The organism is Arcobacter sp. YIC-80, from assembly GCF_044841725.1.
GTDB lineage: Bacteria > Campylobacterota > Campylobacteria > Campylobacterales > Arcobacteraceae > Arcobacter_B.
This window is the reverse complement of the sequence record NZ_JBJBSI010000007.1, coordinates 1-57,671: the sequence shown is the minus strand read 5'-3', so window position 1 is coordinate 57,671 and position 57,671 is coordinate 1. Positions and strand designations below refer to the sequence as shown.

The following is a 57,671-nucleotide window of genomic DNA, read 5'->3' as shown; positions in this document are numbered from 1 at the left end:
GAAAACCAAATATTGATTTAATTAAAAGATTACTTTTTTCAAATATTGATTCAAGTTTAAAAGACAAAAATAATTACAGTGCAATAGAAAAAGTTGTAGATGTGATACTTAGTGAAAACTCTCCTAATAGAGTTAGAAAAGTTTCCAATATAAGAGTTTATCCTGAGGTTAATTATAATCAAATTTTAAACTTATTATTAGAGTTTATAAAAGTAGATATAAATGAAATAATGTTTGAAGGAGAGCCAATTATTTTTGAAATTGCTAAATATTTCAATGTTTCTTTATTAGAGACTTTTAAAAAATATGGTTCAAACTTAGATATCTTAAGTAAAAAAGATAAACTAAATGTTTTTTATAGAGTTCTAGAAGCAGGAAAAGAACAAAAAAATCAAAAACAACATTTTCATAAGATATTAAACTTCTTGATTTTAAACAATGTAAATATTGATTGTAAAGATTCCTATGGTGGAAATGTAATACATAAAGCTATATTAGACCATGATTTACAAGTTATAAATATACTTACTAAAAGAGTAGGAGATTATAAAGCTGTAGATAATAAAGGGCGAAATTATATCCATAATACGGTATGGAGAGATAAAATTGATATTCTTAAAAAAATCGCTTTAAAGAATAGAGACTTAATAAACCAGCCAGATAGATTTGGAATTTTACCTATTAATTATGCTGTAATTATGGGAAAAAAAGAAGTTGTTTTCTCTCTGATAAAACTAGGAGCTTTTTTAAATAATCATAATAAAATAAATGAACAATTTAAAGAGAACTTCTTCTCAAAATTAGGAGATTTAGATGATATTTTAAATTCTTCAATGACTATAAATGAAAGAAATCTTATGACAAAACTAGTTTTAAATATGAAAGAGGAATTTCATATAAATAAGTAAATTCATTTTAAATAGGTAAAGTTATAATAAACTTTGCACCAGTGAATTTTTTGTTTTCATAAAGGTATGAATGATTTTGAACATTTAAATCACCTTTTAAACTTTCATTTATTATATTTTTTGACATATATAGTCCAATACCTGTTCCTTTTTCACCTTTTGTTGTGAAATAGGGATTGAAAATATTATTTATAATATCCTCTTTTATACCTTTAGCATTATCAAAAATCAAAATATAAAGCTTATTTTCTTTTATATTAGTTTCAATAAAAATAAATTTTTCTTCTTCTTTTGATAAATTATCTTCTAGTGCTTCAGAAGCATTTTTAATTAAATTAATCATTACTTGCAGAAGTTCATTTTCATTTGCAGTTACTATACACTCATTATCTTTTCTTATTATTTTAATGTTTTTAGTTTTTAAAGGACTTTCTAAAAGTTTTATTGTTCTATTGATAGTATTTATGATATTAAAGGAATTTATTTGTTTATGCGGAGAAAAGAAGTTTTTAAAATCATCAATAGTATCAGATAGATATTTAGTAGCTTTAGTAATTTTATCCATTTGTTCATTAATACTATTTATATCTAAAGAGTTTAATTGGTTTTGTATTTTTACACCAGAGGATATTGTTGTTATTTGACTTAAAGGTTGTCTCCATTGATGTGCAATATTTCCTATCATTTCTCCCATTACTGCCATTTTTGCTTGTTGAGACATCATGTCATCTTTTTGTTTGTTTTCTAAGATTTTTCTTTCAATTTCTTTTTTATAAATTTTTAGTCTTTTTTCTAAAATTTTTGAAATTATAAAAGATAAAACTAATAAAATTAACGTGGCTAGTATGCTTATTTTGGTAATTGTTTCTATATTTTCTTGTTTTTTATTTTCTAATAAAAGCTTTTTTTCTTGAATCTTTTTATTTAGATTTTCTGTATAAAAACCTGTTCCTATTGCCCATTTATAAGGTTTATATTGTCTGATATATGATATTTTTTTATTGCTTGTTGCTTTATTGTCTGTATTTAAAGTAGCAAAATAAGTCATAAACTGACCATCTTTATTTTTAGCAAAATTAATTATATCTTGAACTAGATATTTTCCTTTATTATTTTTTGAATTTAATCTATTTTCTCCTATTAAAGTTTCTTTATAGTGTGCTAAATAGTTTCCATCAAAATCAATTACAAAAATATAAGAATTGTTTCCATATTTAATATTTTGAATGAAGCTTAATATTTTCTTTTTTAGTTCAGTCTCAAAATCATATAAATACTCACCCGTTCCAATAACCATATCATAAGGTTCAAAATATTTGTAAAAGGATATTTTTTCGTATGATTTTTTCATATCTTTTTCTTTATACCAAAAATAAGAATCAAAACTTTCACTTTTAGTATTTATGATATTTACCATATTTTTAAAAGGGTAATTCCCTTTTGTATCTTTAAAATTTAAATAGTTCTTACCTTCTATTATTGGGTTTAAAGGTTGTAAATACATATTTCCAAATCTATCATTTATAAAAAAATATCCTCTTCTTTTATTATAAATAATACTTCCCAAAGTGGTTTTTATTAAAGAAAAGATTTCTTCTTTTGATTTTATGTTTTTGTTTTTTTCATAGATCTTTGTAGCAATATCATGAGCTAGATACACTTTTTCTTTTAGAGATTTTTTTAAAGATTCTTCTGTATTAGTCTTTTCTTTTTCAATATAGTTATAAACTCTTTGTACTTCTTGGCTTATTCTTCTTTTGTTTCTTTCATAATAATCTTTTTCAAGCTCTTTTATTTCTTTTTTAAATGAATTTTCTTTTTCATTTAAAATAAATTTTGTTGCGATTGTTGAAAAAATAATGACAAATATGATAGGAGCATATTTTATAAAAAATATTATAAACTTATCATTATTTACTTTTGTCATTCATTACCTTTAAAACTGTTACATTATTATATACTATTAGTTATTAAAGGTAATAAAAAATCTTGATAGTTTAAGATATAGTTTTAAAAATATATATTTTTAGATAAGTCTTCAATTTGTTTAAGCATTTCTTTGTGATTATTAAATTTAATATTTATAGGATATAACTCTTTTTTATATTTTAATACTAGTGATGGAAATACTCTAACTTTAAGTGATCTTCTAAGATTTAGTTCTTCTTGTAAATCCTCTTCAATTTTTTTACTTTTTAGGTTTTCTTCAAATTTTTTCTCATCTAAACCTATATTTTTGGCAAGTTGTATTAAAGTTGAAGCATCACTTGGATTTTTTGCTTCTTGGTAATAAGCTTTTTGAATTGCTTCTATCATTTTATCTTCTTTATTTTCATATCTAGCAAGCATTGTAGCTTGACAAGAAAGATATGTTGACCTTCTTGGTTTACAGTTTTTCCAAAAGTCATGATTAAACTTTGTACCAACTTCTTTATTTATTTGATACCAAATATTTTCAATGGTTTTTTGTTGTTCAAGGGGCATTATTTCATCACTGTGCTTTGCTAATCCACCTACAACATGAACTACTTGGATATCTATTGAAAGCTCTTTTCTAAGTTTGTCAAGAGTTGGTTTAAAGGCATAGCACCATGAACACATTGGGTCGTGAATATGATAAAGTGTTGATTTCATACAATCTCCTAAATTTTAAAATATAGTTATAGTATACTATATTCATTTAAAAAAAATATTGTAGAATAAAATTATTATATATTTAGGGAAGCTTATGGATTATGAAGAATTTGAAAAAGCTGTAGATACATTAGGTGTTTTAACACGTACATCAAAAAAAGATTTAAAACAAAAATATTTAAAGTTATCAAAAAGATATCATCCTGATATGCCAGAGGGAAGTCATGAAAAATTTCAAGAGTTAAAAGATTCTTATGATTTGCTTTGTGCATATATGGATTCATATTGTTTTTTATTTGATAAAGAAGAGTTTAAACAACAGTTTCCAGCATTTACAAATTATAAAAACTGGAATAAATAAAAGGAGTTAAAATGTTTGATCAAAAAAAAGTAAAAGAGTTAGTACTAACTTCATTAGTAACAGATGCCTATTGTTTAGGTACTCATTGGGTTTATGATGAAAAACAATTAAAAGACAGTTCTATAAATTATAATGAACTAAATAAACCTCTTTCGATTTGGCATAAAGATAAAGTTGCCGGTGAATTTACACATTATGGTGACCAAACATTTTGGCTATATGAATTCTTAAAAGATAAAGAAGAGTTTAATGCAGAAGATTTCTTATCTTATTGGACACAAAAAATGAAAAGTTACAATGGTTATATTGATGGTGCTTCAAGAAATACTTTAGAAAATATAGAAAATGGTGTAACACCAAGTGGTTCTTCTTCTACTGATTTATCAATCGTGGGAAGAATTGCACCTTTATTAAAAGTGTCAAAATCAAAAGAAGAGTTTTTGAGAAATGTAGAAAGCTTTGTAAAACTTACACATAACTCTACAAAAGCTATAAATGCTTCAAGTTTCTTTTCAAAACTTTTATTAAAAGCTTTAGATGGAATTGCTTTAGAAGAAGCGATTTTAAGTTTAAAAGATGAATCAGATGCAGTGATTCAAAAACACATTGAAAATGCTTTTGCTTCAAAACAAAAAGAGACTATAAGTATAATAAGAGAATTTGGACCTGCTTGTGATATTGATCAAGGTTTTGCTAGTAGTTTACATTTATTACTTAAATATGACAACTTAAAAGAGATGTTAATTGTAAATGCAAAAGCAGGTGGAGATTCAAGTGCTAGAGCTATGATAGCTTCAATTATTTTTATGGCAAATAATTCTATTTTACAGATACCAAAAAATTGGTTAGCTATAAAAGTTACTTTAGATTAGGGGATTTATGAAAAAGACAATATTAAATTTTTTTTCAGATAAATTATATATAGAATTGACTGTTGCTTCTATTTTATTTTTAATTGCTTTATCTTTAAATATGTTAATGGATTTTATTATTTATATGCTTTATTTTATAATTTTTTTAGAAATAGTAAGAGCTGTTATAAACTATATCAGAGAACAAAGAGTGGCTCTTACTCTTTTAGTTGATGCTTTTATAATTTTAGCATTAAGAGAGTTCATTGTAAATGTTGTAAAAGTAAATAAAGAAGATTTAAAATCAATTGAAGAGATTTTTAATAGTGCAGTAAACTTTAATCTTTTGATTCTATCAGGTGTTATAGGTTTTTTATTAATAGTTAGATACTTTTCTATAAAAACATCACAAAAATATCTTTTTACTAAAAAACAGAATGAAAATAAAAATATTGTAACAAAATGATAAAAATGAAATGATTACAAAAGGTTTTAGTTTAATAGTAGTTTATTAAAGTTATTTTAATTAAAAACAGAATATTATTTAGGCTAGTTGATAATTCTTTTATGGGGTTTAATAAGAATTATTAAGAGATAATAATAGTTATTTCATAAACTATTATTTTAAATTAAGGGGAAGTAAATATGTTTAAATCAATATCTATTAAAGCAAAACTGCTAATGATTGTAATAACATCAATCGTAGTTGTTTCTTCTGCAATGATTGTCCAATCAATAATATCTTTACAAGAGACTTCTGATGCAGTTATTGAAAAGTTTAAAGAAGATGCATACTCTTCTAAGCAAAAAGAGTTAGAAAATTATGTCTCTTTAGCTATGAAAACTGTCGAGTCTTATCATGCAAGAACTTCTAAAGAAAAAGTAAAAGCTGAAGTACAAAGTTATTTAAAAGAGCAAACTGGTTTTATTTTTTCTATCATGGAAGGAACTTATAATAAATATAAGGGAACAGTATCTCAAGAAGAATTAAAAGAGTTAGTAAAAAATGCAGTTAAATCTACAAGATATGGTAAAAGTGGTTATTTTTGGATGAATGACTTAGATGCAAGAATTGTAATGCATCCTATTAAACCGCAATTAGATGGTAAAGATTTATCTAATTATGCAGATAAAGGTGGAACTAGAATTTTTTACGAAGCAGCAAAAGTTTCTAAAGAAAAAGGTGAAGGTTTTGTAGATTATGTATGGCCAAAACCTGGCTTTGACAAACCACAAGATAAAGTCTCTTTTGTAAAACTATTTAAACCATTTGGTTGGGTAGTAGGAACAGGAGAATATGTTGATGATGTAACAACAAGATTACAAAATGAAGCATATAAAGCAATTGCTGATATGAGATATGGAAAAGATGCAAGTGGTTATTTTTGGATAAATGATTCAAAACATGTTGTGAAAATGCACCCTATTAAACCATCGTTAAATGGTAAAAGCATGTATGATTTACAAGACCCTAATGGAAAATATTTATATAGAGAAATTGTAAAAATAGCTAATAAAAACCCTAATGGTGGCTATTTAGACTATATGTGGCCGAAACCAGGATTTACAAAGCCTCAACCTAAAATATCATTTGTTCAAAAGTTCAATGAATGGGATTGGATTATAGGAACAGGTGTTTATGTAGATGATATTGAAGCTAAAATTAAAGAAATGGAAGCTCAAACGCAAGAACAAATTTTAGATGTAATTATTAGAAATTGTATAATCATATTTGTTATTATGATTATTTTAGCATTTGTAATGGCTGTATTATCTAATAAAACGATATTTAAACCATTACAAAACTTCCAAGATGGTTTATTAAATTTCTTTAAATATATTAATAAAGAAAAAGATGATGTTGATCATTTAGATGATAGTGCAGATGATGAAATTGGTAAAATGGCTAAGATAGTAAACCAAAATGTTGTTAAAACAAAATCTTTAATTGAACAAGATAGTGCTTTAATTAAAGATGTAACGAGAGTTGTAGCAAATATTAAAGATGGTTATTTAGATAGTAGAGTTGAAAAAACGACTCAAACAGAAGCTTTACAAATTTTACAAACTCAAATCAATGAAATGCTTGATAATTTAGAAAGTAATATTGGTAGAGATACAAATGTAATCTTAGATGTTTTAGCAAAATATGGTAAATTAGACTTTAGAGAAAATATCAAAAATGCAAATGGAAAAGTTGAAGTTGCTATAAATGATTTATCAAAAATAATTAATGGTATGTTAGCTGAAAATAAACAAAATGGATTAACATTAGATGCAAGTTCAGATGTATTACTTGAAAATGTAGATAAGTTAAATAAAAACTCAACTACTACAGCAGCAGCTCTTGAAGAAACAGCAGCAGCATTAGAAGAGATTACAAGTACTATAATTAACAATACAGAAAGTATTACAACAATGGCTTCTAATTCAGAGGACTTATCTAAATCAATTAAAATAGGTCAAGAATTAGCAACAGGTACAGTTAAGTCTATGGATGAAATTAATGACCAAACACAAGATATTGCAGAAGCAATTACTGTAATTGATCAAATTGCATTCCAAACAAATATTTTATCATTAAACGCAGCAGTAGAAGCAGCAACAGCTGGTGAAGCTGGAAAAGGTTTTGCAGTTGTAGCACAAGAAGTAAGAAACTTAGCTGCAAGAAGTGCAGAAGCAGCAAAAGAGATTAAAGATATTGTTGAAAAAGCAACTGAAAAAGCAAATGCTGGTAAAGATGGTGCTGATAAGATGATTAAAGGTTATGAATCATTAAATCAAAGTATCTTAAAAACTACAGAATTAATTGCTACAATTTCAGAAGCTTCAAAAGAGCAAAGAGCAGGAATTGAACAGATTAATGATGCTGTAACACAACTTGATCAACAAACACAACAAAATGTTGTTATTTCAAATACTACACATAGTATTGCTGTACAAACAGATGAAATTGCTAAATTAATTGTACAACAAGCTAATGAAAAAGAGTTTATTGGAAAAGATAGTATTAAAAGTGAGGCTGTAAAATTAAGTGATAAAAGTTCTGAAGAGATTTTAGCAGAGCTTAGAAATCAAACAAATGCTAAGGTTTCATCTAAACCAAAGCAAACACAAACTAAAGCTCACACACAAGCACCTTCAACAAGTGCAAAACAATCATTTACTGATACAAGTAGTGATGATGAGTGGGAAAGCTTCTAAAAGAAGCTTTTCTCTCAACTCATTTAATTAGTTTATATCCCACACCTCTTAAGTTTATAATCATTCCACTTTTTAATTTTTGTTTTAATTTATGAATTACACTTCTCATACTAACTGTTTGCATTTGTCTTGAACTCCATACATACTCATGAATCATTTCATTTGTAACTGTTTTGTTAATATTTTTTGAAAAAAGTGTAAGAAGAAGTTTCTCTTTTGTAGTTAAATCAATCTCATGTTTATGTTTATAAAGTCTTTGCTCTATTAAATCAAAAGAGAAGTTATTGCCTAAGTCTTTTAATAGATCACTATTTTGCTCTAAATTTAAATGAGATAAATGATACTCAATTCTAAGATACAACTCTTCAAAATCAAAAGGCTTTTTAATATAATCATTACATCCAAGATTGTATGATTTTTTGATATTTTCAATATCAATTTTTGCACTTATCATAATCACGGGAGTATTTATATCTTTCTGTCTAATAAACTCCAAAGTTTTATGCCCATCAAAACCTAAAACATTTACATCTAAAATATATAAATCATAACTATCATTTAGTATTTTATCAACAGCCTTATATCCATCTATAAAACTATCTATAAAAAAACCTTTTTTCTCTAAGGAAACTTTTATGATTTTATTTAGATTATGGTCGTCTTCTAATAATAGTATTTTCATAAAACCTCCTTTGTCATATTTGTTGGAAAAATATAAGAGAAACTTGTCTCTTCTTTACTTGATTTTATATCTATTTGTATTTTATTGTTTTGGCAAATCTCTTTTACGATATTTAAGCCTAAACCTAAACCAATATTTTTATTTTTTTGTTGATAGTATGCTTCAAAAATTGAGTCTGTATCTTCTATGGTGATTCCTTTGTTTTTTACTTCAATTTTTCCTTTCTTCTCATAATCTAAAATTATTTCTATATCCTCATTTTCAAAAGAGTATTTTATGGCATTTGAAAGAGTATTATCAATTGCTCTTTCAAGTTCATATCTATCCATAAAAAGCTCAAACTCTTTATATATTTCAAGATGAATATGAATGTTTTTTGTTTTTGCAATCTCATCAAAGAACTGTACTCTTGAAGATAAAAATGAAATTAAATCTATCTTTTCATTTGACTTTTCTCTTGTTTGTTTTTTTGTTAAAAAGTATAAATCATTGTAGATTGATGAGAGTGATTTCGAAGAGGCTTTTATAACTTCAAGTTGTTCTTTTTGTCCTATTTGCTCTTCTAAACTATCTACATTTAAAGAGATTACACTTAAAGGAGTATTTATTTCATGAATGATTTTTTTTAAAAAAAAGTCTTGTTGATTTAGTAATTTTGAGATTGTTTGTTTATTTTCATAGATTTGAAGTTGAGTTTTTATTCTAGCTTTTACTTCTTCTTGTTCAAAAGGCTTAGTAATATAATCAACACCACCTTGTTCAAAAGCTTTTACTTTTATAGAAACATCATCTAAAGCACTTATAAAAATAATAGGTATTTCTTTTAGTTTTTTATTTTCTTTTACTATTTTACATACTTCAAAACCATCAATATTTGGCATTTTTATATCAAGAAGTATAAGATTGGGTGGATTTTCTTTTGCTGCTTCTATGGCAAATAGTGCATCTGGACTTGCTTTTAATTCATAAGGTTCATCTTTTAAAATCTCTTTTAAGTACTTTAGATTTTCGATTTTATCATCTATTATAAGTACTGTATATTTTTTATTCATTATGTTTACTCTTTTTGCTTTTGCTAGTTGTTACAATTATAAGCAAATAGATATAAAGATAGATTTAGGATTTTATGTGAAATTGAAGAAACTTTTTATGTTGCTGTTTATTTTTAATACAGTTGCCTTTATAAGTATGGCAATTGTGATTAATAAATATCAAAAAGCAACCATTGATTTAGAAGACGCTTATGAAATGCAATACAAATCACTTATCTTAGCCCATGAGTTAAGACAAAGTAGTGATGATTTAACAAGAATGGCAAGAACTTATGTAATAACAGGAAATCCTATGTTTGAAAAACAGTATAAAACTGTTCTTGATATAAGAAATGGATTAAAAGCAAGACCCCAAAGATATAACGGTATTTTTTGGGATTTTTTAACTATTGATGGAAGTGTGGCAAAACTTGATGGGAAAAAAATACCTTTAAGACAGTTAATGAAAGAAGCAAACTTTCTTGATGAGGAGTTAAACTTACTTTTTACTTCCCAAAATGAATCAGATGATCTAACAAGATTAGAGCATAAAGCAATGAATGCCGTAAAAGGTATCTTTGAAAATAGTGAGGGAAACTATACAATCAAAGATAAACCAAACTTTAAATTAGCAAGACAGATTATGCACTCAAGGCAGTATCATGAGGCAAAGATTAGAATTATGAAGCCTTTAGATACTTTTTATAAAGCCTTTGAAAAAAGAACAAAACAAAAAGTTATTGAGGCTGCTAATGTAGTAAAACAACAAGAATTAAATGTAAATGTTATTGTGGTTTTATCTATTCTTATCTTTTTAACTTCCTTTTTTATTATTCTTTTTAGAATAGTTTACCCACTTGATTTACTTAGAAAAATCATGTTAAGACTTTCAAAAAATGATATGAGTGTTGAATTAGAAAAAAATAAATATGATGATGAGATAGGTGATATGATAGGTGCCGTTGAGATTTTTAAAGATAATACTACAAAACTTATAAGTAGTGAATCAAAGTTAAAAATAGCAATAAATGAAGCCAAAAATGCAAATAAAGCAAAATCCATTTTTTTAGCAAGAATGAGCCATGAATTAAGAACACCACTAAATGCTATCTTGGGTTTTACAAGTTTACTTCAAAAATCAACTTCAATAAACAAAAATGATAAAGAGAGTTTAAATATCATACAAAAAAGTGGTAAACATCTTTTAAATATCATAAATGAAATCTTAGAACTTTCAAAAATAGAAGCAGGAAAAATTGAGATAAGACCAATAAGTTTTGACTTTCATGATTTAGTGAAAGAGCTTGACTCAATTTTTAGTTTTAGATGTAAATCAAAGGATATTAATTTTGAGATAAATTTTTTATCAACTCTTCCTAAATATATAAAAACAGATGAGCAAAGACTAAAACAGATACTTATAAATCTACTAGGAAACTCTTTAAAGTTTACCAATAAAGAAGGAAGAATTATAGTAAATATCTATGAAAAAAATAAAAAGCTTTTCTTTGAAGTAAAAGATAGTGGAAAAGGAATAAAAAAAGAAGATTTAGAAAAGATATTTAAACCATTTGAGCAAGTTGATGATGAGTTTAAACAAAAAGGAACAGGTCTTGGATTATCTATTACTAAAGAGTTAGTTACTTTAATGGGTGGGGATATTTATGTTAAAAGCCAAATAAAGAAAGGAACTCAATTCTTTTTTAGTATTGAATATGAACTGTCTCAAGATAAAGTAAAAAAAGCTGATGTTTTAGAGTTTGAAGCTAATTCAATAATAGAAAATAAAACTATCCTAGTAGTTGATGATATAAAAGTAAATAGAGATTTGATTTGTAAAATATTAGAACAATATAAATTTAAAACTTATGAAGCAAGTAGTGGTAGTGAAGCTTTGGAGTTAATCTCAAAATATGATATAGATTTAATATGTATGGATATTTTGATGAAGGATTTAAATGGTTTAGAAACTATGAAGATTATAAGAGAGCAATTAAATTTAGACTTGCCTATTATTGCTATTTCTGCAAATGTATATGAAGAGGATAAAGCACAAGCTTTAGCTTGTGGTGCAAATGACTTCATAAGTAAACCAATAGATGAAAATGAACTTATTTCTAAAATCTCAAAATATTTAAATCTAAGTTCAAAGCTTCAAACTATACCTAAAACTGTAAAAGTAGAAAATATAGAAGATAGTTTTAGTGGCATTTCTAAAACTTTTTTTGAACTATTAAGAAAATATAGTTTAGATATGAATGAAGATAAGATACTTGAACTCCTTGAAACTTATAAACTCTTAGAGAATCAAAAGGCTTATATAAAAGCCTTACTAGATGATTTTAATTACAGTAAGATAAATGACTTGTGTATAAAATATATACACTAAGTCTTTATTTTCAATCTAAAAAACAACACTAAAACAACACTTCTTTTTTATACTTCTTTTTAGAAGTCAAAGATGACTTGAATTAAAAAGGAGAATTCATGAAGAAAAGATTTGCAAAAGCCTTAGCTGCTTCGGCGTTGGTTAGTATGAGTTTAATGGCACAAGCTGCTGATACAATTAAAGTTGGTGTTTTACACTCTTTATCAGGAACTATGGCTATTAGTGAGACAACACTTAAAGATACAGTTTTAATGCTAATAGAAGAGCAAAATAAAAAAGGTGGACTATTAGGTAAAAAATTAGAGCCTGTAGTTGTTGATCCTGCCTCAAACTGGCCTTTATTTGCAGAGAAAATGAGAGGTCTTTTAACTAAAGATAAGGTAGATGTTACTTTTGGATGTTGGACATCAGTATCTAGAAAATCTGTTTTACCTGTGGTTGAAGAGTTAAATGGTTTATTATTCTATCCTGTTCAATATGAAGGGGAAGAGTCTTCTAAAAATGTATTTTATACAGGTGCTGCGCCAAATCAGCAGGCAATTCCAGCAGTTGATTACTTAATGAATGAAGTTGGTGTTAAAAGATGGGTTTTAGCAGGAACTGACTATGTATATCCAAGAACAACAAACAAAATTTTAGAAGCATATTTAAAAGCAAAAGGGGTTGCTGCATCTGATATTATGGTTAACTATACACCATTTGGTCACTCTGACTGGCAAAGTATTGTAAGTGATGTTAAGAAGTTTGGTAGTGCTGGAAAGAAAACAGCAGTTGTTTCTACAATCAATGGTGATGCAAATGTGCCATTTTATAAAGAGTTAGGAAACCAAGGTATTACTTCTGAGAATATTCCAGTAGTTGCATTTTCTGTTGGGGAAGAAGAGTTATCAGGAATTGATACTAAACCTTTAGTTGGGCATTTAGCTGCATGGAACTACTTCCAAAGTGCCGAATCACAAGCAAATGATGAGTTTATTTCTAAATGGAAAACATTTATCAAAAATGATAAAAGAGTTACAAATGACCCAATGGAAGCAACTTATATTGGATTTAATATGTGGGTAAAAGCTGTAGAAAAAGCTGGAACTACTAATGTTGATAAAGTAAGAGATGCAATGATTGGTATTACTGTTCCAAACCTTACAGGTGGAACTGCAAAAATGCTTAAAAACCACCACTTAACAAAACCTGTTTTAATTGGTGAAATTCAAGAAAATGGTCAATTTGAAACTGTATGGGAAACTGACAGTGAAGTTGCAGGTGATGCATGGTCTGACTTTTTACCAGGAAGTAAAGACTTAATTTCTGACTGGACTAAACCAGTTAATTGTGGAAACTACAACACAAAAACTAATAAATGTATAGGTGCAAATTAATAAAAGTATGGAAGTTCTCTTCCATGCTTTTATAATGAAAGGTTAATATGAATATTTTAAAAATAATATTACTTAATTTATTGCTAGTAGGTTTTACTTATGCAAATACTTTAAAAGAAGATGCAAACTCTTTGATTACAAATAGTTTTAAAAACAAAGAGAAAGCTATTTTAGATTTAACTTCTAAACACTCACAAAATGATAATCTAGAGTATCTTTTACAAAGAATGCTAGAAGGAAAACTTTACTACATAAAAAAAGATAAAACATTAGTTTTTCTGAAAGAAAAAATTCAAAGAGAGTATATAACTGTTGAGGTTTTCTCAAAAAAAACTTTAGATAAAAAATCAAAATATGATTTTAAAAAGATAAAGATAAACAATAAATTAAGAAGTGTTATCAAAGAATCACTTGCTAAATTAAATCTTTTTTCAAAAAATGAAGATAAAAGACTTAAATCAGCAAAAAATCTACTTAAAAACTTAGATGTAAAAAATCAAGCTTTAGTTTTAGAAGCTTTAAACAAAGAGAAAAGTAGCGATGTAAAAGAGGTTTTAGAAGAAATAAAAACAAATCTTGATGCAAAGTATGCTTCAACAAAAGAAAAACAAATTGAAGCTACAAAAAAACTAGGAGAGTTTTTATCTTCTAAATCTCTTCAAACATTAAATGAGATTAAAAACAGCAGTGAAGATAAAGTTTTAGTTCAAACTGCCCAAAAATCAATAAAAAGTATTGAATCAAGTAAGTCTTTTTATTCTTTTATTGAAACTGCATTTTTTGGTTTAAGTATGGGGTCTGTTTTACTTTTAGCTGCTATTGGTTTATCTATTACTTTTGGTGTTATGAAGGTTATTAATATGGCTCATGGGGAGCTTATTATGATTGGAGCATATACAACTTATACAATTCAGCAAGTTATGCCAGGACTTATTGAGTATTCTATTCTTATTGCTATTCCTGCTGCTTTTATTGTAAGTGGTGTTGTTGGGATTTTGATTGAAAGATTGGTTATTAGACATCTTTATGGAAGACCACTTGAAACACTTTTAGCAACATTTGGGGTTAGTTTGATTTTACAACAATTAGTTAGAACAATCTACTCGCCTTTAAATCAAGAAGTAAAAACACCATCTTGGATGAGTGGAGCTTTAGAAGTAAATAGTACGCTGTTTTTAACATACAACAGACTTTATATCATCATATTTGCATTTGCTGTATTTTTAGCAATCTTATTTGTGATGAAAAAAACTTCACTTGGATTAAAAGTTAGAGCTGTTTCTCAAAACAGACCAATAGCGAGAGCTATGGGAATTAAATCAAACTATATTGATGCAATCACATTTGGTATAGGTTCAGGTATAGCAGGTGTTGCAGGTGTTGCCTTATCTCAACTTACAAATGTAGGACCAAACCTAGGACAAGCTTATATAGTTGATAGTTTTATGGTAGTTGTATTTGGTGGAGTTGGTAATCTTTGGGGTACATTTATAGCAGCTCTTACACTAGGTGAGATAAACAAGTTTATAGAACCTGTTTCAGGAGCTGTTCTTGCTAAGGTTATTATTCTAGTGTTTATTATTTTATTTATTCAAAAAAAGCCTAGAGGATTATTTCCTCAAAAGGGCAGAGATGTTGAGGATTAATTAGATGGAAAGAAAAGCATTAATTTTAAAAATATTAGAAAATGACAAAGGAGGAAAGATAGTTCTTTCTTCTTTAGCTGTAGTAGTTTTTGTAGTTGCTTTTTGTAATTTATTTGTTCCAAGTGATTCAATATTTTACATCTCAACTTTTACAGTAACTATTTTAGGAAAGTATTTAGCCTTTGCACTTTTAGCTTTGGCATTGGATTTAGTTTGGGGATATTTAGGAGTTTTAAGTCTTGGTCATGGAGCATTTTTTGCCCTTGGTGGTTATGCTTGGGCTATGTATCTTATGAGACAAATAGGTGATAGAGGTGTTTATGGAAATCCAGATTTACCTGACTTTATGGTTTTTATGAACCTAAAAGAGTTACCTTGGTTTTGGCAAGGTTTTGATAATCCATTATTTGCTTTTTTAATGGTGATGTTAATTCCAGGGATTTTAGCTTTTGTATTTGGATACTTAGCTTTTAAAAGTAGGGTTACAGGAGTTTATTTATCAATCATAACTCAAGCTTTAACTTATGCTTTAATGTTAGCATTTTTTAGAAATGATATGGGCTTTGGTGGAAATAATGGACTTACAGATTTTAAAGACATTTTAGGTTTTGATTTATCAAGTGATACAACAAGGGTTGCACTTTTAATCATCACTTTTTTAGCTTTAGTTTTAGGTTATTTAGTTTGTAGATTTATCATAAATTCAAGACTTGGAAGAGTTGTTATATCAATCAGAGATGCTGAAAGTAGAGTAAGATTCTTAGGATACAAAGTTGAGCAATACAAACTGTTTATCTTTGTAGTATCAGCTGTGTTAGCTGCAATTGCAGGGGCTTTATATGTACCACAAGTGGGAATTATAAATCCTGGTGTATTTTCTCCTTTATTTTCTATTGAGCTTGTAATTTGGGTTGCTATTGGTGGAAGAGGTACTTTATATGGTGCGATTATTGGAGCAATTGTTGTAAGTTTTGCAAGTACATATTTTACATCAGCTTTACCTGAGGTTTGGTTATATGCTTTAGGTGCTTTATTTGTAGTAGTAACACTTTATTTACCAAAGGGAGTTGTGGGTGTATTTTCACAACTTAGTTCAAAACTAAAAAAGGCTTAAGATGAAACTATTAAAACATGAAAATGAACAAAATGTAGGTGATTTAAAAAAAGGAGATAGAATCCTTTTAGTTGATGGTGTAAGCGTTAGTTTTGATGGCTTTAAGGCCTTAAATAATCTAAGTTTTTCCATAAATTATGGTGAGCTTAGATGTATTATTGGTGCAAATGGTGCTGGAAAATCAACTATGATGGATGTAGTAACTGGAAAAACAAGACCTGATGAAGGTCATATTGTTTTTGGTGAGGCTGTTGATTTACTTGGACTTGATGAGCCAACTATTGCTCAAATAGGTATTGGACGAAAGTTCCAAAAGCCAACTGTATTTCAAAACAATACAGTTTTTGAAAACCTAGAGCTTGCTATGAAAGATGATAAGAGATTTTTTAAAACTCTATTTTCAAAACTAAGTGGGGAGCAAAAAGATAAGATAGATGAGACTTTAGGGCTTATTGGACTTAAGGATTTAGTTCATAGGCAAGCAGGTATTTTATCCCATGGACAAAAACAGTGGTTAGAAATAGGAATGCTAATAATGCAAGAACCAAAACTTCTACTTGTAGATGAACCAGTTGCAGGAATGACTCCTCAAGAAGTAGAAAACACAGCCCAGATTCTAACAAATCTAGCAAAAGATAATGCAGTTGTAGTTGTAGAGCATGATATGGAGTTTATTAGAAGTATCGCTAAAAAAGTTACAGTTTTACATGAGGGTTCTGTTTTAGCTGAGGGAAGTATGGATGCTATACAGAACAATGAGAAAGTAAGACAAGTATATTTAGGAGAGTAGAATAATATGTTAAAAATAGAAAAAATAAATCAATACTATGGACAAAGTCATACTCTTTGGGATTTAAGTTTAGAGCTTAAAAAAGGTAGATGTACTTGTATTATGGGAAGAAATGGTGTTGGAAAAACAACACTAAGTAAAGTAATCATGGGCTTACTTCCTATAAAAGATGGACAACTTTTATATGATGGAGAAGATATTTCAAAACTTAGTGACCATAAAAGAGCAGGTATTGCCATAGGCTATGTACCACAAGGAAGAGAGATATTCTCACAACTTACTGTTTTAGAAAACCTTCAAATAGGAGTGTTAGCAAATAGAAATAAAATCAAAAAAGTACCTGAAAAAATCTATGAGCTTTTCCCTGTTTTAAAAGATATGCAAAAAAGAAAAGGTGGGGATTTAAGTGGAGGTCAGCAACAACAACTTGCAATTGCAAGGGCTTTATGTATTGATCCAAAATTTTTAATTTTAGATGAACCAAGTGAGGGAATACAACCAAATATCGTAGCTCAAATAGGTGAGGTTATTGACTATCTTACAAAAGAAGAAGATATGACAGTTATGTTAGTTGAGCAAAAACTTCCTTTTGCTAGACGACATGGAGATGACTTTTATGTATTAGATAGAGGAAGTGTTGTAGCAAATGGGGAAATCAATGAACTAAGTGATGATATTGTAAACAAATATATGTCTGTTTGATTGTTTTATATACAAGTGTAGAAAAAATGATGAAAACTTTTTAGTTAAAATATTTTGAAATTATAAACATATAAAGAGGATTTATGAGCATAAAGTTTGATTTTAAAGAAGATGTATTTAGTTTGGATAAACTACTTTTACCTTCACGATATTACTATTTTAACGAAGATGAAAATTATATAAAACTTCTAAATATAGGTGAGGGGATATTTCCAAAAGATAGGATAAAACTTCATGTATCTTTAAACAAATCAAACTTAGTTCTTACAACTGAATCTGCAACTAAGATTTATAAATCAAAAAAAGAGTATGGAATCAACTATATCAATATCAAACTTCAAAAAAGCGCGAACTTGGAGTTTATAAATGATGAGTTGATTTTGTACGAACAATCAAAATATATACAACTTTTTAGACTAACTTTTGATGAAAGTTGTACGTTTTTTTATACGGATATTTTAAGTCGTGGAAGAAGTTATGAAAACTTTGATTTTACTTCTATGCTTATGAAAAACTCTTTTTACGAAAACAAAAGTTTAGAGTATCAAGAAAAGTTTGATGTAAGTGGAGTACAACTAAAAGATTATATGAAAAGAAAAAAAAGTAAACAAAACTTTTTTGCCAAGCTTTATATCAAAACAAAAAACAATGAAGAGTTTTTAAATGAAGTATATAAAAGTGGTTTTGAAAGTATAACTTACTCTTCAAATCAAAAAATGCTTGTAGCTGTAATATCCCATGAAAATATGAACAGTTTAAGAAAAGAAATCTTTTTTATTTGGGCTTTATATAGAAAAAGTCTAAATAAAAAAGAGTTTAATTTAGGAAAACAATAAAAGGAGAAAGTGTGTTTCTTACAAATCGTGAATCAGAAAAACTGCAAATTTATACAGCAGCAAAATTAGCCCTTGAGAGAAAAGATAGAGGCTTAAAACTTAACTATCCAGAAGCTGTTGCTATTATTTCTTCATATATTGTAGAAGGTGCTAGAGATGGAAAGAGTGTAGCCCAACTTATGGTTGATGCAACTAAAGTTTTAAAACAAGATGATGTGATGCCAGAGGTTGCTTCAATGATTTCTATGGTTCAAGTAGAAGCTACTTTTGATGATGGAACAAAACTAGTAACAGTTCATAATCCAATACCAACTTCAAAAGATATAGAAGTTCCAGGAGAGTATTTAGTAGATGATGAAGAACTTATACTAAATGAAAATGCCAAGATTACTACAATAGAAGTAGAAAACAAAGGTGATAGACCAGTTCAAATAGGTTCACATTATCACTTCTTTGAGGTAAATAAAGAGCTTGATTTTGAAAGATTTGAAGCTTATGGAAAAAGACTTGATGTACCTGCTGGAACATCTGTAAGATTTGAGCCAGGTTCTAAAAAACAAGTTGATTTAGTTGCCTTTACTGGAAAAAGATATATGAGTGGTTTCAATGGTTTAGTTGAAGGCTTTTTAGATGATGAAGAAACTAAGAAAAAAGCTAAGAAAAATTTAGAGAAGTTTTTAGGAGAGTGTGATGAAGATAAGTAAACAAAAATATGCTTCCATGTATGGTCCAACAAAGGGTGATAGATTTAGATTAGCTGATACTTCATTAATAGCGAAAATTGAAAAAGATTATACTACTTATGGTGAAGAGGTTAAGTTTGGTGGTGGTAAGACTATTAGAGATGGTATGGCTCAAAGCCCAACAGCAACTGTTACTTGTGATTTGATTATTACAAATGCCACTATTATTGACTATACAGGAATTTATAAAGCTGATATTGGAATAAAAGATGGCTTAATTAGTGCTATTGGAAAAGCAGGAAATCCAAATCTTTGTGATGGTATTAGTGAAGGTTTAGAGATTGGTGCAAACACAGAAATACTTTCATCTGAGGGAAAAATCATAACAGCAGGGGGAATTGACTCACATATTCACTATATCTCTCCTGGGCAAATTGATGAAGCACTAGCAAGTGGTGTTACTTCTATGCTTGGAGGTGGTACTGGGCCAAATACAGGAACAAATGCCACAACTTGTACGCCAGGTGAATGGAATATATCAAAGATGATTCAAAGTGTAGATGATATACCTATGAACTTTGGATTTATGGGAAAAGGAAATAGTTCAAGCTACGAAGCTTTAAAAATGCAAATAGAAGCAGGAGCTATGGGACTTAAACTTCATGAAGATTGGGGAAGTACTCCAAAGGCTATTGATACATGTCTTAGTGTTGCAGATGATTTTGATATACAAGTAGCAATTCACACAGATACTTTAAATGAGTCAGGTTTTGTGGATAATACGGTTGATAGTTTTAAAAATAGAACTATTCATACTTTCCATAGTGAAGGTGCTGGTGGTGGTCATGCCCCTGATATTATGAAAGTTGCAGGTTTAGCAAATATCTTACCTTCAAGTACAAACCCAACACTTCCATATACAAAAAATACTATTGAAGAACACCTTGATATGCTTATGGTTTGTCATCATTTAAGTCCTAAAATTCCAGAGGATGTAAGCTTTGCTGAAAGTAGAATAAGAGGAAATACTATTGCAGCTGAGGATGTACTACAAGATTTAGGAGCTATTTCTATTACAAGTTCGGACTCACAAGCTATGGGAAGAGTAGGAGAGGTAATAATAAGAACTTGGCAAGTTGCTGACTCTATGAAAAAACAAAGAGGAGCTCTTGAGGGTGATGATGAAAAAAGTGATAATGAAAGAATCAAAAGATACATAGCAAAATATACTATAAACCCTGCCATTGCTTGTGGGATTGATGAGTATGTGGGAAGTGTTGAAGTTGGAAAAATGGCTGATTTAGTTTTATGGAATAGGGCATTTTTTGGAGTGAAACCAGAACTTGTACTAAAAGGTGGATTTATAGCACTTGCTATGATGGGAGATAGTAATGCTTCTATTCCTACACCTGAACCAAATATGTATAGACCTATGTTTGGAAGTTTAGGAAAGGCTAGTGCTAAAACAAGTGCTATTTTTACTTCAAAAGTAGCAAGTGAAAATTTAGCTAGTAAACTAGGAATAAACAAACAAGTTTTAAGTGTAAAAAACACAAGAAATATAGGCAAAAAAGATATGAAACTAAATGATTTCATAGGTGAGGTTGAGGTTGACCCTGAAACTTATGATGTAAGAGTTGATGGAAAACTAATAGAGTCAAATTATGTAAGTGAAGTGCCTATGGCTAAGAAATACTTCTTATTTTAAAATGGGCACTTTTAAGGAATAAAAATGATTAAAAAAATAATAGAGATAAAAAAAGACATCAGTTTTGATGATGAGGTTGAGTTATCATGGTTTGATATGCAAAAGCCAAACTTAACAGCTGTAAGTAAAAACGGTGTTGATTTTATAATAAAAGCCAAGTTTACACACTTGCATGAAAATGATATTTTAGTTGATGAAGATGGCTTTACTATCAAAGTTTCAAGAAGTGAAGATATGATTCATATCTTAGAGTTTAAAGATGCACTTAGCTTTGCAAAAACTGCTTATGAGATAGGAAATAGACATCAACCAGTACAAATAAGTGAGTCGAAAATAGTGGTTTTAGATGATATATCTATTGAAGATATTATCAAAGATTGTTATAAAAATGAGTCTATAAAAGTAGAAAAAACAAGAGGGTATTTCAAACCAAATGGAAAAGCACACCACTCACACTAAGGCTTTGAAAAGTTTAAGTAGATTTTTGCAAATACTTGATGGAAGTTTTCCCTCAGGTGTTTTTGTTCACTCTTTTGGACTTGAACCTCATATGGTTTTAGAAGAAGTAAAAGATATAGATACCCTAAGAGATTATCTTAAAAACTTTATTTATGATCAGTATGCAAAACAAGAGTTTGTATATATCAAAAAAGTTTATGAGGCTTTAAGTAGTGAAAATCTAGTAGTGTTAAAAAAACTTGATAAAAATCTAGGGGCATATTTGACTTTTGAGTATGCAAAAGCTTCAAAGCATATAGGTGAGAACTATTTTGCTCAAACAAAAACATTGCCCCAAAAGCAAATAGTAAAAGAGTACTTTTCAAAAATAGAAAATAAACAGTGTATAGGAAATGAACTTTTAGTTTTAAGCTCATTAGCTTTTGATATGGATATAAAAATAGAAGACTTTATAGTAATGTGGACTAAAAAAAATCTAATAAACATCTGTGCAGCAACACTTAAAATATCAAGAATAAAACCCTCTCAAATTCAACAACTTTTATTTGAGTTTGATGAGTTTTTAGAAAAGTTTTATTATGAAAATATTGATGAAAAAATCACAAATTTTAATCCACTTTTTGAAGAAGTGATATTTAAACACAAAAAACTAGAACCCAAAATGTTTGCAACATAGTTTTGATTGTTTTTTTATCCTATTTCTTCGTTGTAAATAGATTTATTTACTTATAGTAAACTTCATCTATTTACGTCTTGAACTAGAATAAAAACCCTAATCAAAATTTAGTTGATAAAATTACAAATTAGTCAGCAGGAGAAAAAATGGCACTAAAAATAGGAATAGCAGGACCAGTAGGAAGTGGTAAAACTTCTTTGATTGAAAGCCTTACAAATGTGTTGAAAGATAAATATAGTTTAGGAATAGTAACAAATGATATTTATACAACAGAAGATGCAAACTATCTTAAAAAAACACTTGATTTAGATGAAAATAGAATCTTAGGAGTTGAAACAGGAGGATGTCCACATACAGCAATCAGAGATGATATTTCTATGAATCAAAAAGCAGTAGTAGAACTAGAAGAGAAGTTTAATCCTGATATTATTTTTGTAGAAAGTGGTGGAGATAATCTAAGTGCTACTTTTTCTTATGAATTGATAGATTATTATTTATATGTTATTGATGTGGCACAAGGTGCTGATATTCCTAGAAAAAAGGGTGCTGGGTTACTTTTTAGTGATTTGCTTGTAGTAAATAAAACTGACTTAGCCCCTTATGTTGGTGTAGATTTAGAGCAGATGAAAGAAGATGTAGCAAACAATAGAAAAAATAAACCTTCACTTTTTATCACAAACAAAGATGAAAAAAGTTTAGAAAAACTAATAGAGTGGTTAGAGGTTTTACTTTAGTTGTTTCATATAGTGAAACTCAAAGAAACTAATCTTTTTTGTATATTATCTATTAAGTTCACTTCTTATAATATTTTTAAAATTTTAAGGAGAAAAAGATGTCAAAAAAGATTTTAGTTTTAGCAGGTGATTTTGTAGAAGATTATGAGTTAATGGTTCCTTTTCAATGTTTAAAGATGTTAGGTCATGAAGTTGATGTTGTTTGTCCAGATAAAAAAGCAGGTGAGCAGATAAAAACTGCTATTCATGATTTTGAAGGTGATCAAACTTATACGGAAAAACCAGGACATAATTTCACATTAAATGCTTCATTTGATGAAATAGATGAGAACTCTTATGATGCTCTTGTAGTTCCTGGTGGTAGAGCTCCTGAATATATTAGATTAAATCCAAGAGTTATTGAGATTGTTCAAAATATCAATAATGCAAATAAACCTATAGCTTCTGTTTGTCATGGTATTCAAGTTTTAGTAGCTGCAAATGTGGTTAAAGATAAAACTTGTTCTTCTTATCCAGCTTGTGCTCCTGATGTAAATCAAAATGGCGGAACATGGATTGATGTAGGTTTTGAAGACGCTTATGTGGATGGAAACTTAGTTACAGCAGCAGCTTGGCCAGCTCATCCAACTTGGCTTGCTAAATTTAATGAACTTTTATAATATTTATGCAAAACTATTTTTTAGTTTTGCATAAAGGAAAAGTATGTCAGATTCATTGAAATCACTTTCAAAAGGTTTACAAGTTTATAAAGAAATAGTAAATTATGGTAAGCCTATTTTAGCTATGACTCTTTGTGATAGACTCAATATAAATAAAAGTACTATGTCAAGAATACTTCAAACTTTAAAAGAAGAAAACTATATAGAGTATTTAGAAAATTCAAATGAAATTATTTCTAAAAACTTAGAAGATGAAAATACAAAAAAAACAAGAATTCAACTTTTAGTTGAAAAAACAAAACCTCTTTTAGAAGAGATTTATGAAAAAACAAATGAGTGCGCATATTTAGGGATTTTAGATGATAATAAGGTTTTATATTTAAATCAGGTAGATAATTCAGATAGAAAAATAAAAACAAGAAATAACATAGGTTTAAAAGCACCTCTTCATACAAATGCTTTAGGTAAATCAATACTTGCTTTTGGAAATTATAATTTAGATAAAATAAAATTAAATCAATATACACACAATACAATTACAAATATAAAAGCATTAAATCAAACTATAAAAGAAGTTCAAGAAAACGGTTATTCTATTGATAATAGTGAATTTCAAGATAATATGTGTTGTGTCGCAACACCTTTATTTAATCATGAAAATATTTTAATTGGAGCAGTTGGAATATCTGGTTCTAAAGATAGACTTGACTTAGAAAAGATAAATAAGCTTGGAAAAAAAATATCAAATCTTGTTGAAAAACATAATATAGTTTGTTAATTGCTAAGTTTAAAGTAAAATTGGATAAAACTTCATCAAATATTTAAAAAGAGAAAATATATGATAAAAAAACTTTTTATTCTAAGTCTTTTTGTTAGTTCTTTATTTTCAAATGAAAACTATACAAAAAAACAAATAGAAAACATGATATCAAAAATGGTTATATTAGGTTTTAATGGTACAGATGTATCTTTAAATGACAAGATATATAAAGATATTAAGAACTACAATTTAGGTGGAGTTATTCTTTTTGATAAAGACCCAAATGATAAAAGTAAAAGAAAAAATATAGTAAATCCTAAACAACTTCAAAATTTAACTTCAAAATTACAAAGTATAAGAGCTGATAAACTTCTTATTTCTATAGATCAAGAGGGTGGAATTGTACAAAGACTAAAGCCTGCTTATGGATTTAAATATACAGCATCAGCCCAAAAGATATCTAAAAATGGCGAGGTTTTTGCTAGACAAGAGTATTCAAAACTTGCTTCGTTGTTGAAAAAAAATGGAATAAACTTAAACTTTGCACCCGTAGTTGATTTAGCCATAAATCGAAAAAATAAAGTGATTTATAAACTAAAAAGATCTTATGGAAAAAATCCTAAGCAAGTTATAAAATATGCTTCTATCTTTATAGAAGAATCAAGAAAACAAGGAGTGATATCAGTACTTAAACACTTCCCTGGTCATGGTTCATCTTATGGTGACTCCCATAAAGGCTTTGTAGATGTAACAAAAACTTGGAGTCAAGAAGAAATGAAACCTTATGAGTATTTAATAAAAAATAATAAAGTAGATATGATTATGAGTGCTCATGTTTTTAACAAAGAAATGGATAGAGACTATCCTGCAACATTATCTTATGATATAAATACAATTATTTTAAGAGATATGTTAAATTATCAAGGTGTTTTAATAAGTGATGATTTACAAATGAAAGCTATCTCTTCTCATTATAGCTTAAAAGATACAGTAACTTTAGCTATAAATTCAGGTGTAAATATTTTACTTTTTGCAAATCAACTTGCAAAACCAGTAAAACTTGAAACGATAATAAATACAGTTTATTCTCAAATACAAAAGGGAAAAATATCTCTTGATAGAATAGTTGATTCAAATAAAAAGATAGAAAAACTACTTCAAAAGATATAAAAAATAACAATGTTTACATTTGAAGATAAAAATCAAGAAGCTTTAAATCTAAACCATAAAAACCTAAAAGAAATCCCTAAAGAGGTCTTTGAAATGAGCTCTTTAAGGAAACTTTATTTATGGAGCAATACTATTTCGATGCTACCAAATGAAATAGCTAGTTTAAACTTGCTAGAATGTCTTGATATTAGAAATAATACTTTAGAAACTTTGCCTTTTGAAATTTCTAAGCTTGAAAACTTAAAAACACTTTATGTTTCCTCAAATAAGCTAAAAGAGCTACCACTAGGATTTTCTAAGCTAAAAAACTTAGAAAAAATAGTCTTAAATGATAACTGTTTTGAGGTGTTTCCCAAACAGCTTTTAAAAATGTCAAAGCTTCAAAGAGTAATAATCAGAAACAATAATATAAAAGAAATCCCAAAAGAAATAACAAACATGAAAAGTCTAAAAAACTTGGATATTAGTGGAAATTTACTTGAAAGTTTACCAAAAGAGTTAAAAGAATTGAGAAATCTAAAAAGACTAGATGTAAGTGGAAATAAAATAAAACAAAATGAATTTAATATAGAAGAGTTTGAAAGCTTAAAAGTCTTTCAAAACTCTTGATTTTAGAAGTATTTAAATACAAAAATAGGCATAAAAACTATAAGTATTATTCCAAGTGAGAGTAAGTTTCCTTTTAATATATCAAAATCATCAGCTATATTTTCCCATGACATTTTAAACATAAACTTACCTACAAATACATCATAAAGTATCATCAATAAAGCCCACGTAAAACCTATAAAAAAAGCTTCTTCTTGTGAGGATATACCAAGAATTGGAATATAAAAAAGATTTATTAGAAAAATAAGTATAGAACCAAGTATAAAAGATATAAACTTTGATAACCTTTTAGAGAAGCTTTTATTTAAAACCTTTATTCTAAAAATTCCATTTAAAGTTTCTATAAAAGCTATGAGTATAAAACCAAGTATTATTTTTAAAATCATTTTTTATAAACTGCAAAAAAGTGAGGTACACTTGGTATTTGGTTATCATCATAAGCTAAAAAACTTTGCTCTTTTAGATTTTGTACTGTTATGAACTCATCTATTTCTGATTTGCTTAAAGGTTTTGGTATCTCATCTTCTTTTTCATGCTCATCTCTACTTCTACAAGAAACTAAAATATATCCACCTTTTGAAAGAAGTGAAGACATAGAAGTTCGAGCTTTTTTTCTATACTCATCTGGTAAAACTTGAATAGTATTACACTCATAAACTACATCAAAACTCTCAAACCACTCTTTTGGATAGTCAAATAAATCAGCTACTATAAACTGCACTTTTGTATCAGGGTATCTGTCTTTACAAAGCTCTATAGCTTTTGGAGAAATATCAAAAGCTATAACTTCAAAACCAAATTCACTTAAAGCTTGTGCATCATCACCAACCCCACAGCCAATAACACAAGCTCTTTTGCCTGCTTTGTTTATAGGATTTTCTTTTAACCAAGATACAAGATAAGGACTTGGTTTTAAATCAGCCCAAAATACTTTAGTATAGTCACCCTTAGCACTCTCATAAATATGGTCAAACCATTGAGTTGGTTCGTCTTTTTCTTGATAAGATTTAACCATGTCTTTGTATTTATCTGCTTCAAAAGTATCTTTGTTTAGAAAATCAAAATCATTCATAATCATATACCTTTTGTTTTTGAGTGATTTTAGCAGTTGTTTTCTTAATTGTGAAAAGTTACCCCTCCACTCACTTAAAAAAAGCTATGATAAAATTGCCATATTAATCAAAAAAGCTCAACTAATACAAAGAAAATTTATGTATATTATATATAAAATATTTATACATTGGGAAGATAGATGAAGTTATTAGTTGAGCTACCTGAATTGATTGAAGATACTGTTTTGATTACTCCTGCTATTGAGAATCTTTTGAAGCATTATAGAGGCGCTGAAGTTACTTTTGTAGGTTCTAGCGTTTCTACGCAACTTTTTTCTAAAGATGAAAGAGTTAAAAATCTTGTTGTTGAAGAGACTTCTAAAAGTTTGTTTACTCTTATTTCACTTTTTAGAATGGCTAAAAGTTTTGATGAACAAGATTTGATTATCTCTTTTAAAGATGGTTTTTTATCTAAGTTTTTTGTTTATTTTGTAAATGCAAAAAAGAAAGTAAATTACACTTCAAACAACAAAGATATTCACCAAGTAGAAAAATACAATGACTTTGTAAATGAAACTTTAGATACATCATATAAAGCAGGGGATTTAATGCTTCACTTTAAACCCCAATGGTTTAAAAAACCTACTTTTGGTATTCATCCAGGTTCAACTTATGCAGATGTAAAAAGATGGCCACCGCAAGAGTTTGCTAAAGTAGCTGTTGCTTTATCTGCTAAATATGACATAGTACTTCTAGGTGGTAAAAATGAAGTAGATATTTGTAGTGTGATTGAAGAAGAGCTACAAGCAAATGGTATTACAAACTATGAAAATCTTGCTGGTAAAACTTCTATAGCTGATTTAGTAGAGAAAATCGCTGCTCTTGATTTGTTTTTAGGAATAGATTGTGGACCTATGCAGTTAGCTGCTGTTTATAGAGTAAACTCTATAATTTTACCAACATCTTATGATAAAATAGAGCAAAGAAATCAGTGGAAAAATCCACTTGAAACAATAGTTTATAAAGAAGTAGATCCTTATGAGGATGAGCCTGATTATACTGTGCAAGCCCAAGATGTTTTAAAACTGTTTAAGTTATAAGAGTTTAACTCTTATAACTCAATCTCAAGTCCAATAGGACAATGATCACTTCCCATAATCTCATCTAAGATGTAAGCATCTTTTACAAAGTCTTTTAAATCTTCACTTATATAAAAGTAGTCAATTCTCCAGCCAACGTTGTTTGCTCTTGCATTTGCTCTGTATGACCACCATGAGTATTTGTCTTTTATATCACCATTTACAAGTCTAAATGTATCTATATAACCATGTTCTAAAAACTTAGTTATCCAATCTCTCTCCATTGGTAAGAAACCTGATGTTTTTTCATTTGCTTTTGGTCTTGCTATATCTATTTCAGTGTGAGCTGTATTTACATCTCCACAAACTATGATAGATTTTCCTTCTTTTCTTAGATTTTCACAATGCTCTAAAAATCTATCATAAAACTCCATTTTATATGTAAGTCTTTCATCTTTTGATTGACCATTTGGAAAATATACATTAAAAAATGCTATATCTTTTTCCCCTAAAGTAAAGTGAACTTCATTAATTCTTCCCTCATCAAGTACATCTACACTAGGACAGTTGCACTCAAAAGTTGTTTCTATATCTGTAAATAGTGCAGTTCCACTTCTTCCTTTGATAGCTGATTCACTAGCAAATAGTGTTTTATATTCTTTTTCAAAGATTGAGTCAGGAATTTGTGATTTCATTGATTTTGTTTCTTGGATACCAAGTAAATCAATATTTGCTTCATCTACCCATTTTAAAGCCTCTTTTTTATCAACTGCTCTAATACCGTTTACATTCCACGAAATAAATTTATATGTTTTTGCCATTTATTTATACCTTATTAATATTTATTTAATTTTTAAAATTATATCAGAATAGTCTTGTATTATTTTTATCTTGATTTTAATCAAGACAAAAAATATCCTATTTTGATAAACTTCGCCAAATTATTAAAAAAGGAATGAAATATGAACGAAAAAACAAAAGAAATTATAAAAATTACTGCACCAATTATAAAAGAAAGAAGAGATGAAATTACAACAAAAATGTATGAAGTTTTATTTACAAAGTATCCAGAAACAAAGGTTTTATTTAAAAATGCTACAGAGGAACAACCAAAAAAATTAGCAAATGCAATTTATGCTTATGCAAGCAATATTGATAAGTTAGATAAGCTTACTAAAGGAATAGAAGGTATGGTAAGTGCACATGTAAAAACAAATATTCAAGCTAAACATTATCCTATGGTAAAAGACTCTTTATTACAAGCTTTCAAAGATGTTTTAGGTGAAGCTTGTACTTTAGAGATTCAAGAAGCATGGGCAGAAGCTTATGACTTTTTAGCTACTATTTTGATTCAAAAAGAAAAAGAAGCTTATTCTAAAGTATCGTAGATAGAAGATTTAAACTAAATACTTATTTGGGTATTTAGTTTAGATTCTAAATGAGTTTATATAAGATACCAAGTGTTTCATGGTATCTTCAAAATCTTTTGCTTTGTCATTTTTTTTACTAAGAAGTAAAGCCCCTTCAATAGATGCTATCAAAAATGTAGCACAAGTTTTAGTATCTAATGTTTGAGTTATTTGGTTTTTATCTTTTGCTTTTTGCAAGATGTTTGAAAATAACTCTTTCCAATCATCTAATATATCTGTTAATATTTTTTTAAAATCCTCATCTTCATCGAGGGATTCTTGAAGTAAGTTACCTAAAGGACAGCCATTTTTTAAATCCCAATTATTTATATCTTCTAAAATTGAAATAAGTGAATCTATAATATTTTCTTCTGTATTTGCTAATGCTTTCCACTTATTTTCGATTCGTAATTTTATTTTTTCATCAATCATAGATAAAACCATCTCTTTTTTTGAAGGAAAATAGTGATACATAGCTCCTTTTTTTACTTCGGCTCTTTTTAAAATATGAGCTAGAGAAGCTGCTTGGTATCCCTTAGAAAAGACTTCTTGAAATGTAGCTTCAATCAATCTACTTCTTACATCTTGCATTTGCTTACACCTTATTGGTTTTTGCTAATTATATCCAAAATTTCTTGGGGTTCACTTCTACTTGTATAGTCTTCATCTATGAAAGCATAAATAATTTCTTTATTTTTATTTATTACATAAGTAGCTGGCATAGGTAGTTCAAAGCTGTTTTCATTATTTGAAGCTACAATATCAATTCCAAATTTTTCATAAATAGGTCTTAATTCTTGAGCTAAACTAAATACTAAGCCATACTCTTTAGCAACCTTGTTATTTGTATCACTTAAAACTTCAAATGATAGTTCATTTTTTTGCATAGTTGTTAAACTTACATCAGGAGTTTGTGGAGATATTGCTACAAGTTTTGCTTTGTTTTGTATTAGTTTATCATTTATTTGTTCAAAAGCTTTTAGTTCTAAGTTACAATAAGGACACCATGCTCCACGGTAAAAGTTTAGTACTACAAATTTATTTTCTTTTAGTAATTCATCTAAGTTTACATCTTTGTTTATGGCATTTTTAAGTGTGAAACTTTTGGCTTTATCTTTTAGTTTTAGTGCATTTTTAGATAGCTTTTCATTTTTTAGATTCTCAGTTGCTTTTAGCATCACTTCTTGTAAATCTTTTGGTACTCTTTGCTTAAATGTTTCTTGATATTGTTTAATATTATCTATTAATCTTGACATAGTAATCCTTTAAAATAATCTGTTTTAATTTAAAACCAACCAGTTGGTCTGTAGAGAATATTAACAAGAAATCATTAGCTTGTCAAGCTTTTTTGATTTCTTATATGAGTTTTATTTGTCTTGATTAGTTTTTTTAGTAGTTTTTGTTTTATCTTGAGAAATTAAAGGTTTCGGTGCATTAGGCTTTTTGGGTTTATTTATTCCTATTGATAAAGAATTCATATTTTTATTTGAAAAACTTGATTTAGAATCTATTAGTTTGTCACCTTTTCCACCGTGCATATCAATATTTTTTGAATTTTGATTATTAAATGAGTAATTTGCATATAAAATATTTGAAAAAATTAAAGTTGTAAATATTAGATACTTCATACATTTTCCTTTTGTAATACTTTTTTTTCTTTTATGTTTTTAGCTATTCCATAAACTGTGATAGCTATCCAAAATACTTCGATTATAAAAGATCCTAAGTTAAAGTGTACAAAAAGTGATATTAAAAGTAAGACAGCTCCTACTAAGTTTAAAAGTTGGTATTGAAGTGATTGTATAGTGTATTTGTTCATCTGTAAAAGTAAATATGCAAAAACAACAAAAGCCATTCCTACAAAACCTATCCATTGATAAATATCCAAGATTATCTCCTATGTTTTATTAAAAAGCGATTGTAGCTTTTTTTTGATAATAAAGGCTTTATTTGATATCGTAAAATAATATAAATATAGGATAGCTTTTGTTAGATGAATTATTATTAGGTTTAATTGCATTTTTTACTTCAACAATTGCAGGAGTTGTTGGGCTTGGTGGAGGTATGCTTCTTATTGCAGTATTACCTTCTTTTTTACCTTTAAATGCGATTATTCCTGTTCATGGACTTACTCAAATGTCTAGTAATATAAGTCGTGCAGTTTTTTCGTATAAAGATATTCAGTATGAAACAATACCAAAGTTTTTGATAGGTTCACTTCTTGGAGTAGGGCTTTTTGCTAGTATTATTTCTTTGATATCTTTAGAATATGTACCTTTATTTATTGCTATTTATATTTTACTTTCATTATGGTCTCAAAAGTTTAACGAAAAGATTAAAAAATATGAAAACTATTATCTTGTTGGTTTTTTACAATCAGGTTTATCTGTAGTAGTAGGTGCAACAGGGCCTCTTAGTATGACTTTGCTTTTAAAAGACTACAAAAATAGAGATAAGGTTGTTGCTACAAGTGCAGCTCTTATGAGTATTTCTCATATTTTAAAAGTATTTGTATTTATATATTTTGGTTTTGTTTTTTTTGATTATCTAGGGATTATTGTGACTATGATTATAGGAGCTATTTTAGGTAGTTTAGCTGGTACAAAACTTCGAAATAAAATAGATGGTAAAAGATTTACTTTTTTATTAAAAATACTATTATCTGCTTTGGCTATTAAATTAATACTTAGCTTGTTTATTTAAATATATTATTTCACACCACTAAGTAGACACCAAGTTTATATAAATTATAAAATTCAAATATTATATATAAATTAGGAGAACTTATGGCTGAAAAAGAACTCTCAGCATTAGAACAATTAAAAGCTTCACGAAACCCTTTAAGAGTAATTAACGATATATACAAAGAAGCATTAAAAAAAATACCTTTAAGTGATGATTCTATTAGTTTATTAAAGTGGTATGGAATGTATCCACACGTAAATACTAACAATTTAGAAGAAAAAAAATATTTTATGAAAAGAATTAAGATTGTTGATGCAAAAATAAATCTAAAACAATTAGAAGTCTTAGCAACTATAGGCGAAAAATACGCAAAGGGTTTAGTTGATTTTACAAATAGACAAAATATTCAATATCATTATATTGAGATAAAAGATTTACCTGAAATTTTTGCACTATTAGATTCTGTTGGACTAAGCTCAAAAATGGCATCGGGTGATGGCCCTAGACCTATTATGACTTCTCCTGTTGGAGGAATTGACCCAAAAGAGATTATTGATGCTTCATATTTAGTAAAAGAGTTGGATTTATATTTTGATATGAATGATGATAGGTTTTGTAACTTCCCTAGAAAATATAAAGTAGGTATTTCGGGGTGTGGAAGACATACAGCAGCCCATGAGATTCAAGATGTTGCTTTTACTGCTTTTAAAAATGAAAATGGTGAGGTTTTATTTGATTTAACTCTTGGAGGTGGTTTATCAAAATCAAAACAAATAGCTTATCGAGCAAATAGATATGTAAAACCTGAACAAGTTCGTGATGTGGCTGTTGTTTGTGCTGAGATTTTTAGAGATAATGGAAACAGATTTAATAGAAATAAAGCAAGAGTAAGACATCTTATAAATGATTGGGGTTTAGAAAAGTTTGTAAATGAACTAGAGTTAAAACTTGGTTACTCCTTACAAGAAGGTTTAAAAGAACCAAAGATAACACCTTTTGAAAATAGAACACATTTTGGAATTCATAAAGCAAAACAAGAAGGTGAATACTTTGTAGGTTTTGCGACTAATTCAGGAAGAGTAGCAGGGGAAGACCTAAGAGCTCTTAGTAATATTTGTAATAAATATGACATAGCTGGTCTTGCACTTACATCAACTCAGAATTTTATAATTTATGGAGTAAAAGAAAATCTTGTACAAAAGCTTGCCGATGAGGTTGATGCTTTAGGTTATCCTTATGAACCAAGTCCTTTTAGAGCAAGACTTCAATCTTGTACAGGAAAAGAATTTTGTAAGTTTGGAATAACAGAAACAAAAGAGTTTGCCAAAGAAGTAGTAAAAGAATTAGAATGGAATCATCCAACTTTTAAAGAAAATATAACTATGGCAATTTCAGGTTGTGGAAATGCCTGTTCTCATCCACAAATTTCAGATATAGGCTTTATAGGTACAAAAATAAGAGATGAAAATAAAAAAAGAGTAGATGGATATGATGTGATTTTAGGTGGTCATTTACATGGTGAAAAAGGAAGCAGAATAGCCCATAAAAGTGGAGTAAAAATACAAGCAAACAAACTTGTAGATTTTATAGGCGAATTAATAAGCTCTTACGAAAAAGACAGCTTAGGACAAAGTACATTTAAAGAGTTTTTAAATGTAGTAACTTTTGACAAATAAGAAGAAAAAATCTTTTTATTTGTTTAATCAAGTAAATATTGATAAAATATATTATGGATATCTTAAATAAAAACTCAAAAAATAAGAAACTATTTTTATATATTTTTTTAGCTTTTTTATTTCTTATTTTACTTGCATTTTTTGCTGTAAATATAGATAGTTTTAAAAGCCAATTTTTCTTTTCAAATACAGCAGTTATTTGCTAATAGTTTTGTAATCTATTTTCTTATCATCCATTTTTACATGTACAAGTGCTGCGATAATTGACAAAATAACACATGAATACCAAATAGAATCATAAGTTCCAGCATATTCATATACTAATCCACTAACCCAAGCTCCTACAAAGCTTCCAACTTGATGTGATAAAAACACTATTCCATATAATGTAGCTAAGGCTTTTAGCCCAAAGATTTGCGCTACAAGTCCACTTGTAAGTGGAACAGTTGCTAGCCATACAAAACCAATTGCTCCACCAAAAAGTATAGCAGTAAGTGGTGATAAAGGAAGAATAATCATTAAGATAAAAATTATAACTCTTGAAGCATAAAGTATGATTAGAAGGGCTCTTTTATCATATTTATCACCTAATTTTCCAAACATAAAAGAACCAAAAATATTTAAAAGACCTATAAGAGAAAAAGCTAAAGTAGCTACACTTGAACTTAATCCACTATCCATAAGATACGTAGGAAAATGGGTTAAAATAAATGCAATATGAAACCCACATATAAAAAATCCAATGTTCAACCTCCAATAGCCTTGATGTGTTTTTGAACAGTGTAAGGCTTTTGAGATTGACTCTTCTTCTTGGGTATCTGCTTTAATTATTTGTGATTCATCACTATTCATAAAAAAACCAAAAAAAGCAATAGCTAGTGAAAAAATACATAAAATATAAAAAGTTGTATTTAATTCAAAATGAGAAAGCAAACCATCTGTAATAGGAATAAATACAAACATTCCAAATGAACCTGCTGCTGTTGCTATACCAAAAACAGTACTTCTTTTTGCTGGGTCAACAACTTTTGCAATAGCTCCTAAAACAACTACATAAGTTGATGCACTAAGAGCAAGACCTACAAAAAAACCAAGACTTAAATGAAGACCAAAACTTGTAGTTATAATAGTAATTAAGTAAAGTCCTAAAGTATAAAATAATCCACCAGCAACTAAAACTTTGTTGTTTCCATATTTATCACTTAAATATCCTATAAAAGGTTGTGCAAGTCCAAAAAATAAATGTTGAAAAGCTAAAGCTAAACCAAAATCAGCCCTTGTAATATCAAAGTTTGTAGTAAAAGAAGGAATAAACAAGCCAAAACTTTGTCTAAGACCCATAGCAATTATAAGAATAATAATTCCTAAAAAGATAATCATATTTCTATGTTGTGATTGTGTCATAAGTTCTCTTTAATATTTTTTGCATATTCTATCTAATTTGACTTTTTTAATCTATAGTGCTAGTATTCACAAAATTATTAAAAAGAAAATATATGAGAGATTTTTTTAAATCAAAAGAAGCTTTACTTTATGTGATGGCTTTGTCAATGTCTTTTTCCTTTGCAGCATGGATGAGCTTACTAAATAACTTTGTAATTGAAGCTGCATCTTTTGATGGAAGCCAAATAGGAATACTTCAAAGTCTAAGAGAAATTCCAGGATTTTTAGCTTTTACAGTTGTTTTAGTACTCATTTTTATATGTCAGCAAAGGTTGGCATATATGTCAATTATGGCTTTAGGTCTTGGAGTTTTATTAACAGGATATTTCCCAAGTGCAATAGGGCTTTATGTTACTACTGTTATTATGTCTATAGGGTTTCATTATTTAGAAACTTTAAATCAGTCTTTGTCCCTTCAATGGCTGTCAAAAGATAAAGCACCAATAGTTTTAGGAAAAATAACAGCTGCTAAATCAGCAACTTCACTAGTGGTATTTGTGCTTATATATTTGATGATGAAATACTATTCTATGGAATATAAATATGTATATTTATTTTTTGGTGGTATAACTTTTATAGTAGGTATTTTAGCTTGGCTTTTATTTGAGCATTTTAAAGAAGAAGTTGCCCAAGAAAAGAAAGTGAAATTAAAAAAAGAGTATTGGTTATTTTATATATTGACTTTTTTTGCAGGAGCAAGAAGACAGATATTCATAGTATTTGCAGGTTTTTTACTTGTTGAAAAATTTGGTGTAGATGTTCATAATATGGTTGCATTATTATTTATAAACTCTGTTTTAAATATGTATTTTGCTCCAAAAATAGGTAGATTTATTGCTAGGTTTGGTGAATCTGTAGCTTTAAAGGTTGAATATGTAGGGCTTATTCTTGTTTTTATGTCTTATGCTTTTGTAGAGAATCTATATTTTGCTTATTTTTTATTTGTACTTGATCACTTATTATTTTCAATGGCAATAGCACTTAAAACATATTTTCAGAAAATCGCTGATCCAAAAGATATAGCAAGTGCAAGTGCTGTTTCTTTTACTATAAATCATATAGCAGCTGTATTTTTACCAGCTTTACTTGGTTTGGTATGGTTGTATTCAAGCTCACTTGTATTTATAATAGGAGCAAGTATTGCATTTATATCTCTTAGTTTGTCTTTTTTAATTCCGCGAAATCCCATACAAGGTATTGAAACTACATTAAAACAAAAAGCTTTAGACAAAGTAGTTTAAAACAAAGATTATAAACAGTACAGAAACTAAAGTTTGTACTGTGATAATCGAAGACATCAAGTTTACATCTCCTCCTAATTGTCTTGCTAGTACGAAAGATGAAGGTGCTGTTGGAAGTACTGCAAAGATGATAAGTATTGAAATCATAAAGTCATCTAAATTAAAAAGTTTAGCTATTAAAAACATGATTATAGGTGTTATGATTAGCTTTGCTATATTGGCATTAAATATTTCATTTTTAGATGAGTTTATCTCTTTTATTACAAGTCCAAAGCCAACTGATAAAAGTCCTAAAGGAAGTGCTGCTGAACTTAAAATAGCCAATATTTTATCTGCAATTATAGGAAGTTGTATTCCTAAAAAGTTTATCATTCCTCCTATGAAACAAGCTATTATTAAAGGGTTTGTGATTATAGATTTTAGTAAGTAAATGAAAGTTAGCCTATTATTATTTATATAAAGTGCAAAACTTGAAATACAAAGTATATTTATAAAAGGAATTACAAAAGTCATCAAAATGGCTGCTAAAACAAGACCTTTATCTCCAAAGACAGAATCAATCAAGGCTAAAAAAACATAAGTGTTAAATCGAATACCACCTTGAACAATAGATGTAAAAGCATCACCTTTGAATTTGAATAGTTTATTTATTATAATTAGAAGTATAAAAATAAAGCTAATAGCAAAAATTGCAGTTGCTACAAAATTTAATCCATCTACTCCTTGTAAGTTTGCAGTTGAGAGTTTATAAATCAAAAGTGATGGCATTAAAATAAAGTATGTTAGTTTATCAGCCTGAGGCCAAAACTCTTTTGATGGGAATTTGATTCTTTTTAAGAAGTAACCAATCATAATCAGCGAAAAGATAGGAATTAGTGCTGTAAAAATATGTATCATAGTTACTCCTTAATTTTAGTTTATAAAAAGTTTCAATATAATTTAAAATATTGAAACAATTTTGAAACTTTAAAATTATAGATTAAAAATATATAGGATAAGATTAAATGCTTTTAAAAAATGAAAAAAAATATACTCTTTATGATATTCAAAAGCTTTTTTCTCAAATTCCTGTGATATTTATAATGCTATTAGCAAGTCTATTTATCGTAATTTCTTATTTTATTTTAGAAGCAAAAGAAAATAGAGAAATAGATTTATTAAAACAAAAAGCTTTTTTAAACTATAAGTTTGAAAAAAAAGAACAAATTAGTGATTTTAAGTCAAAAGTAAAAGAACAACTAAAAGAAGGCTTTTTAGAAGAAGAAACTTTATTAAAAAAAGTAACGTATAAAGCTATTGGTTACTTAGAATCAAACTCTTTATCAAAGTTTGATTTACTTACAGATTATTTACAAAAGATAGAAAAACAAAATCATATAGAATTAGTAGTTTTTACAAAAGATAATTTAAATATTTTATATGGAAAAGAATCAATTAGTTATTTACAAAAGTTAATATTTAATTCGGATACAAAGAATCATGAAAATATTACCTTGAAGTATATTTATTCTCAAGGACAAAGTAACCTTCAGTATTGGAAAGATGACCTAAAAAGAACAGTTAGATTAAGCTTTTTTGATGAGATAACTATAAATGGCTATGATTATTTTGTGGGGTCATTTTCTACTATTAATTCCATAAAAGAAATCACTAAAAACTCTATACTTAGTACAATCTCAAATCAAAACTATGATATATGGTTTTATGATATTATCTCCCAAGATACTTTTAATTTTAAGGCTAAGAAAAAAAATATAAAATCTAATGAACTTCTTAAAAACAAGGATGATAATATCTCATATAAGATTTTAGAACATTATTTTAAGGATTATGAATATAATAAAAAATTTGAAGATTATACATATTTTTATGATAAATATAACTTTTTAATAGCAAGTTTTTATGATGAAAATGAAATCAATAATGAAATGAAATATACTGTAAAACAAATAAAAAAAGAGTATCGAAATCAGTTTTTTCAAATATCAACATTGATTATAATCATAACTACAGTTTTTATACTTTTTACATACATTTTTTCTAATTTTATAAAAAATATTTTCAATGAATATAATGATGAACTTGAAGGTAAAACTTTATCTTTAGAGCATTGGAAAAAAAGGTTTGAGCTTGCTATTATAGCTTCAAATGATGGATTATGGGATATTGATTTTAAAACAAAAAAGATATATTTTTCTGATAAATGGCTTGAAATGTTTGGTTATGAAAAGCAAGAACTACAAACATTTTCAGATTGGTTTGAGCTAATTCATAATGAAGATAAAAAGAATGTAGAAAAGCTTTTTGATAAAATCTTTGCTAAAGTTGATGATACTTTTATTTGTGAGTATAGACTAAAGACTAAAAATGATGGTTTTAAATGGGTTTTAGCACGTGGAAAAGCCTTTGTAAATGATAAAAACGAATTAGATAGAATGCTTATGATGTCTATGGATATAGACAAAAATAAAAGAATGAAAAAAGAGCTTTTAGATGTGGAATATCTTGTTGAAGATGGAAAAATTGTAATTTTTAAACTTAAAAATGATGATAAATTATCTGTTCAATATATTTCAAATAGTATTAAATCTTTTGGATATACAAAAAAAGAGTTTGAATCTAAGCAGATGAGTTTTTTTGATTTAATTCATAAAGAAGATATCAATAAAATTCAGGTAGCAATAAATGCAGCACTTAAAAATGACCTTCAAAATTTCACAGTAGTATGTAGAGTAATAAACGCAGCAAATGAAATTAGGTGGATATCTTCAAGGGTAATACTTATCAAAAATCACTCAGGAAAAGTCTCTCATTTTTACGGCTATATAAATGACATAACAAAAATCAAGCTAAGTGAAGAAGAACTAAAATTAAAAGTAGAAGATGAAGTAAAGAAAAATAGAGAAAAAGATAGAATTTTAATACAGCAAAGTAAGTTAGCAGCTATGGGAGAAATGCTAGGAAATATAGCACACCAGTGGAGACAACCTCTAAATAATGTCTCTTTAATTATGCAGTTTTTAAGAGATAACTATAAAAATGAAGCAGTAAGTGAGCAAAAACTAGATAAGTTTATGAATAAAGCAAATAAACATATAGAGTATATGAGTGAAACAATAGATGATTTTAGAAACTTTTACAAACCCTCAAAAACTCAAGATAAATTTAGTATAAAAGAGTGTATAAATACACTTTTATATATGATAAAAAATCAGTATGAAAGTGATGGTATAAATATAGAGTTTGAATGTGAAGATATAATCATAATAAATTATGAAAATGAATTAAAACAAGCTTTATTAAATATTTTAAACAATGCAAAAGATGCTTTATTAATCAAAAAAGAGAATAAAAAGTTTGATGCAATTATCAAAATAATAGTAAAAAAACAAGATGATAAATTAAAAATAGAAATATCAAATAATGGTGATAATATTAAAAATGATATAATAGACAGGATTTTTGAACCTTATTTCACTACAAAGTTTGAGACACAAGGTACGGGAATAGGGCTTTATATGACAAAATCAATAATTGAAACAAATATGAAAGGTAAAATAGAAGTTGAAAATATAAAAGATGGTGTGAAGTTTATAATCACACTAAATATTTGAAACAGGATATAAAATATGAGTGAAATAATTACAAGAGTTTTATTAGTAGAAGATGAAGAAGATGCAAGAGAAATATTGGAGTTTTATTTAGATACTATTTTTGATGAAGTGAAAATCGCTTGTGATGGAGAACAAGGCTTAGAGTTGTACAAAAAATATCATGATGAAAATAAAACATTTGACCTAGTTCTAACAGATATAAAAATGCCAAACAAAGACGGCCTTACAATGGTAGATGATATAACACAATTAAATGAAGAACAAAAGTTCATCATAGTATCAGCATATAAAGATGAAGAATATCTATTTAGATCAATAGGCCTAAATGTCATCTCATACTTCGTAAAACCCTTAGAAGTAAAAACTGTAATGCAAATGCTAAAAAAAGTAAAAACAAAAGTCTTAGAAGATAAATCATCAAAACAAGAAATCTTAGATGAAGTAATAAACCTAAATCAAACTTACTCATTCAACAGAAAAACAAACCTACTATATAAAGGTGATGAACTAATAAACCTATCAAAAAAAGAAGTCTTACTAATACAAGCACTAATCACAAATATAAAAGAGATAAAAACAAAAGAGTACCTAAAAGAGTTCATTTGGAATGACCCCAATACCTCAGATGCCACAATGCGTACAGTTATCAAAAGAGTAAAAGATAAAGTAAGTGATGATGATTTCATTGTTTCTAAGAAAGGGCTTGGGTATATTGTGGAGTAAAATTTAACCCTCCAATAAAAATTAGAAAATATTAATGTAAATAGTTTGCTTAATCTTCTCTATATGGTATTCAGATCTTTTTTAAAAAATTGACTATTCCTATTTTAAATTGGTCTTTAACAATTTTATAGTTAGTAGTATTGTTTGAGGGCAGATTAGATGATTCTTTAAATTTACGATTTAAGAAGTCATTTTGTTGTTCAAAAGGTCCTAGAGTTTGTGAGATTCTCTAAATTCTACTTCTTGAACATTTTTGGGAATAAATTATATCTCTAAAAAAAGGTTATAAAGCCAGTAAGTGAGATTTTCTAATTTTGTTCCAGAATCTAGAGGTTACTGTGAATGGTCCACTTCACCAACAGTTTATCTGTTCGGTGCTAGGGGGTTGTTGTACTTAAGTTATTTTTCTTTCAAATAATGGATTAAATGTATTTGTTCTTTTCCATAAAATAGGTAAACAGTTATTTGGACATGTATCTGGGAAGACTACTGTGGCTTGACAATTTCCGTATCCTAAAGGGTTTTTACTAATTAATTCTTTTCCTTTTTCCCAACATAAATTTTCAGCTTCTTTTCTTTTTTGTGGATTAGTAAAAATTTTAGATGTGTCACTAAAGCATTTATCGTTTTCTGTTAAAGGTTCGTGAATGATAATTTTTATATTTTTAAGTTTAAGTTTTATAAGTGCATTTTCTATTTTTTCTTTACCTTCAAGAAAACCAGTTATAACACCTATAAAAATGTAAATATTTTTGGTAAAAACTTCAGGATAGTTAGTTTTAATTTTTTTTATATTGTCTATAATATTAGACCCCGAACCTATAAAATCATCAGTAAAAACCAAAAACTTTATGTTATTATCATTTTGAATCTTTTCCAATATTTTATTTGTTTCTGTAGTGTTTTTTTGTAATATCATATTTTCATCTGCAAAATATTTTGCATACTGTGTGCTACTTTTTCCCAAGTTGTCAAGATTACTAACTAAAACATTTGTTATTTTCTTCCCTGATGAATATGTAATGCTTGGTAGTTTTTCATCAGCAATATAGCTTTTTATTTCATCAAAAATTCTTTTCATAATAATTTTAACATTTGATATATCATAGTATGTACAGTTTTTTACTATATCAAAAATAATTCGTTGATTTATATTATTTTCAAACTGTTCAAGATATGCCCTGATATCATCAGTTGTTAAAATTTTTCCATTATATGTAATTTTATAATCTTCTATAAATTCTTTAATTTCTTGAGAATTAATTTTAGCTTCTTTTTCTTCTTGTTTTCTACGCTTAATTTTTTGTTCATCAGATAAAGTCATAATGATTTTCTCTGTTCCATATTTTAGTAACCAATCCTTAAAGAAATTTATTCTGAATTTATATAAATCGTTATTTTCTATCAAAATTTTTCTATCAACAAATTCTTTAAGAATTTTCTCTACTTCATTTGCATCAAATTCGTTAATCAACTGATCTTTAATATGCATTTGAGTTAATGATTTATTATTCTTATGAAGCATTGACAAAGCCAGTAATACACTTCTTCTTTTATATGATATTTCTTCTTCTTTGTCATTATCTTCTCTAATTCCATCTTCCCAAAAATGAGAGAATCTTTGTGTTTCAGTTTTTTGTAGAGATCTTTTAATTGCTTCATCAACTTCTATATTTGTAATATGAGTATCTTTTTTATTAACTGCTAAATCTAACATTTCTTTACAGATAACATTAGTAAAAAAAGGATTTCCAGCCGTTTCATTGTATATCTTTTCAATTGCTTCATCAGTAATATCAATAAAATCCTGAACTGGTTTTTGAACTAACTCTTTAAATTGTTGCCAATGTTCTTTATCAAAGTAGTCAACTCTACATGAGTCAAACTTGTTTAATTGTTCTCCTTGAATGCTAATTATAAAATCAATTTTTTCACCACCGACTAAAATAAAACTATAAAATGATTTGTTACTTAAACTTCTAATTGTTAAAAAAAATGCATCTCCAATAGAACTTCTTTTATAAAGTTCTGATGATATTTCATCAAATTCATCAAAAATAAAAACAATTTTTTTATCTTCTAACTCATAGCTTACATCATCTAAAAAATCAACTATTGGCTGTATAGAATCATCAAATTTAGGTGTTTTAATATCAATAAGTTCTTTTCTATACTCTCGTTTAAGATGTTTGCAGATTTTATTTCCTAGGTTTTTAATTGTATCTTGAAAAGTTGTTCCAACACTATCGCCAGCTTCTATATAAATAATAGAAAACTCTTCTTTTTCCTTTTCTAGTTTTGATTTTAGTGCTTTTGCTATAGATGTTTTTCCAACTCTTTTTTGACCATGAATATAAAAAGAGTTAATATTTTTTTTCTTTTTTAATCCCTTGTATAGTTCATTTAAGATATCGTCTCTACCTATTAGTTCATCTTCGCTATCAACTGCTTCAATCGAATAAGGATCCTTCTCTTGCAGTTCACTCCAATCTATATCAATTCTTTGTGCACTAAATAATAGTTTCTTTTTCTTATATAGTTTTTCTTGATTGTAGTTTTCCCATTCAACTTCTACATTAACATGCATTTGTTTTTCATTAGATATAACTTCAGCTGTAAATTCTAAGTTAATTGTTCTTTTTCCTTCAAGTTTTCCAATGTGTTGTTTTTTACTTATTAGATTAATATTTTTTGATGTACCAGTAAGTGTTACTTTTGCATTGAAAGCTTTACCTGTTTCAATATTTTTAAGTTGAACTATTAAATTAAACCTCGTTCCTATTGGAGACAATAATGGATATCTTTTACCTGAGCTTGAAATAATAATTTTTGAAGGCTGAGAATCAGGGTTTTTATCAAAGTCTTTATTAATCAAATTTAAAATTTGTTCTAAAGGTTTTAAAATATACATGTTATTGTATTCTGAATCCATATTTTTACATATTTCAATGTTTGTGTCTAAAAGATTTTTTATTTCCTGAAAGGTTTTTAAATTAGGTTTTTTTTGATAGTTTTCCAAGCTTAGAAATATATTGCTCATCTCATTTTCAAAAATATTTTTTTCTAAAAAAGGTGTAATTATTGTTTTATACTGCCCATTAAAATATTTATAAAAATCTTGCTTGAATTTTTTTAACTTTTGTAAGCTATCTATATTTAATTTTATTGATTCTGCTTTTTCAATAAACTCTACTAGTTGTGCTAGTTTTTCATACGTTTGTGTTTTATTATTTATTTTGAGTTTCTTATATATTTCATTTGCAAATATGTCATCAAAGAGTTTGACCATTTCTATTTTAAGAGTTGAATTTTGATCAATAATATTTTCATGATTTTTATAAAATCTCAACAAACATATCGCTAAAAAACTTCTGTCAGATATTTTTGTTGTATTTTGTAATAATTCTAATATATTTTGATATTTTGGTAAATTTAAATGAAAAGAAATAGCTTCTGATAATTTTGCTAAGGGATCTTCATTGTTATTTGATATAGCAATACACTTGCTAATTATTGCTACTGGACTTTCATCGCTTTTTAAATTCATTTTTATCCTTTTATTTGCACAACTATTTATTAATCACGCATTATATGCAAAATAGCCTGAGAATCAACAAATAACATACACTAAAATGTTATATATTGAAACATCTACAAAGACCTTAATTAAGGTAAATGTAAAACTTTTAGTAAAAATTACTGTAAGTATAAATATTTTTTAAGTAATTTTAACTTTTTGATATAGTTTCTATGTATGTTTAATATCGATATTTAGATGATAATAGTACATTGTGTATGTATATTATGGTGATATCGTGATAAACCTGCAAAATGTTAAATATATGGGGGTACAACAGTGTGTAAAACTTGTTCTAAAGATGAACTATAAAAACAAGTTCAACAACCTGTAATATTTGGCACAAATTTGACTAAGTAATATTAAGTATGCCAGAATTCTAGGACTATCAGTTGCTGACACAAAACTCTAAATAATCTCTTTATTTGTCATAATATTCTCCATTTACTACTTAAATATATTAGAAATAATCTAAATTAATTTTATATGTTTTTAATTTTTTCTCTCTATGAAGAAGTTAATGAATTATGTATTTAAAAATTTTACTTAAACTGCAAAATCGCAGCAATAATCAAAAATCCTACACCCCATTACAATAAACTACATAGACTTTTCTTTTCTAAGAATTGTTTCATCTACTTCAAACACTGCTACAGATTTTAAAGCTCCATTTTCTTTATATTTTAGAAACTTATAACCTTTCTTTACTAATTTTATTTTTCTTTTTTCTAATTCTTTTTCTCTTTGCTCTTTACTAAAACCACCAATTACAATATTTTTCTTTAGCACTTTTTACCTTTAAAAATCAAGTTTGATTTTATTAGAAGCGAACTGATGTATAAGCATCTGAATTAGTGTTTGATAGGGGATAGAGTTTTCTAAAGCTTTCTTTTTTAGTTCATAAATATCATTTTCATTTATTCTTATAGAGATTGCTTTTTTCTTTTGATTTTTTATATATGACTGTAGCTCTTTTAATTTATCCTCTTTGTTGTTTTTACTTTCCCATTCTCCATTTTCAACACTTTGTAAAATATCTTTTTCAAATTTATCAAGAGTCATTTTTAGCTCCTTTATTATATTTTTATTGTCAAGTCATTTTATCATTTAAATTTTAGAAATACTGTTTTCATGACAAAATGTAATAATTTTATATTTTAAAATATTATATATTCTTGTTTATTAAGTAGATGTTGATTCTATAAAGTTTCAAAAGGAACAGTTGTTTTATATATAAAATATTATAAAAACCCCTAAAATAGGTGTCTTGAAAACAAATTTATAAATTTGAAACAATTTTGAAACAATTTTGTTTCAAAATGTGTTATACTTCTTCTAGTACAAAAACTAAGGAGAAATAAGATGTCTAAAATATCAATCTTAAAAAAACTTTTTGTTACATCAGCAATCGCAGCTACGATGATTACTGGTGCAAATGCAGCAAAAAAAGAGTCTAAGTATGTAATCGCAACGGCAAGTACAGGTGGAACTTACTACCCAGTAGGTGTTGGTATTGCTACTATTGCTTCACTTAAATTAGCAAAAAAACATAAAACTACTTTTTCAGCTATTACATCTGCTGGAAGTGGTGAAAATGTTGATATGCTTCAAAAAGGTGAAGTAAATTTTGCTATTTTACAAGGACTTTTTGGTTCTATGGCATGGCAAGGTAAAGCTAAGTATGATGGTCAACCTAAGAAAAACTTAAGATCTATTACTATGTTATGGCAAAATGTTGAGCAGTTTACTATAAGAAAAGAGTTTGCTAAAACAGGAAATATCAATGACTTAAAAAATCTTTATGGTGAAAGATTTTCAATTGGTGGAAGAAGTTCTGGTTCAAGGGTTTCAGCAGAAACTATTATGAGTTCATTAGGAATTAACTTTAATAAAATGAATATTCAGTATCTAGGATACACTCCCTCATCAACTGCTCTTCAAGATGGTAAAATCGATGGTATGAACACTCCATCAGGACCTCCAACATCAGCAGTTACTAATGCATTTGCTTCTATTGGAAATGATAAAATTAGAGTTTTAGATTTCAATGAAAAAGATTTAAAGAAAATCAACGACAACTATCCTGTATGGACTCCATTTACTATCAAAGCTGGAACATACCCAGGTCAAACAAAAGATATCAATACAATCGCACAACCAAACTTATTAGTTGTTACAAAAGATACACCAGAAGAGACTGTTTATCTTTTAACTAAAACGATTTATGAAAACTTACCATTTTTAAATAGTGTTCATAAAGCTACAAAAGCTATGAGTTTAGATAAAGCAATTTCAGGTCTTCCTATGCCTCTACATCCAGGTGCAGCAAGATTTTATAAAGAACAAGGTATTAAAATCCCAGCTACTTTAATAGCAAAATAATTTTAAAAAACAGACATACTAAAAGAAGGCTTCTTCTTTTGGTGTATGGATTATATAAGTAATTATAAATTGTTTATGTAGTTTATATATTTTAGGAAAAAAAGATGATAGAAATAAAATACTTTAAAGAAATCACTTTTGTTTACGCAATTTTTATATCATTATTTCATTTTGGTATAAATATTTGGGGTGGATTAAGTGATTTATGGTTCAATTCAGCGCACTTTGCACTTTTGGCTTCACTTGGATTTTTAACTTATGAAGCAAGTAAAAATGAAAATCAAGTTTCAATTTTAAATCTAATCTTTACTATTTTATCATTATCTACTTTTATTTATATGATGGCTTTTGAAGAGAGTCTTTATGCTGTAGCAAATGGTCAAATGAGAACAAGTGATTTAATAGTAGCTTCTATGACAATTGTTTTAGCTATTGAGATGGTTAGAAAATCAACTGGTTATGTAATTCCTGCTATTATCGTGTTTTGTATTGCATATTTGCTATTTCTAGGACAGCATTTTGAAGGGGTGTTTGCTTTTGGTGGAATGACTGTAGATAGATTTTTATATAGAATGTTCTATACAAATGAAGGTTTATTTGGTCCAATTGCTACTATTTCTTCTACTTATGTATTTATGTTTATTTTATTCGCTGCTTTCTTACTAAAATCAGGAGCAGGGGATTTTATCGTTGATGTGGCAAATGCAGTTGCAGGTAAATATACGGGTGGAACTGGTCATGTTGCAGTTATCTCATCTGCAATGATGGGAACTATTTCAGGTTCAGCTGTAGCAAATACCGTATCAACTGGATCAATTACAATTCCTATGATGCAAAAAGCAGGATTCAAATCCAAGTTCGCAGCAGCAGTTGAAGCAGCAGCAAGTACTGGTGGACAAATCATGCCTCCTATTATGGGTGCAGGGGCTTTCATCATGGCTCAAATGACACATATTCCTTTTGTTACTATTATTTCTGTATCGATTTTACCTGCTATTTTATACTTTGCTTCTATTGCATTTTATATAAATATCCATGCAAAAGAAAACGATGTAAGAGGGGAGCGAAGTGATGTAAAAATCCTACCAATTTTGCGAGAAGGTTTTCATTTTATTATTCCTCTTTCTACTTTAGTTGGATTGTTGATTTATGGGTTTACTCCTACTTATGCAGCTGGTATTGCTATTGTTGCTATTATCTTATCTTCATATCTTACAAAAAATAAAAGAATGGGAATAAAAGAGATTTTAGGAGCTTTAGCACTTGGTTCTCAAAATATGATTGTAACAGGTGTTTTACTTATTGCTGTTGGTATTATCGTAGGTATTATAAATATTTCTGGTATTGGGATTACATTTTCTCAATTAATCATGGAATGGTCTGGTAACTCACTTTTAATCGCAATCGTGTTAGTTGCTATTGCTTCACTTATTTTAGGTATGGGATTACCTGTAACTGCTTCTTATGTTGTATTGTCTGTACTTTCTGCTCCTGCTTTAGTTGGTCTTATGTTAAGTCCTGAAATGGTAGCTTTAGTAAATGCAGGTATTCAAATCCCTGAGGTTACTATGTATCTTCTATCAGCACACTTGATAATTTTTTGGTTATCACAAGATTCAAATCTTACACCACCTGTGTGTCTTGCAGCATTTGCAGCAGCTGCAATTGCTAAGACACCACCAATGGCAACAGGTATGACTTCTTGGAAAGTTGGTAAGGGTATGTATATTATTCCATTGCTATTTGCTTTCACACCACTTATTAATGGTACTTGGTTTGAGAGATTTGAAGTATTTGGATTTGCGCTTATTGGTATCATGGCATTCTCTATTGTGATGGAAGGATACTGGGATAAAAAGATGAGTATTTTAGAGAGAGTTGTATTTGCTATTGCAGCTGTACTTTTACTTACTCCTGATAGTACATTTGGTCTTGAGAGTTATTTAGGTGTGATTCAAAATACACATATCTTAGGATTTGGAATCTTTGCTGTTTCTATAATAATGCACAAAATCTTATCAAAAGAGGAGCGAACTTATGCAAAAGCTAATTAGTACACTTGAAAATTGTGGTTATAAAGTTCATACTGCAAAGGATAAAAATGAAGCTTTAGAAATATCGAAGACTTATATAAAAGAGGGTATTTCTGTAGGTCTTGGAGGTTCTACTTCTGTTGGTCAGATTGGATTATTGGATTATTTGGTAAGTAATGAAGATATCACTTTATATAATCAGTATGAAAAAGGTATCTCAATGGAAGAGAATACAAACAGAAGAAGACTAGGGATGTTAACTGATTTGTATGTTACAGGTACAAATGCTTTAACACGTGATGGAAAACTAGTAAATGCTGATGGTAGTGGAAATAGAGTTGCTGCTATGATTTTTGGACCTAAAAAGGTTTTGGTAATTGTAGGAAAAAACAAGATTGTAAACTCTGTGGAAGAGGGCTTTGATAGGGTTATGAATGTGGCAGCTGTCAAGAATATCGATAGAATGAACTCTAAAGCAATTGAGATGGGAAAGGAACCAAGACATAATAAAGACAATATCGCAAATAAATTTACTTATATAAAAGCAGATGAGAAAGATAGAATAGTATTGATTTTAGTAGATGAAGAGTTAGGATTTTAAGATGTATGATTATTTGATAATTGGGGCTGGAATTATTGGTTTAAATATTGCTAAGAATTTAAAGCAGAGATTTCCTCAAAGTAAAATCTTAGTAATAGAAAAAGAAAAAGAAGTTGGCTTTCATAGCTCTGGGCGAAACTCAGGGGTTTTACATGCAGGATTTTATTACACTGCAAACTCACTAAAAGCAAAGTTTACAAAAGAGGGAAATGCAGCTTTAAAAGAGTTTGTTAAAAGTAGGGGATTACAAATCAATGAGTGTCAAAAAGTAGTAGTTGCTGTTAGTGACGAAGAAGTTGAGGGATTAAAAGAGCTTAAAAGAAGAGGTGAGGTAAATGGTGTTGAACTTCATTGGTTAGATGAAGAAGAACTAGCTGAACTTTATCCAAATATTAAAACCCATAAAAAAGCTTTATTATGTCCAAGTACAGCAACTGTAAATCCAAAAGAAGTCACAAAAGAGTTTGCTAAAGTTATTGAAGAGATGGGAGTTGAGTTAATCTTAGATTGTAAATATATCTCATCTAATAGTAATGTAGTTACGACTTCTCATGGGGATTTTCAAGCTAAAAAAGTAATAAATTGTGCAGGGTTATATGCTGATAATATTGCTAGAGATTTTGGTTTCTCTAAAGATTATGTAATTATTCCATTTAAAGGGATTTATCTAAAAGATAAGAAAAATCAATCTAAACTTCAAACAAATATCTATCCTGTACCCAATTTAGAAAATCCTTTCTTAGGAGTTCACTATACTTTAACAGTAGATAATGAATCTAAGATTGGACCAACAGCAATTCCTGCATTTTGGAGGGAGAACTATAAAGGGTTTGATAATTTTTCATTAAAAGAGTTTGTTCAGATTTTGTATTATGAAGCAAAACTGTTTATTACAAATGCTTTTGGGTTTAGAAGTCTTGCTTTTACTGAGATGAGAAAGTACTCACTTGCTCACTTAAAAGGTTTAGCACAAGCACTTACAAATAAAAAAATGGATCATAAAGGTTTTGATTCTTGGTCAACTCCTGGAATTAGAGCGCAGTTATTAAATAAAAATACATTAGAATTAGTACAAGATTTTGTTGTAGAATCAGATGAAAACTCTGTGCATGTTTTAAATGCAGTTAGTCCAGCTTTTACCTCTTCTATTCCTTTTGCGAATTGGGTAGTAGAAGAGCATATTTTAAAAAGTAAAGAATATAAGATTATTTAGGGAATAAAAGACTTATCTTTGTTCCCACTGATACTTGGCTTTTTATATCAATAGTTATTTCTAAGAGATCACATAGCTTTCTTACTATACTCATACCAATCCCAAGACCATTTTCATTTTCTTTATAATATCTTTGAAATACCTTATTTACATTTTTTATTCCTACTCCAGTATCTTCTATAATAAGGCTATTATCTTTTATAGTTATGATTACTTTTCCATTTTTTTTGTTATATTTACAAGCATTTGTAAGAAGATTGTCTATGATTCTATCAACTGCATTTTTATTGCTTTTAATAGTTAAATCATTTTGTTCTTTTTCAAAACTTACTCTTGGATATAGTTTTTCTAAAAGTTCTATTTTATTATCAACTAATTCTTTTATTGATATTTCTTCATCTTTTATGATTTGTTTGGGATTTATAAACTCTAAGTTTTTATATAAAGATGAAATAGTTTTAGCACTTAATTCTATTCTTTCAATCTCTTTAAAATCACCTTTTCTTCTTAGAAGTTTTGTATTTAAAAGAATTGAAGTTGCAGGAGTATTCAAATCATGAATTAAGTCTTTTAAAAATGTCTCTAATAAATTTACAGCTTCTTTCATAGGTCGTATTGAGTACATAGCAAAGATTATTGATATAAGAAGAATAAAAATAAAAATAACAATACTAAATTTAAATATTTTTATTAAAAAGTTATCATAAACTTTTTGATATTTATTTTTATCATAAATCACTTTTAACAAATAAGGATTTTTTGATGGGGTTTTAAAGTATGCACAAAGCCCTTCTTTACAATCATAAAGTTTAAAAGTCTCTTTTTTGTTGGTATATTCTACAATATCTAATGAAAATTTATCACCTTGAAAATCAAAAGTATAATCTTTCATTTGATATAAAATATTCTCTTTTATATAATTTATTCTATCTTGATGGTACATATAAAGTACGATACTTGAAAAAATAATAAGAGGAATAAAAAATAAAAAGGTAGTTGTTAATAGATATTTTTTTTCATAGTTCTTCAAGTTTATATCCTATACCTTTTATATTTGTAATATTTAAATCAAATGTTTTTTTTAGCTTACTTATCAAAACTCTAAGGGCTGTACTTGATGGTTTATTCATATATTCAAAAAAACTATCTTTATTTACAGTTATACCTATGTTTCTTATTAAAAGTGCAAAAACATCTTTTTCTACATTTCCTAAAGTAACTTCTTTTTTATCTTGAAAAACTCTATTTTCAAGTAAATCAAAACTTATATTTCCATAAGAAATTGTTGGATTTCTTCTTTTTAAAGTAGCTTTAACTCTTGCTAAAAGTTCATCAGGATCAAAGGGCTTTTTTATATAATCATCACAACCACAATCAAAGCCTTCAAGTGTTGACTTTGTATCAATTAATGCTGTTATAAAAAATGTAGGAGTATTATCTTGTGCATCTCTTAGAAGTTTTAAAGTCTCTTTTCCATTTAGTAAGGGTACATTTATATCAAAAAGATATAAATCATATTTTGAATCATAAGTTGCTTCAAGAACTTCTTCTCCATCACTTACTAATGTTACTTCATAATTTTCTTCTTCAAGTAAATCTACCATACTACAAGCAAGAACATTATCATCTTCAAGTAAGAGAATTTTTAGTTTATTATTCATTTTTCTTACTTTAATTCTCTATTTTAAAAGCTTTAGAAGGAAGTTTACTTTTTGCTTTTATAATTGCATTTGATTCTTCTTGGGCTTTTTTATTTTTGTTTGCTAATTCTAATTTGAGTTGATTAATTAGCTCTTTTTTTTCAATAGGGTTTTTTGTTTGATTGATTTTTAGAAGTAAATTATCAATCTGTGTTGTCTGAGAAAAAGAGCTTGTACTTATGAAAAATAAAAGTATAAAGATTAAATTTTTTTTCATCTTTTTAGTTCTCCTTCAAGGCTTTTTATTTTTGATTTTATGCTTGAAATTGGATGAGTCTTGTATTTTTTTAAATTGCATTCATTCTTTTTTGCTGTAGTATAGTTTTTATCATAAGCTTTTATTGCAGCATTTATATTTTTGGCAAAAACAGAGGGTGAATTACTTTGTACTAAAAAAAGTTGTGCTTTTGCACCTATTATATCTTTTTTACTAAAGTATGCTTTTTCAAACTCATTTAAAATATAGTTTTTAGCATAAAGCATATTTTTTCTGTGTTTATTACAATATTTGTACGTGGGCTTTTTTATTTTTATAATAGATTTACTTTTTTCTACTTTCTTTTCTTCGATTGTTTTTTTTGTAGTTTCTTTATTTTGTATAGTTACTTCTTTATTTAAACATCCCGTGAACACAAAGATAAAAATTATGCTAAAAAAAATCTTGAAAATATTTGACATTTGTACCTCTTGATATACTTTATAATATTGTTGAAAAGATGAAAATTATAATAGAAAACATATTAAACATCAAATTAAAATCAAACTTACACTTAACTAACACTTCTTGTATATACTTTCATCACATTAAAAAATAGGAGAAATTAAAAATGAAAATTATCGTAAAAAGTTTAGCTTTAGTATTAGTAGGTCTTACAAGTTTAGTTGCACTTGAAGTAAATGAAAAAATGAATAATGAGCAACAAATTGTAAAAGTTAAAGTTAAAAAACAAATGGAAGAAAAAAAACAAGAAGCTAAAGATATTAAAGAAAAAGAAGATGATAAGTTAAAAGATTTTAAAGACTCTATTAAAAAATAAATCTTTTTATTAATTAAATAATTCTTTATAAAAAAGCTAAGCTTAAAACCTATAAGCTTAGCTTTTTTACATAACTTACATTTGACTTTTGATTATTTTTATAGGTATTATTGTTTAATAAAACTAAGGAATAGTCAATGAGCATTTTTGTACAATATTTTAAAAATAACTTCACTGAATTTATAGTAGGCTCTTATGATAATAAGATTTGTTTACTAGACTATAGATATCGTAAAAATAGAAATACGATTGATAATAGAATGAAAAAATATTTAAAGACTGACATTGTATTTGAATCAACAGATATTATTGAAAAAGCCATCGTTCAGATTAAAGAATACTTTGAAAAAAAAAGAAAGACTTTTGATTTACCCTTACTTTTTGTAGGTTCAGATTTTCAAAAAAAAGTTTGGACAGCACTTGTTGAAGTTCCTTATGCTCAAACCTCTTCATATTTGGATTTGGCTAAGAAAATTGGAAATGAAAAAGCAGTAAGAGCCGTAGCAAATGCAAATGGAGCAAATGCACTCTCTATAGTTGTTCCTTGTCATAGAATAATTGGAACAAATAAAAAACTAACAGGCTATGCCGGTGGCTTAGAATTAAAAAAGAAACTTTTAGATTTAGAATCAAGTAATAAATAGGAGAAAAAATGCCAATAATAAACGTAAAAATGACTCATGAAGATGATGGAGCAACAAAAAAACAAAAAGAAGAATTGTCTAAGAAATTAACAGATGCTTTTGTTGAAGTTTTTGGAAGAGGTGAAAAAACTTGTGTTGTAACTATTGATGAAATATCAACAGATAACTATGCAATAGGTGGTAAGACTATTACTAATATAAGAAAAGGGTGAGCCTATAAAAGAATAATTGGTTTATTAGCTATTAGCCTTTTTTTTAATGCTAATACTTCAAAAGAAGATAAAATAGAAGAACTTTTAAAAATTACAGAAGATAATATGGTATTTGTAAAAGGAGGTTCTGTTCATACCTCGAATTTAGATGCTATGACTTTTAATAGACATAAATTTATATCAAATGTTAGAATAGCTACGTTTAGATGTGTTTTAAATCTTAAAAAATAACTCTCTAAATGAGCCTATGCTTTCATCTATAAAATAAATACTATTACTCATAGCTACGATATTTTTATATCTTTGATATCTAATTTAAAAACACCTAATGATAATAGTATGAAACTCCATTTATAAACCCAACAATATTACTTCTTGATTTTCTCTTGCCATAAATTGACTATTATAACTATTAACTGATTGCATATTTGATACTCTTAAGTATGTTGATGTTATTGTTTTTTGTTTATATTTTATTTTTTTCATTATTATCTATTTTTAATCTGCCATTATAAATAGTCATACCTTCTTCTTTTTCGATTTGTTTAAATATAGAATATAATGCAGATTGCTTTGTTATTAATTTCATAATTTCTGGGATAATAAAAAACATTAAATATATTGCAAAATATATCATCCCATTTCCTCCTGTACCACTTGAAGCAAGTGCTGCCAATACTGGAAGTGTAAAACCAAATCTCATCATAAAGCTTACAACCTTTTCAGCTATTTTTGTTAGTTCTGGTTTGTTTTTTTCATCTTCTTTTAAATCATATTGAAATAACTTATCATCAATGTTAAAATAATAATTATTAATTTCTAATCTTTTTTTTATTTTTGTATAGTGCTTTTCTAAAATATATTTTTTCCATCTATAGTAATAATAATGATAATAATAACAAATAATAATGATAAATGACATATAGTAAGCATAGATTGTTGTTACTTGAATATTATTAATGATAAATAAAGAAATTGGAGCAATAGAAATTATACCTAAAATTGACAAATGTTGATTAATTGAGGAAAAGAATAAATAGGATAATGTTTTGAACCTTATATTATAAGTATTCTTAAAAGATAAAATACTTATAAATGGTATTAAAGTTAAATAAACACAATATATATAATATATAAAAATAAATTGATTAAAATTTATATTAGATTTAATTTTAAAAAGGATTATAGAAATACAAAAAACAGAAATAAAAATTATAAACAATGGTAAAACAAAAAAATTGCCATATTGTACTTTTACTGCATTAGTAATAAGTTTTCTACTTAACTTAATATTAGTATATGGATTTTTAATAAATAAACTTAATACTTTTTCAAATTTTTCCATTAAAAATACCTATAATCATTTTTAATAAGGTTTAGAATAAGGAACACTATAACCTCCTGTATAAATAAAATAGTCGAAGCCTCTATATAAATAATCTAAAAATTCTTCAAGAGATTCTTTTGGTCCCTCTTCTACTGTCTCAATTTTAAATTTAAATGAAGATTGAATTTCATTTATCTTTTTCTGTGAAGATGTTGTCCAGCCATATTCATCATCTGCTATGTTTAATCCTGCACCTGCAAAAACTGAAACTGTAGCACCCATTGCAAAAACTGCCAAAGCGGGTAATATTGTAGTTCCAAATAAGAATAAAATACCTGCTACAGCTAACGTCCCAACCCAATAAGCAATCAAAGCTTTACCAATACCTGTTAAAAGATTAACTGCAATGTCTGTAAAATCAGCTTTACCATCTTTTGTAGTAAAATAATCTATCAATGAAAATGCTGAACTTATTAAAACAGTTATTTTTGTTCCATTTACTATTGAACTGTAAGATACTATATCTTTAGCTGTTACTGCAAAAGCTCCGACTTGTGGATTTGTTAAAAGATATTTTGTACCTTTTAATGTTTCTCTTAGTCCTGAAAAACCTTTAAGTATAACATAAGACTTACCTTTTATTTCTTTAATATAAAACTTTAATCCTTTAATATCTTTCCATATCCCATCTTTGAGAGAAGAAAACTCTTGTGAAACATCGCCTATTACTCCATATATTACATTTCTATTTTCTTTAAAGAGTATTATAAATTGTTCTTTCATATCATCTGTTATAGTATATACCTCACTTCCTAAGGTTTTAAAATATTCATTTGTTGTTTGAAAGAATGTAAGATTATCCTCTTTTGTAAATTTTTCTTCCTCTTTTTGTATATTATCTTTATCAATAACTATTGGCTGTTTGGGTTGAACTAAAGCAAGAGTTATTTCATCTTTACTTTTATCTAAAACAGGAAACCTTAGAGTATTTTTTCCTTCCGTTTCTATACATATATTCCCAATAAATCCACTATCTATTTCAAGTAAATATGGCTCTTTTGCTTTAAATTTATATGTAGATGAATAGTATTCATTATTACATTTTATTCCTACTCTTTTTTTATTAGTTTTATCCTCTTTTTCAAACCTTATTTTATATGTATCATATTCTGGTAAATCAATACATATTTTTACTACTCTTCTTTATGGAGAATAACCTTGTTTTACTTCTAACTCTCCCATTTAAATTTTCCTTTTATTTCTTTAATTATAGATTCATTTATTTCATTTTTTGAAATAATATCATCTAAGTCAAATATTGCTTCTAGTTGTGAATTTTGAACACTTATTTGTTTACTTTCCTTTGCTAATACTTTCTCTTCAGCTCCTAATATAAAACAAGTAGCTTCAACACTTTTCCCGTCTTTTAAACTTGTATCAGCTCTTAATATATAGTCATCTTCATATATATTATTAAGGTAAAAGTTTTTAGAATCATCTGCTCTTAGATTTATTATATCCCCTGTATATTTTACTTCACTTCCACAAACCCCACCATTGCCACTATTTTGAGTATAGTTTGGAGTTTTGAAGTGTATACCACTTCCATCTATTGTAAGTACATTTCCTCCACATTTCAAAGAAACTCCTGATGTTGTTTCAAAGTTTATTTCATTTGTTGCTTGATACAACATATTTGATGTGTCTATATGAAAGCCTTCTTTTATATCTACTCCCATTTTTTCTGCTATTTGTATAAATAAACTTTCCAAGTATTTATCACTTACATCTCCTTCTATATATTCTAGAAGTGTATTTTTTATTGTTGTTTTTATATCTGTTTCTATTATGTCTTTTTTATTGTTTTTAACTATTGTTACAAAGTCTTTATTTAGAGTCTGGGTATAATCTTCTAAAACAGAAGTAAGTTTTTCTTTCTGTATCGTCGAAATATGATTATACTTTACATTCTCATTTAAATCTTTCCCTACTGTTAAATTTGAATTCTCTTGTATCGTCTCCTCTTTATCTTTCTGTACTA

Annotated in this window: 59 protein-coding genes and 1 pseudogene (1 of these 60 running past the window's edge); 36 read left to right on the top strand and 24 right to left on the bottom strand. The window is 27.5% G+C overall.

What is annotated here, in order from left to right:
- Positions 1–908, top strand: the final stretch of a protein-coding gene (locus ACH5BK_RS10210; RefSeq protein WP_404307039.1) for an ankyrin repeat domain-containing protein. The gene continues 1,006 nt to the left of window position 1, outside the view; the window shows 908 of its 1,914 coding nt (coding positions 1,007–1,914); its start codon lies off the left edge, out of view; its stop codon occupies positions 906–908.
- 7 nt (positions 909–915) lie between these two features.
- On the opposite strand, the gene ACH5BK_RS10205 is transcribed toward ACH5BK_RS10210, so the two are convergent.
- Positions 916–2,835 carry a cache domain-containing protein gene (locus ACH5BK_RS10205; RefSeq protein ID WP_404307037.1) on the bottom strand — a complete coding sequence of 640 codons (1,920 nt, stop codon included), beginning with the start codon at positions 2,833–2,835 and terminating at the stop codon, positions 916–918.
- A gap of 83 nt (positions 2,836–2,918) precedes the next feature.
- Positions 2,919–3,542, bottom strand: a complete 624-nt coding sequence (locus ACH5BK_RS10200; protein ID WP_404307035.1) for a DsbA family protein — start codon at positions 3,540–3,542, stop codon at positions 2,919–2,921.
- Positions 3,543–3,636: 94 nt separating this feature from the next.
- Between ACH5BK_RS10200 and ACH5BK_RS10195 the strand changes: the two genes are divergently transcribed.
- From ACH5BK_RS10195 to ACH5BK_RS10180, 4 genes are all read left to right on the top strand, one after another.
- Positions 3,637–3,903, top strand: coding sequence for a DnaJ domain-containing protein (locus ACH5BK_RS10195; protein WP_404307033.1), 267 nt, complete (start codon positions 3,637–3,639; stop codon positions 3,901–3,903).
- Between the two features lie 11 nt (positions 3,904–3,914).
- On the top strand, positions 3,915–4,775 hold the full coding sequence (locus tag ACH5BK_RS10190; RefSeq protein ID WP_404307031.1) for an ADP-ribosylglycohydrolase family protein: 861 nt from the start codon (positions 3,915–3,917) through the stop codon (positions 4,773–4,775).
- A gap of 7 nt (positions 4,776–4,782) precedes the next feature.
- A complete protein-coding gene (locus ACH5BK_RS10185) occupies positions 4,783–5,220 on the top strand; it encodes a hypothetical protein (protein ID WP_404307029.1) in 438 nt (145 codons plus the stop codon).
- A 179-nt stretch (positions 5,221–5,399) separates the two neighbouring features.
- Complete coding sequence (locus ACH5BK_RS10180; protein WP_404307027.1) at positions 5,400–7,958, top strand: methyl-accepting chemotaxis protein; 2,559 nt, start codon at positions 5,400–5,402, stop codon at positions 7,956–7,958.
- 19 nt (positions 7,959–7,977) lie between these two features.
- Here the strand turns inward: ACH5BK_RS10180 and ACH5BK_RS10175 are convergent, their stop codons facing one another.
- Both ACH5BK_RS10175 and ACH5BK_RS10170 read right to left on the bottom strand, forming a co-directional pair.
- A complete protein-coding gene (locus tag ACH5BK_RS10175; protein ID WP_404307025.1) occupies positions 7,978–8,640 on the bottom strand; it encodes a response regulator transcription factor in 663 nt (220 codons plus the stop codon).
- Entirely contained in the window at positions 8,637–9,692 is a 1,056-nt protein-coding gene (locus ACH5BK_RS10170) for a hybrid sensor histidine kinase/response regulator (RefSeq protein WP_404307023.1), read from the bottom strand. Before ACH5BK_RS10170 ends, ACH5BK_RS10175 begins: the two co-directional genes overlap by 4 nt.
- 76 nt (positions 9,693–9,768) lie before the next feature.
- Here ACH5BK_RS10170 and ACH5BK_RS10165 point away from each other — a divergent pair, with 76 nt between their 5' ends.
- The 16 genes from ACH5BK_RS10165 to ACH5BK_RS10090 all read left to right on the top strand — a co-directional run bounded on the left by ACH5BK_RS10165 (position 9,769) and on the right by ACH5BK_RS10090 (position 25,982).
- Positions 9,769–12,060, top strand: coding sequence for an ATP-binding protein (locus tag ACH5BK_RS10165; protein WP_404307021.1), 2,292 nt, complete (start codon positions 9,769–9,771; stop codon positions 12,058–12,060).
- 98 nt (positions 12,061–12,158) lie between these two features.
- Entirely contained in the window at positions 12,159–13,436 is a 1,278-nt protein-coding gene (urtA, locus tag ACH5BK_RS10160; RefSeq protein WP_404307019.1) for an urea ABC transporter substrate-binding protein, read from the top strand.
- A gap of 47 nt (positions 13,437–13,483) precedes the next feature.
- Positions 13,484–15,082 (top strand): urea ABC transporter permease subunit UrtB, encoded by a 1,599-nt coding sequence (urtB, locus tag ACH5BK_RS10155; protein ID WP_404307017.1) that lies wholly within the window; start codon positions 13,484–13,486, stop codon positions 15,080–15,082.
- A 4-nt stretch (positions 15,083–15,086) separates the two neighbouring features.
- Positions 15,087–16,196 (top strand): urea ABC transporter permease subunit UrtC, encoded by a 1,110-nt coding sequence (urtC, locus tag ACH5BK_RS10150; RefSeq protein WP_404307015.1) that lies wholly within the window; start codon positions 15,087–15,089, stop codon positions 16,194–16,196.
- Position 16,197: 1 nt separating this feature from the next.
- The gene (gene urtD, locus ACH5BK_RS10145; RefSeq protein WP_404307013.1) at positions 16,198–16,986 is read left to right on the top strand and encodes an urea ABC transporter ATP-binding protein UrtD; all 789 of its coding nucleotides are present in this window, start codon (positions 16,198–16,200) and stop codon (positions 16,984–16,986) included.
- Between the two features lie 6 nt (positions 16,987–16,992).
- Entirely contained in the window at positions 16,993–17,688 is a 696-nt protein-coding gene (urtE, locus tag ACH5BK_RS10140) for an urea ABC transporter ATP-binding subunit UrtE (protein ID WP_404307011.1), read from the top strand.
- A gap of 83 nt (positions 17,689–17,771) precedes the next feature.
- Positions 17,772–18,524 (top strand): urease accessory protein UreD, encoded by a 753-nt coding sequence (locus tag ACH5BK_RS10135; protein ID WP_404307009.1) that lies wholly within the window; start codon positions 17,772–17,774, stop codon positions 18,522–18,524.
- 11 nt (positions 18,525–18,535) lie between these two features.
- Positions 18,536–19,228 (top strand): urease subunit gamma, encoded by a 693-nt coding sequence (locus ACH5BK_RS10130; protein WP_404307007.1) that lies wholly within the window; start codon positions 18,536–18,538, stop codon positions 19,226–19,228.
- Positions 19,215–20,915: an urease subunit alpha gene (ureC, locus tag ACH5BK_RS10125; RefSeq protein ID WP_404307005.1), complete on the top strand. Its 1,701-nt coding sequence runs from the start codon at positions 19,215–19,217 to the stop codon at positions 20,913–20,915. Before ACH5BK_RS10130 ends, ureC begins: the two co-directional genes overlap by 14 nt.
- Positions 20,916–20,939: 24 nt before the next feature.
- On the top strand, positions 20,940–21,374 hold the full coding sequence (locus ACH5BK_RS10120) for an urease accessory protein UreE (protein WP_404307003.1): 435 nt from the start codon (positions 20,940–20,942) through the stop codon (positions 21,372–21,374).
- A gap of 25 nt (positions 21,375–21,399) precedes the next feature.
- On the top strand, positions 21,400–22,050 hold the full coding sequence (locus ACH5BK_RS10115) for an urease accessory protein UreF (RefSeq protein WP_404307001.1): 651 nt from the start codon (positions 21,400–21,402) through the stop codon (positions 22,048–22,050).
- Between the two features lie 146 nt (positions 22,051–22,196).
- Positions 22,197–22,784: an urease accessory protein UreG gene (ureG, locus tag ACH5BK_RS10110; RefSeq protein WP_404306999.1), complete on the top strand. Its 588-nt coding sequence runs from the start codon at positions 22,197–22,199 to the stop codon at positions 22,782–22,784.
- A 98-nt stretch (positions 22,785–22,882) separates the two neighbouring features.
- Complete coding sequence (locus ACH5BK_RS10105; protein ID WP_404306997.1) at positions 22,883–23,443, top strand: DJ-1/PfpI family protein; 561 nt, start codon at positions 22,883–22,885, stop codon at positions 23,441–23,443.
- A gap of 43 nt (positions 23,444–23,486) precedes the next feature.
- Positions 23,487–24,221 carry an IclR family transcriptional regulator gene (locus ACH5BK_RS10100; RefSeq protein ID WP_404306995.1) on the top strand — a complete coding sequence of 245 codons (735 nt, stop codon included), beginning with the start codon at positions 23,487–23,489 and terminating at the stop codon, positions 24,219–24,221.
- A 60-nt stretch (positions 24,222–24,281) separates the two neighbouring features.
- Positions 24,282–25,373 (top strand): glycoside hydrolase family 3 N-terminal domain-containing protein, encoded by a 1,092-nt coding sequence (locus ACH5BK_RS10095; RefSeq protein ID WP_404306993.1) that lies wholly within the window; start codon positions 24,282–24,284, stop codon positions 25,371–25,373.
- Between the two features lie 9 nt (positions 25,374–25,382).
- The gene (locus tag ACH5BK_RS10090; RefSeq protein WP_404306991.1) at positions 25,383–25,982 is read left to right on the top strand and encodes a leucine-rich repeat domain-containing protein; all 600 of its coding nucleotides are present in this window, start codon (positions 25,383–25,385) and stop codon (positions 25,980–25,982) included.
- A 2-nt stretch (positions 25,983–25,984) separates the two neighbouring features.
- Here the strand turns inward: ACH5BK_RS10090 and ACH5BK_RS10085 are convergent, their stop codons facing one another.
- A complete protein-coding gene (locus tag ACH5BK_RS10085; RefSeq protein ID WP_404306989.1) occupies positions 25,985–26,368 on the bottom strand; it encodes a hypothetical protein in 384 nt (127 codons plus the stop codon).
- Positions 26,365–27,054 carry a class I SAM-dependent methyltransferase gene (locus ACH5BK_RS10080; protein WP_404306987.1) on the bottom strand — a complete coding sequence of 230 codons (690 nt, stop codon included), beginning with the start codon at positions 27,052–27,054 and terminating at the stop codon, positions 26,365–26,367. The genes ACH5BK_RS10085 and ACH5BK_RS10080 overlap by 4 nt, the downstream gene beginning before the upstream one ends.
- A 180-nt stretch (positions 27,055–27,234) precedes the next feature.
- On the opposite strand from ACH5BK_RS10080, the gene ACH5BK_RS10075 reads away from it, so the two are divergent.
- On the top strand, positions 27,235–28,134 hold the full coding sequence (locus ACH5BK_RS10075; protein WP_404306985.1) for a glycosyltransferase family 9 protein: 900 nt from the start codon (positions 27,235–27,237) through the stop codon (positions 28,132–28,134).
- Positions 28,135–28,145: 11 nt separating this feature from the next.
- Here the strand turns inward: ACH5BK_RS10075 and ACH5BK_RS10070 are convergent, their stop codons facing one another.
- Positions 28,146–28,934, bottom strand: a complete 789-nt coding sequence (locus ACH5BK_RS10070) for an exodeoxyribonuclease III (RefSeq protein ID WP_404306983.1) — start codon at positions 28,932–28,934, stop codon at positions 28,146–28,148.
- 141 nt (positions 28,935–29,075) lie between these two features.
- Between ACH5BK_RS10070 and ACH5BK_RS10065 the strand changes: the two genes are divergently transcribed.
- The gene (locus ACH5BK_RS10065; RefSeq protein WP_404306981.1) at positions 29,076–29,501 is read left to right on the top strand and encodes a globin domain-containing protein; all 426 of its coding nucleotides are present in this window, start codon (positions 29,076–29,078) and stop codon (positions 29,499–29,501) included.
- A 39-nt stretch (positions 29,502–29,540) separates the two neighbouring features.
- On the opposite strand, the gene ACH5BK_RS10060 is transcribed toward ACH5BK_RS10065, so the two are convergent.
- From ACH5BK_RS10060 to ACH5BK_RS10045, 4 genes are all read right to left on the bottom strand, one after another.
- A complete protein-coding gene (locus ACH5BK_RS10060) occupies positions 29,541–30,113 on the bottom strand; it encodes a TetR/AcrR family transcriptional regulator (protein WP_404306979.1) in 573 nt (190 codons plus the stop codon).
- Between the two features lie 11 nt (positions 30,114–30,124).
- Positions 30,125–30,778, bottom strand: a complete 654-nt coding sequence (locus ACH5BK_RS10055; RefSeq protein WP_404306977.1) for a peroxiredoxin-like family protein — start codon at positions 30,776–30,778, stop codon at positions 30,125–30,127.
- Between the two features lie 111 nt (positions 30,779–30,889).
- A complete protein-coding gene (locus ACH5BK_RS10050) occupies positions 30,890–31,150 on the bottom strand; it encodes a hypothetical protein (protein WP_404306975.1) in 261 nt (86 codons plus the stop codon).
- Complete coding sequence (locus ACH5BK_RS10045) at positions 31,147–31,410, bottom strand: hypothetical protein (RefSeq protein WP_404306973.1); 264 nt, start codon at positions 31,408–31,410, stop codon at positions 31,147–31,149. Before ACH5BK_RS10045 ends, ACH5BK_RS10050 begins: the two co-directional genes overlap by 4 nt.
- A gap of 98 nt (positions 31,411–31,508) precedes the next feature.
- On the opposite strand from ACH5BK_RS10045, the gene ACH5BK_RS10040 reads away from it, so the two are divergent.
- The gene (locus ACH5BK_RS10040) at positions 31,509–32,225 is read left to right on the top strand and encodes a TSUP family transporter (protein ID WP_404306971.1); all 717 of its coding nucleotides are present in this window, start codon (positions 31,509–31,511) and stop codon (positions 32,223–32,225) included.
- 83 nt (positions 32,226–32,308) lie between these two features.
- Positions 32,309–33,883, top strand: coding sequence for a nitrite/sulfite reductase (locus ACH5BK_RS10035; RefSeq protein WP_404306969.1), 1,575 nt, complete (start codon positions 32,309–32,311; stop codon positions 33,881–33,883).
- A 195-nt stretch (positions 33,884–34,078) separates the two neighbouring features.
- Here the strand turns inward: ACH5BK_RS10035 and ACH5BK_RS10030 are convergent, their stop codons facing one another.
- Entirely contained in the window at positions 34,079–35,287 is a 1,209-nt protein-coding gene (locus tag ACH5BK_RS10030; protein WP_404306967.1) for an MFS transporter, read from the bottom strand.
- Positions 35,288–35,379: 92 nt separating this feature from the next.
- Here ACH5BK_RS10030 and ACH5BK_RS10025 point away from each other — a divergent pair, with 92 nt between their 5' ends.
- A complete protein-coding gene (locus ACH5BK_RS10025) occupies positions 35,380–36,567 on the top strand; it encodes an MFS transporter (protein ID WP_404306965.1) in 1,188 nt (395 codons plus the stop codon).
- Here the strand turns inward: ACH5BK_RS10025 and ACH5BK_RS10020 are convergent.
- On the bottom strand, positions 36,550–37,464 hold the full coding sequence (locus ACH5BK_RS10020; RefSeq protein WP_404306963.1) for an AEC family transporter: 915 nt from the start codon (positions 37,462–37,464) through the stop codon (positions 36,550–36,552). The two genes, ACH5BK_RS10025 and ACH5BK_RS10020, sit on opposite strands and share 18 nt — an antisense overlap.
- Before the next feature lie 107 nt (positions 37,465–37,571).
- Here ACH5BK_RS10020 and ACH5BK_RS10015 point away from each other — a divergent pair, with 107 nt between their 5' ends.
- Together ACH5BK_RS10015 and ACH5BK_RS10010 are read left to right on the top strand one after the other, a co-directional pair.
- Positions 37,572–40,181, top strand: a complete 2,610-nt coding sequence (locus ACH5BK_RS10015) for a PAS domain-containing protein (protein WP_404306961.1) — start codon at positions 37,572–37,574, stop codon at positions 40,179–40,181.
- Between the two features lie 15 nt (positions 40,182–40,196).
- The gene (locus ACH5BK_RS10010) at positions 40,197–40,904 is read left to right on the top strand and encodes a response regulator transcription factor (RefSeq protein WP_404306959.1); all 708 of its coding nucleotides are present in this window, start codon (positions 40,197–40,199) and stop codon (positions 40,902–40,904) included.
- Between the two features lie 394 nt (positions 40,905–41,298).
- Here ACH5BK_RS10010 and ACH5BK_RS10005 read toward each other — a convergent pair whose 3' ends face one another.
- The 3 genes from ACH5BK_RS10005 to ACH5BK_RS09995 form a co-directional block, all read right to left on the bottom strand.
- Positions 41,299–44,451 carry an AAA family ATPase gene (locus ACH5BK_RS10005; RefSeq protein WP_404306957.1) on the bottom strand — a complete coding sequence of 1,051 codons (3,153 nt, stop codon included), beginning with the start codon at positions 44,449–44,451 and terminating at the stop codon, positions 41,299–41,301.
- 630 nt (positions 44,452–45,081) lie between these two features.
- Positions 45,082–45,270 carry a hypothetical protein gene (locus tag ACH5BK_RS10000; RefSeq protein WP_404306955.1) on the bottom strand — a complete coding sequence of 63 codons (189 nt, stop codon included), beginning with the start codon at positions 45,268–45,270 and terminating at the stop codon, positions 45,082–45,084.
- 9 nt (positions 45,271–45,279) lie between these two features.
- A complete protein-coding gene (locus tag ACH5BK_RS09995; RefSeq protein ID WP_404306954.1) occupies positions 45,280–45,543 on the bottom strand; it encodes a hypothetical protein in 264 nt (87 codons plus the stop codon).
- Between the two features lie 300 nt (positions 45,544–45,843).
- On the opposite strand from ACH5BK_RS09995, the gene ACH5BK_RS09990 reads away from it, so the two are divergent.
- From ACH5BK_RS09990 to lhgO, 4 genes are all read left to right on the top strand, one after another.
- Entirely contained in the window at positions 45,844–46,863 is a 1,020-nt protein-coding gene (locus tag ACH5BK_RS09990; RefSeq protein WP_404306952.1) for a TAXI family TRAP transporter solute-binding subunit, read from the top strand.
- Between the two features lie 104 nt (positions 46,864–46,967).
- On the top strand, positions 46,968–48,917 hold the full coding sequence (locus tag ACH5BK_RS09985) for a TRAP transporter permease (RefSeq protein WP_404306950.1): 1,950 nt from the start codon (positions 46,968–46,970) through the stop codon (positions 48,915–48,917).
- Entirely contained in the window at positions 48,901–49,497 is a 597-nt protein-coding gene (locus ACH5BK_RS09980; protein WP_404306948.1) for a lactate utilization protein, read from the top strand. The genes ACH5BK_RS09985 and ACH5BK_RS09980 overlap by 17 nt, the downstream gene beginning before the upstream one ends.
- Before the next feature lies 1 nt (position 49,498).
- On the top strand, positions 49,499–50,710 hold the full coding sequence (lhgO, locus tag ACH5BK_RS09975) for an L-2-hydroxyglutarate oxidase (RefSeq protein ID WP_404306946.1): 1,212 nt from the start codon (positions 49,499–49,501) through the stop codon (positions 50,708–50,710).
- Here the strand turns inward: lhgO and ACH5BK_RS09970 are convergent.
- Genes ACH5BK_RS09970 through ACH5BK_RS09955 form a run of 4 tightly spaced genes read right to left on the bottom strand, consistent with a single transcriptional unit; the run spans position 50,703 to position 53,088 of the window.
- Positions 50,703–51,740, bottom strand: a complete 1,038-nt coding sequence (locus tag ACH5BK_RS09970; protein WP_404306944.1) for a sensor histidine kinase — start codon at positions 51,738–51,740, stop codon at positions 50,703–50,705. The genes lhgO and ACH5BK_RS09970 overlap by 8 nt on opposite strands.
- Positions 51,727–52,371, bottom strand: a complete 645-nt coding sequence (locus ACH5BK_RS09965; protein ID WP_404306942.1) for a response regulator transcription factor — start codon at positions 52,369–52,371, stop codon at positions 51,727–51,729. The genes ACH5BK_RS09970 and ACH5BK_RS09965 overlap by 14 nt, the downstream gene beginning before the upstream one ends.
- 10 nt (positions 52,372–52,381) lie before the next feature.
- The gene (locus tag ACH5BK_RS09960) at positions 52,382–52,627 is read right to left on the bottom strand and encodes a hypothetical protein (RefSeq protein WP_404306940.1); all 246 of its coding nucleotides are present in this window, start codon (positions 52,625–52,627) and stop codon (positions 52,382–52,384) included.
- Positions 52,624–53,088 (bottom strand): hypothetical protein, encoded by a 465-nt coding sequence (locus ACH5BK_RS09955; protein WP_404306938.1) that lies wholly within the window; start codon positions 53,086–53,088, stop codon positions 52,624–52,626. The genes ACH5BK_RS09960 and ACH5BK_RS09955 overlap by 4 nt, the downstream gene beginning before the upstream one ends.
- Positions 53,089–53,237: 149 nt before the next feature.
- Here ACH5BK_RS09955 and ACH5BK_RS09950 point away from each other — a divergent pair, with 149 nt between their 5' ends.
- The 4 genes from ACH5BK_RS09950 (at position 53,238) to ACH5BK_RS09935 (ending at position 54,534) form a co-directional block, all read left to right on the top strand.
- Positions 53,238–53,447 (top strand): hypothetical protein, encoded by a 210-nt coding sequence (locus tag ACH5BK_RS09950; protein ID WP_404306936.1) that lies wholly within the window; start codon positions 53,238–53,240, stop codon positions 53,445–53,447.
- A gap of 137 nt (positions 53,448–53,584) precedes the next feature.
- The gene (locus ACH5BK_RS09945; protein WP_404306934.1) at positions 53,585–54,091 is read left to right on the top strand and encodes a methylated-DNA--[protein]-cysteine S-methyltransferase; all 507 of its coding nucleotides are present in this window, start codon (positions 53,585–53,587) and stop codon (positions 54,089–54,091) included.
- A gap of 8 nt (positions 54,092–54,099) precedes the next feature.
- Positions 54,100–54,303, top strand: a complete 204-nt coding sequence (locus ACH5BK_RS09940; RefSeq protein WP_404306932.1) for a 4-oxalocrotonate tautomerase family protein — start codon at positions 54,100–54,102, stop codon at positions 54,301–54,303.
- 105 nt (positions 54,304–54,408) lie between these two features.
- The gene (locus ACH5BK_RS09935) at positions 54,409–54,534 is read left to right on the top strand and encodes a hypothetical protein (protein ID WP_404306930.1); all 126 of its coding nucleotides are present in this window, start codon (positions 54,409–54,411) and stop codon (positions 54,532–54,534) included.
- A 120-nt stretch (positions 54,535–54,654) separates the two neighbouring features.
- Here the strand turns inward: ACH5BK_RS09935 and ACH5BK_RS09930 are convergent, their stop codons facing one another.
- The 4 genes and pseudogenes from ACH5BK_RS09930 to ACH5BK_RS09915 all read right to left on the bottom strand — a co-directional run.
- Positions 54,655–54,789: a hypothetical protein gene (locus ACH5BK_RS09930; protein ID WP_404306928.1), complete on the bottom strand. Its 135-nt coding sequence runs from the start codon at positions 54,787–54,789 to the stop codon at positions 54,655–54,657.
- Positions 54,770–55,312, bottom strand: a complete 543-nt coding sequence (locus ACH5BK_RS09925) for a hypothetical protein (protein WP_404306926.1) — start codon at positions 55,310–55,312, stop codon at positions 54,770–54,772. The genes ACH5BK_RS09930 and ACH5BK_RS09925 overlap by 20 nt, the downstream gene beginning before the upstream one ends.
- A gap of 357 nt (positions 55,313–55,669) precedes the next feature.
- Entirely contained in the window at positions 55,670–56,413 is a 744-nt protein-coding gene (locus ACH5BK_RS09920) for a hypothetical protein (protein ID WP_404306924.1), read from the bottom strand.
- A 446-nt stretch (positions 56,414–56,859) separates the two neighbouring features.
- Positions 56,860–57,671, bottom strand: a pseudogene (locus ACH5BK_RS09915) (type VI secretion system tip protein VgrG); the annotation flags it as partial.

Bases quoted from the DNA above. Each gene is read 5' to 3' on its own strand.
- ACH5BK_RS10205 (WP_404307037.1), bottom strand. From the start codon at position 2,835: ATGACAAAAGTAAATAATGATAAGTTTATAATATTTTTTATAAAATAT.
- ACH5BK_RS10200 (WP_404307035.1), bottom strand. From the start codon at position 3,542: ATGAAATCAACACTTTATCATATTCACGACCCAATGTGTTCATGGTGC.
- ACH5BK_RS10195 (WP_404307033.1), top strand. From the start codon at position 3,637: ATGGATTATGAAGAATTTGAAAAAGCTGTAGATACATTAGGTGTTTTA.
- ACH5BK_RS10190 (WP_404307031.1), top strand. From the start codon at position 3,915: ATGTTTGATCAAAAAAAAGTAAAAGAGTTAGTACTAACTTCATTAGTA.
- ACH5BK_RS10185 (WP_404307029.1), top strand. From the start codon at position 4,783: ATGAAAAAGACAATATTAAATTTTTTTTCAGATAAATTATATATAGAA.
- ACH5BK_RS10180 (WP_404307027.1), top strand. From the start codon at position 5,400: ATGTTTAAATCAATATCTATTAAAGCAAAACTGCTAATGATTGTAATA.
- ACH5BK_RS10175 (WP_404307025.1), bottom strand. From the start codon at position 8,640: ATGAAAATACTATTATTAGAAGACGACCATAATCTAAATAAAATCATA.
- ACH5BK_RS10170 (WP_404307023.1), bottom strand. From the start codon at position 9,692: ATGAATAAAAAATATACAGTACTTATAATAGATGATAAAATCGAAAAT.
- urtA (WP_404307019.1), top strand. From the start codon at position 12,159: ATGAAGAAAAGATTTGCAAAAGCCTTAGCTGCTTCGGCGTTGGTTAGT.
- urtB (WP_404307017.1), top strand. From the start codon at position 13,484: ATGAATATTTTAAAAATAATATTACTTAATTTATTGCTAGTAGGTTTT.
- urtC (WP_404307015.1), top strand. From the start codon at position 15,087: ATGGAAAGAAAAGCATTAATTTTAAAAATATTAGAAAATGACAAAGGA.
- urtD (WP_404307013.1), top strand. From the start codon at position 16,198: ATGAAACTATTAAAACATGAAAATGAACAAAATGTAGGTGATTTAAAA.
- urtE (WP_404307011.1), top strand. From the start codon at position 16,993: ATGTTAAAAATAGAAAAAATAAATCAATACTATGGACAAAGTCATACT.
- ACH5BK_RS10135 (WP_404307009.1), top strand. From the start codon at position 17,772: ATGAGCATAAAGTTTGATTTTAAAGAAGATGTATTTAGTTTGGATAAA.
- ureC (WP_404307005.1), top strand. From the start codon at position 19,215: ATGAAGATAAGTAAACAAAAATATGCTTCCATGTATGGTCCAACAAAG.
- ACH5BK_RS10120 (WP_404307003.1), top strand. From the start codon at position 20,940: ATGATTAAAAAAATAATAGAGATAAAAAAAGACATCAGTTTTGATGAT.
- ureG (WP_404306999.1), top strand. From the start codon at position 22,197: ATGGCACTAAAAATAGGAATAGCAGGACCAGTAGGAAGTGGTAAAACT.
- ACH5BK_RS10105 (WP_404306997.1), top strand. From the start codon at position 22,883: ATGTCAAAAAAGATTTTAGTTTTAGCAGGTGATTTTGTAGAAGATTAT.
- ACH5BK_RS10100 (WP_404306995.1), top strand. From the start codon at position 23,487: ATGTCAGATTCATTGAAATCACTTTCAAAAGGTTTACAAGTTTATAAA.
- ACH5BK_RS10095 (WP_404306993.1), top strand. From the start codon at position 24,282: ATGATAAAAAAACTTTTTATTCTAAGTCTTTTTGTTAGTTCTTTATTT.
- ACH5BK_RS10090 (WP_404306991.1), top strand. From the start codon at position 25,383: ATGTTTACATTTGAAGATAAAAATCAAGAAGCTTTAAATCTAAACCAT.
- ACH5BK_RS10085 (WP_404306989.1), bottom strand. From the start codon at position 26,368: ATGATTTTAAAAATAATACTTGGTTTTATACTCATAGCTTTTATAGAA.
- ACH5BK_RS10080 (WP_404306987.1), bottom strand. From the start codon at position 27,054: ATGAATGATTTTGATTTTCTAAACAAAGATACTTTTGAAGCAGATAAA.
- ACH5BK_RS10075 (WP_404306985.1), top strand. From the start codon at position 27,235: ATGAAGTTATTAGTTGAGCTACCTGAATTGATTGAAGATACTGTTTTG.
- ACH5BK_RS10070 (WP_404306983.1), bottom strand. From the start codon at position 28,934: ATGGCAAAAACATATAAATTTATTTCGTGGAATGTAAACGGTATTAGA.
- ACH5BK_RS10065 (WP_404306981.1), top strand. From the start codon at position 29,076: ATGAACGAAAAAACAAAAGAAATTATAAAAATTACTGCACCAATTATA.
- ACH5BK_RS10060 (WP_404306979.1), bottom strand. From the start codon at position 30,113: ATGCAAGATGTAAGAAGTAGATTGATTGAAGCTACATTTCAAGAAGTC.
- ACH5BK_RS10055 (WP_404306977.1), bottom strand. From the start codon at position 30,778: ATGTCAAGATTAATAGATAATATTAAACAATATCAAGAAACATTTAAG.
- ACH5BK_RS10050 (WP_404306975.1), bottom strand. From the start codon at position 31,150: ATGAAGTATCTAATATTTACAACTTTAATTTTTTCAAATATTTTATAT.
- ACH5BK_RS10035 (WP_404306969.1), top strand. From the start codon at position 32,309: ATGGCTGAAAAAGAACTCTCAGCATTAGAACAATTAAAAGCTTCACGA.
- ACH5BK_RS10030 (WP_404306967.1), bottom strand. From the start codon at position 35,287: ATGACACAATCACAACATAGAAATATGATTATCTTTTTAGGAATTATT.
- ACH5BK_RS10025 (WP_404306965.1), top strand. From the start codon at position 35,380: ATGAGAGATTTTTTTAAATCAAAAGAAGCTTTACTTTATGTGATGGCT.
- ACH5BK_RS10020 (WP_404306963.1), bottom strand. From the start codon at position 37,464: ATGATACATATTTTTACAGCACTAATTCCTATCTTTTCGCTGATTATG.
- ACH5BK_RS10015 (WP_404306961.1), top strand. From the start codon at position 37,572: ATGCTTTTAAAAAATGAAAAAAAATATACTCTTTATGATATTCAAAAG.
- ACH5BK_RS10010 (WP_404306959.1), top strand. From the start codon at position 40,197: ATGAGTGAAATAATTACAAGAGTTTTATTAGTAGAAGATGAAGAAGAT.
- ACH5BK_RS10005 (WP_404306957.1), bottom strand. From the start codon at position 44,451: ATGAATTTAAAAAGCGATGAAAGTCCAGTAGCAATAATTAGCAAGTGT.
- ACH5BK_RS09995 (WP_404306954.1), bottom strand. From the start codon at position 45,543: ATGACTCTTGATAAATTTGAAAAAGATATTTTACAAAGTGTTGAAAAT.
- ACH5BK_RS09990 (WP_404306952.1), top strand. From the start codon at position 45,844: ATGTCTAAAATATCAATCTTAAAAAAACTTTTTGTTACATCAGCAATC.
- ACH5BK_RS09985 (WP_404306950.1), top strand. From the start codon at position 46,968: ATGATAGAAATAAAATACTTTAAAGAAATCACTTTTGTTTACGCAATT.
- ACH5BK_RS09980 (WP_404306948.1), top strand. From the start codon at position 48,901: ATGCAAAAGCTAATTAGTACACTTGAAAATTGTGGTTATAAAGTTCAT.
- lhgO (WP_404306946.1), top strand. From the start codon at position 49,499: ATGTATGATTATTTGATAATTGGGGCTGGAATTATTGGTTTAAATATT.
- ACH5BK_RS09965 (WP_404306942.1), bottom strand. From the start codon at position 52,371: ATGAATAATAAACTAAAAATTCTCTTACTTGAAGATGATAATGTTCTT.
- ACH5BK_RS09960 (WP_404306940.1), bottom strand. From the start codon at position 52,627: ATGAAAAAAAATTTAATCTTTATACTTTTATTTTTCATAAGTACAAGC.
- ACH5BK_RS09955 (WP_404306938.1), bottom strand. From the start codon at position 53,088: ATGTCAAATATTTTCAAGATTTTTTTTAGCATAATTTTTATCTTTGTG.
- ACH5BK_RS09950 (WP_404306936.1), top strand. From the start codon at position 53,238: ATGAAAATTATCGTAAAAAGTTTAGCTTTAGTATTAGTAGGTCTTACA.
- ACH5BK_RS09945 (WP_404306934.1), top strand. From the start codon at position 53,585: ATGAGCATTTTTGTACAATATTTTAAAAATAACTTCACTGAATTTATA.
- ACH5BK_RS09940 (WP_404306932.1), top strand. From the start codon at position 54,100: ATGCCAATAATAAACGTAAAAATGACTCATGAAGATGATGGAGCAACA.
- ACH5BK_RS09935 (WP_404306930.1), top strand. From the start codon at position 54,409: ATGGTATTTGTAAAAGGAGGTTCTGTTCATACCTCGAATTTAGATGCT.
- ACH5BK_RS09930 (WP_404306928.1), bottom strand. From the start codon at position 54,789: ATGAAAAAAATAAAATATAAACAAAAAACAATAACATCAACATACTTA.
- ACH5BK_RS09920 (WP_404306924.1), bottom strand. From the start codon at position 56,413: ATGAAAGAACAATTTATAATACTCTTTAAAGAAAATAGAAATGTAATA.